This is a genomic window from Marinobacter halophilus (genome assembly GCF_003007685.1).
GTDB lineage: Bacteria > Pseudomonadota > Gammaproteobacteria > Pseudomonadales > Oleiphilaceae > Marinobacter > Marinobacter halophilus.
This window is the reverse complement of sequence record NZ_PXNN01000011.1, coordinates 1-56843: the sequence shown is the minus strand read 5'-3', so window position 1 is coordinate 56843 and position 56843 is coordinate 1. Positions and strand designations below refer to the sequence as shown.

General features: G+C 56.8%; 51 protein-coding genes (1 of these 51 running past the window's edge). 27 read left to right on the top strand and 24 right to left on the bottom strand.

Annotated features, from left to right (window positions below):
- Together metK and C7H08_RS06660 are read right to left on the bottom strand one after the other, a co-directional pair.
- Positions 1-933, bottom strand: partial view of a methionine adenosyltransferase gene (gene metK, locus C7H08_RS06665; protein ID WP_106670971.1) — the 5' portion only. 258 nt of this gene lie to the left of the window's left edge; only the first 933 of its 1191 coding nucleotides appear in the window; it begins with the start codon at positions 931-933; its stop codon lies beyond the left edge, outside the window.
- Positions 934-1077: 144 nt separating this feature from the next.
- Positions 1078-2079, bottom strand: coding sequence for an ArsR/SmtB family transcription factor (locus C7H08_RS06660; RefSeq protein WP_106670970.1), 1002 nt, complete (start codon positions 2077-2079; stop codon positions 1078-1080).
- Between the two features lie 236 nt (positions 2080-2315).
- Here C7H08_RS06660 and tkt point away from each other — a divergent pair, with 236 nt between their 5' ends.
- The 4 genes from tkt (at position 2316) to fba (ending at position 7980) form a co-directional block, all read left to right on the top strand.
- Entirely contained in the window at positions 2316-4316 is a 2001-nt protein-coding gene (tkt, locus tag C7H08_RS06655) for a transketolase (protein ID WP_106670969.1), read from the top strand.
- Positions 4316-5362: a type I glyceraldehyde-3-phosphate dehydrogenase gene (locus C7H08_RS06650; RefSeq protein ID WP_106670968.1), complete on the top strand. Its 1047-nt coding sequence runs from the start codon at positions 4316-4318 to the stop codon at positions 5360-5362. Before tkt ends, C7H08_RS06650 begins: the two co-directional genes overlap by 1 nt.
- A 150-nt stretch (positions 5363-5512) precedes the next feature.
- Positions 5513-6673, top strand: coding sequence for a phosphoglycerate kinase (locus C7H08_RS06645; RefSeq protein WP_106670967.1), 1161 nt, complete (start codon positions 5513-5515; stop codon positions 6671-6673).
- Between the two features lie 242 nt (positions 6674-6915).
- Positions 6916-7980, top strand: coding sequence for a class II fructose-bisphosphate aldolase (fba, locus tag C7H08_RS06640; protein WP_106670966.1), 1065 nt, complete (start codon positions 6916-6918; stop codon positions 7978-7980).
- Positions 7981-8019: 39 nt separating this feature from the next.
- Here the strand turns inward: fba and C7H08_RS06635 are convergent, their stop codons facing one another.
- From C7H08_RS06635 to C7H08_RS06610, 6 genes are all read right to left on the bottom strand, one after another.
- Positions 8020-8640, bottom strand: a complete 621-nt coding sequence (locus C7H08_RS06635; protein ID WP_227663131.1) for a DUF2894 domain-containing protein — start codon at positions 8638-8640, stop codon at positions 8020-8022.
- Positions 8640-9293 carry an OmpA family protein gene (locus tag C7H08_RS06630; RefSeq protein ID WP_106670965.1) on the bottom strand — a complete coding sequence of 218 codons (654 nt, stop codon included), beginning with the start codon at positions 9291-9293 and terminating at the stop codon, positions 8640-8642. Before C7H08_RS06630 ends, C7H08_RS06635 begins: the two co-directional genes overlap by 1 nt.
- Positions 9293-11236, bottom strand: a complete 1944-nt coding sequence (locus C7H08_RS06625; RefSeq protein ID WP_373284859.1) for a DUF802 domain-containing protein — start codon at positions 11234-11236, stop codon at positions 9293-9295. Before C7H08_RS06625 ends, C7H08_RS06630 begins: the two co-directional genes overlap by 1 nt.
- Before the next feature lie 44 nt (positions 11237-11280).
- Positions 11281-11973 (bottom strand): DUF3348 family protein, encoded by a 693-nt coding sequence (locus C7H08_RS06620; protein WP_106670963.1) that lies wholly within the window; start codon positions 11971-11973, stop codon positions 11281-11283.
- Positions 11974-12101: 128 nt separating this feature from the next.
- Entirely contained in the window at positions 12102-13130 is a 1029-nt protein-coding gene (locus C7H08_RS06615) for a hypothetical protein (protein WP_106670962.1), read from the bottom strand.
- 59 nt (positions 13131-13189) lie between these two features.
- Positions 13190-13969: an SGNH/GDSL hydrolase family protein gene (locus C7H08_RS06610; RefSeq protein ID WP_106670961.1), complete on the bottom strand. Its 780-nt coding sequence runs from the start codon at positions 13967-13969 to the stop codon at positions 13190-13192.
- Between the two features lie 281 nt (positions 13970-14250).
- Between C7H08_RS06610 and C7H08_RS06605 the strand changes: the two genes are divergently transcribed.
- On the top strand, positions 14251-15228 hold the full coding sequence (locus C7H08_RS06605; protein ID WP_106670960.1) for a DnaJ C-terminal domain-containing protein: 978 nt from the start codon (positions 14251-14253) through the stop codon (positions 15226-15228).
- A gap of 12 nt (positions 15229-15240) precedes the next feature.
- A complete protein-coding gene (locus C7H08_RS06600; protein WP_106670959.1) occupies positions 15241-15585 on the top strand; it encodes a chaperone modulator CbpM in 345 nt (114 codons plus the stop codon).
- A gap of 40 nt (positions 15586-15625) precedes the next feature.
- On the opposite strand, the gene C7H08_RS06595 is transcribed toward C7H08_RS06600, so the two are convergent.
- A complete protein-coding gene (locus tag C7H08_RS06595) occupies positions 15626-15802 on the bottom strand; it encodes a DUF6435 family protein (protein WP_106670958.1) in 177 nt (58 codons plus the stop codon).
- A 252-nt stretch (positions 15803-16054) separates the two neighbouring features.
- Between C7H08_RS06595 and C7H08_RS06590 the strand changes: the two genes are divergently transcribed.
- The 4 genes from C7H08_RS06590 (at position 16055) to C7H08_RS06575 (ending at position 18435) form a co-directional block, all read left to right on the top strand.
- Positions 16055-16489, top strand: a complete 435-nt coding sequence (locus C7H08_RS06590; RefSeq protein WP_188445169.1) for a DUF5666 domain-containing protein — start codon at positions 16055-16057, stop codon at positions 16487-16489.
- Between the two features lie 77 nt (positions 16490-16566).
- Entirely contained in the window at positions 16567-17427 is an 861-nt protein-coding gene (locus C7H08_RS06585) for a DUF6502 family protein (RefSeq protein WP_106670956.1), read from the top strand.
- Complete coding sequence (locus C7H08_RS18095; RefSeq protein ID WP_133169823.1) at positions 17427-17822, top strand: DUF6502 family protein; 396 nt, start codon at positions 17427-17429, stop codon at positions 17820-17822. The genes C7H08_RS06585 and C7H08_RS18095 overlap by 1 nt, the downstream gene beginning before the upstream one ends.
- Before the next feature lie 16 nt (positions 17823-17838).
- Positions 17839-18435: an acyl carrier protein phosphodiesterase gene (locus C7H08_RS06575; RefSeq protein ID WP_106670954.1), complete on the top strand. Its 597-nt coding sequence runs from the start codon at positions 17839-17841 to the stop codon at positions 18433-18435.
- Here the strand turns inward: C7H08_RS06575 and C7H08_RS06570 are convergent.
- Positions 18421-19383 (bottom strand): NAD(P)H-dependent flavin oxidoreductase, encoded by a 963-nt coding sequence (locus C7H08_RS06570; RefSeq protein ID WP_106670953.1) that lies wholly within the window; start codon positions 19381-19383, stop codon positions 18421-18423. The genes C7H08_RS06575 and C7H08_RS06570 overlap by 15 nt on opposite strands.
- Positions 19384-19471: 88 nt before the next feature.
- Here C7H08_RS06570 and C7H08_RS06565 point away from each other — a divergent pair, with 88 nt between their 5' ends.
- Together C7H08_RS06565 and trhO are read left to right on the top strand one after the other, a co-directional pair.
- Complete coding sequence (locus C7H08_RS06565; protein ID WP_106670952.1) at positions 19472-20203, top strand: DsbA family protein; 732 nt, start codon at positions 19472-19474, stop codon at positions 20201-20203.
- A gap of 159 nt (positions 20204-20362) precedes the next feature.
- The gene (gene trhO, locus C7H08_RS06560; protein WP_106670951.1) at positions 20363-21379 is read left to right on the top strand and encodes an oxygen-dependent tRNA uridine(34) hydroxylase TrhO; all 1017 of its coding nucleotides are present in this window, start codon (positions 20363-20365) and stop codon (positions 21377-21379) included.
- A 1-nt stretch (position 21380) separates the two neighbouring features.
- On the opposite strand, the gene C7H08_RS06555 is transcribed toward trhO, so the two are convergent.
- The 5 genes from C7H08_RS06555 to C7H08_RS06535 all read right to left on the bottom strand — a co-directional run bounded on the left by C7H08_RS06555 (position 21381) and on the right by C7H08_RS06535 (position 27632).
- The gene (locus C7H08_RS06555; protein WP_106670950.1) at positions 21381-22328 is read right to left on the bottom strand and encodes a YbgA family protein; all 948 of its coding nucleotides are present in this window, start codon (positions 22326-22328) and stop codon (positions 21381-21383) included.
- Positions 22329-22417: 89 nt separating this feature from the next.
- Positions 22418-24649, bottom strand: coding sequence for a glycosyltransferase (locus C7H08_RS06550; RefSeq protein ID WP_106670949.1), 2232 nt, complete (start codon positions 24647-24649; stop codon positions 22418-22420).
- Complete coding sequence (locus C7H08_RS06545; protein WP_106670948.1) at positions 24646-25704, bottom strand: lysylphosphatidylglycerol synthase transmembrane domain-containing protein; 1059 nt, start codon at positions 25702-25704, stop codon at positions 24646-24648. Before C7H08_RS06545 ends, C7H08_RS06550 begins: the two co-directional genes overlap by 4 nt.
- Before the next feature lie 63 nt (positions 25705-25767).
- A complete protein-coding gene (locus C7H08_RS06540) occupies positions 25768-26784 on the bottom strand; it encodes a DUF6160 family protein (RefSeq protein WP_106670947.1) in 1017 nt (338 codons plus the stop codon).
- Between the two features lie 191 nt (positions 26785-26975).
- Positions 26976-27632 (bottom strand): GntR family transcriptional regulator, encoded by a 657-nt coding sequence (locus C7H08_RS06535; protein WP_106670946.1) that lies wholly within the window; start codon positions 27630-27632, stop codon positions 26976-26978.
- Between the two features lie 273 nt (positions 27633-27905).
- On the opposite strand from C7H08_RS06535, the gene gloA reads away from it, so the two are divergent.
- Positions 27906-28448 carry a lactoylglutathione lyase gene (gloA, locus tag C7H08_RS06530; RefSeq protein WP_106670945.1) on the top strand — a complete coding sequence of 181 codons (543 nt, stop codon included), beginning with the start codon at positions 27906-27908 and terminating at the stop codon, positions 28446-28448.
- 28 nt (positions 28449-28476) lie between these two features.
- On the opposite strand, the gene C7H08_RS06525 is transcribed toward gloA, so the two are convergent.
- From C7H08_RS06525 to atzF, 5 genes are all read right to left on the bottom strand, one after another.
- A complete protein-coding gene (locus C7H08_RS06525; RefSeq protein ID WP_106670944.1) occupies positions 28477-29421 on the bottom strand; it encodes a DMT family transporter in 945 nt (314 codons plus the stop codon).
- A 116-nt stretch (positions 29422-29537) separates the two neighbouring features.
- Entirely contained in the window at positions 29538-29810 is a 273-nt protein-coding gene (locus C7H08_RS06520; RefSeq protein ID WP_106670943.1) for a ComEA family DNA-binding protein, read from the bottom strand.
- Between the two features lie 433 nt (positions 29811-30243).
- Positions 30244-30939, bottom strand: coding sequence for a GntR family transcriptional regulator (locus tag C7H08_RS06510; RefSeq protein ID WP_227663129.1), 696 nt, complete (start codon positions 30937-30939; stop codon positions 30244-30246).
- Positions 30940-31463: 524 nt separating this feature from the next.
- The gene (uca, locus tag C7H08_RS06505; protein ID WP_106670940.1) at positions 31464-35096 is read right to left on the bottom strand and encodes an urea carboxylase; all 3633 of its coding nucleotides are present in this window, start codon (positions 35094-35096) and stop codon (positions 31464-31466) included.
- Between the two features lie 115 nt (positions 35097-35211).
- Positions 35212-37050: an allophanate hydrolase gene (gene atzF / locus C7H08_RS06500; protein WP_106670939.1), complete on the bottom strand. Its 1839-nt coding sequence runs from the start codon at positions 37048-37050 to the stop codon at positions 35212-35214.
- A gap of 338 nt (positions 37051-37388) precedes the next feature.
- Here atzF and urtA point away from each other — a divergent pair, with 338 nt between their 5' ends.
- The 11 genes from urtA (at position 37389) to C7H08_RS06445 (ending at position 50547) form a co-directional block, all read left to right on the top strand.
- Positions 37389-38699 carry an urea ABC transporter substrate-binding protein gene (gene urtA, locus C7H08_RS06495; RefSeq protein WP_106670938.1) on the top strand — a complete coding sequence of 437 codons (1311 nt, stop codon included), beginning with the start codon at positions 37389-37391 and terminating at the stop codon, positions 38697-38699.
- Between the two features lie 100 nt (positions 38700-38799).
- Positions 38800-40425, top strand: a complete 1626-nt coding sequence (urtB, locus tag C7H08_RS06490) for an urea ABC transporter permease subunit UrtB (RefSeq protein WP_106670937.1) — start codon at positions 38800-38802, stop codon at positions 40423-40425.
- A gap of 3 nt (positions 40426-40428) precedes the next feature.
- On the top strand, positions 40429-41568 hold the full coding sequence (urtC, locus tag C7H08_RS06485) for an urea ABC transporter permease subunit UrtC (RefSeq protein WP_106670936.1): 1140 nt from the start codon (positions 40429-40431) through the stop codon (positions 41566-41568).
- The gene (gene urtD / locus C7H08_RS06480) at positions 41565-42389 is read left to right on the top strand and encodes an urea ABC transporter ATP-binding protein UrtD (protein WP_106670935.1); all 825 of its coding nucleotides are present in this window, start codon (positions 41565-41567) and stop codon (positions 42387-42389) included. Before urtC ends, urtD begins: the two co-directional genes overlap by 4 nt.
- The gene (gene urtE / locus C7H08_RS06475; RefSeq protein WP_106670934.1) at positions 42389-43087 is read left to right on the top strand and encodes an urea ABC transporter ATP-binding subunit UrtE; all 699 of its coding nucleotides are present in this window, start codon (positions 42389-42391) and stop codon (positions 43085-43087) included. Before urtD ends, urtE begins: the two co-directional genes overlap by 1 nt.
- Positions 43088-43621: 534 nt before the next feature.
- Positions 43622-45091 (top strand): DNA/RNA helicase domain-containing protein, encoded by a 1470-nt coding sequence (locus tag C7H08_RS06470; RefSeq protein WP_106670933.1) that lies wholly within the window; start codon positions 43622-43624, stop codon positions 45089-45091.
- Between the two features lie 111 nt (positions 45092-45202).
- On the top strand, positions 45203-45847 hold the full coding sequence (locus C7H08_RS06465) for a hypothetical protein (protein WP_106670932.1): 645 nt from the start codon (positions 45203-45205) through the stop codon (positions 45845-45847).
- A gap of 187 nt (positions 45848-46034) precedes the next feature.
- A complete protein-coding gene (locus tag C7H08_RS06460) occupies positions 46035-47180 on the top strand; it encodes an ABC-three component system protein (protein ID WP_106670931.1) in 1146 nt (381 codons plus the stop codon).
- A gap of 10 nt (positions 47181-47190) precedes the next feature.
- Complete coding sequence (locus C7H08_RS06455; RefSeq protein ID WP_106670930.1) at positions 47191-47694, top strand: three component ABC system middle component; 504 nt, start codon at positions 47191-47193, stop codon at positions 47692-47694.
- Positions 47694-49691 (top strand): DUF3732 domain-containing protein, encoded by a 1998-nt coding sequence (locus C7H08_RS06450; protein ID WP_106670929.1) that lies wholly within the window; start codon positions 47694-47696, stop codon positions 49689-49691. Before C7H08_RS06455 ends, C7H08_RS06450 begins: the two co-directional genes overlap by 1 nt.
- 361 nt (positions 49692-50052) lie before the next feature.
- Complete coding sequence (locus C7H08_RS06445; protein WP_106670928.1) at positions 50053-50547, top strand: gamma-glutamylcyclotransferase family protein; 495 nt, start codon at positions 50053-50055, stop codon at positions 50545-50547.
- 17 nt (positions 50548-50564) lie between these two features.
- Here the strand turns inward: C7H08_RS06445 and C7H08_RS06440 are convergent, their stop codons facing one another.
- Together C7H08_RS06440 and C7H08_RS06435 are read right to left on the bottom strand one after the other, a co-directional pair.
- Entirely contained in the window at positions 50565-51605 is a 1041-nt protein-coding gene (locus C7H08_RS06440; RefSeq protein WP_227663128.1) for a M14 family metallopeptidase, read from the bottom strand.
- Positions 51602-53086 carry a glutamate-cysteine ligase family protein gene (locus C7H08_RS06435; RefSeq protein ID WP_106670926.1) on the bottom strand — a complete coding sequence of 495 codons (1485 nt, stop codon included), beginning with the start codon at positions 53084-53086 and terminating at the stop codon, positions 51602-51604. The genes C7H08_RS06440 and C7H08_RS06435 overlap by 4 nt, the downstream gene beginning before the upstream one ends.
- 113 nt (positions 53087-53199) lie before the next feature.
- On the opposite strand from C7H08_RS06435, the gene C7H08_RS06430 reads away from it, so the two are divergent.
- Together C7H08_RS06430 and C7H08_RS06425 are read left to right on the top strand one after the other, a co-directional pair.
- Entirely contained in the window at positions 53200-53553 is a 354-nt protein-coding gene (locus tag C7H08_RS06430; protein WP_106670925.1) for a type II toxin-antitoxin system RelE/ParE family toxin, read from the top strand.
- A 14-nt stretch (positions 53554-53567) separates the two neighbouring features.
- Positions 53568-53879, top strand: coding sequence for a helix-turn-helix domain-containing protein (locus C7H08_RS06425; RefSeq protein ID WP_106671527.1), 312 nt, complete (start codon positions 53568-53570; stop codon positions 53877-53879).
- 18 nt (positions 53880-53897) lie between these two features.
- Here the strand turns inward: C7H08_RS06425 and C7H08_RS06420 are convergent, their stop codons facing one another.
- Positions 53898-54425, bottom strand: a complete 528-nt coding sequence (locus tag C7H08_RS06420; protein ID WP_106670924.1) for a retropepsin-like aspartic protease family protein — start codon at positions 54423-54425, stop codon at positions 53898-53900.
- 148 nt (positions 54426-54573) lie between these two features.
- Here C7H08_RS06420 and C7H08_RS06415 point away from each other — a divergent pair, with 148 nt between their 5' ends.
- Positions 54574-55761 carry a M24 family metallopeptidase gene (locus C7H08_RS06415; RefSeq protein ID WP_106670923.1) on the top strand — a complete coding sequence of 396 codons (1188 nt, stop codon included), beginning with the start codon at positions 54574-54576 and terminating at the stop codon, positions 55759-55761.
- 40 nt (positions 55762-55801) lie between these two features.
- On the opposite strand, the gene C7H08_RS06410 is transcribed toward C7H08_RS06415, so the two are convergent.
- Complete coding sequence (locus C7H08_RS06410; protein WP_106670922.1) at positions 55802-56626, bottom strand: MipA/OmpV family protein; 825 nt, start codon at positions 56624-56626, stop codon at positions 55802-55804.
- Positions 56627-56843: the final 217 nt, after the last annotated feature.

Below are 56843 nucleotides of genomic sequence, written 5' to 3'. Positions count from 1 at the left end.
CGACGTCGGCTGGGCCACGCCGATGGCGTAAGACACCTGGATCTCGCATTTTTCGGCCAGGCCGGCAGCAACGATGTTCTTGGCCACGTAACGGCCAGCGTAGGCCGCGGAGCGGTCCACCTTGGACGGATCTTTGCCGGAGAAGGCGCCGCCGCCGTGACGGGCCATGCCGCCATAGGTATCGACGATGATCTTGCGGCCGGTCAGGCCACAATCGCCCACCGGTCCACCGATCACAAACTTGCCGGTGGGGTTGATGTGGAACTGGGTGTCTTTATGCAGCAGTTCAGGCGGCAGCGCGTGTTTGACGATCAGTTCCATCACCGCCTCTTTCAGGTCGGCCTGGCTGACGTCCGGATCGTGCTGGGTGGACAGAACCACGGCGTCAATCCCGGAAACCTGGCCGTTTTCGTAGCGGCAAGTGACCTGGCTTTTCGCATCCGGGCGCAGCCATGGCAGCAGGCCGCTTTTGCGCGCTTCGGCCTGACGCTGAACCAGGCGGTGCGAGAAGGTGATCGGCGCGGGCATCAGTACGTCAGTTTCGTTGCTGGCGTAGCCGAACATCAGGCCCTGGTCACCGGCGCCCTGGTCTTCCGGCTTCTGCCGGTCAACGCCCTGAGCAATATCGACAGACTGCTTGCCGATGATGTTGATCACGCCACAGGTGTCGCCGTCGTAACCCACGTCAGAGGAGGTGTAGCCTACGTCTTTGATCACGCCGCGCACCAGATCTTCTAGATCGACCCAGGCGTTAGTGGTGATTTCACCGCCAACGATGGCCACACCGGTTTTAACCATGGTTTCGCAGGCAACACGGGCGTGCGGGTCTTCGGCCAGAATGGCGTCCAGCACCGCATCGGAAATCTGGTCGGCCAGTTTGTCAGGATGGCCTTCAGAGACCGATTCGGAAGTGAAAATGTTGTAGTCAGACATAGTAGTGCTCCTCTGTGAGCGTTTTCATATTCGTACCGACTTCGTCAGAGATGACCTGCCGGATGCCTTGGTGGTTGTCAGGGGTAAGTATTATTACGTACACCTATATCAAAGTTTTTAGATATGCCAGTGTCTGTGGGAGCTTCAGACGGTTTTTGCTGTTTTCCAGAACTCCCGCACCTGCACCTGGAAGCCGTTGCGCAGGCCGATAAATAATTGCTCACCAGCCATCAGGCCGGCATCCGCGGCCCAGGCGGTCAGTTCTTCTGGCTCAAAGCCCAACCAGAGATCGCCGCAGTTTTCCTTGGCCCAGTCCTGATCGTGGCGGCACAGGTCGCTGACGATAAAGCAACCGGCGTTGTTCATCAGGGCGGCGGCGTCCAGAAAAATGTCGGCCGGGCTAGGCACGTGGTGCAGCACCATGTTGGCGACAATCAGGTCGAAAGCGTCGCCCCGGGCCAGAACCGTGTCGGTGACCCCTTCAATCAGGTCAACGTTATTGAGCCGTTCATCAATGCAGGTGCGGGTGGCCTTGGCCAGCATGTCTTTGCTGTTGTCCAGGCCCACCACGTGCTCAAACAGTTCGGACAAGACCGCCAGAAAACCGCCCTCACCGGGGCCGATTTCCAGCACGCTGTGCCAAGCCTGCCGGCTGGCCCGCTTGCGGATCAGCCCGGCCGTTGGCCCGGCATAGAGGTCAAACGCAGCAATCAGCTCCTGCTGCTCCCGGAACTGCTCTGAATGGCGGGAGAAAAACGCCTGAGATTGATCGGCCCGTTGTTCCCGGATGGCTTCAATTTTTTCTTCCAGTTGCGGCGGCAGGGGTACGCGATCTACCGTCTCGAAAATCTGTCGTATGGCCTGATCCGACAGTTTGTCGCTGTCCAGATGCAACGGCCGGCGGTAAAAGATGGCGTTACCTTCGCGCTGAGGTTCCAGCAGTCCGGATTTATGCATCACCTTTAAATGATGACTCATTCCGGACTGACGCATATCGAACATCTGGCTCAGCTCAAGTACGCCAAAGGTATCCCGGCGCAGCACCCGCAGTATCTCCAGGCGCAAAGGGTCACCGCTCGCTTTGAAGATCGGTGCCAGGGCGTCTATCGAAGACGTTTCGTGTCTGGGTGTTCTGAGTGATGTCATGGTGAGCAAGTGTAGGGGCGTTCGATTGATCGATCAATAGCCATATCAAAATATTTTGATATAGGTTTATCATTCTATGAAATTCATAGGGTTTCGGGATTTTGTGGCAGGCCCATCGGTAAACCACTACATATGGATTTGCCCCGGCACACCCTAATCGGCGAAAATACGCGCCATATTTTTAAGCAGTAATTGCAGCTTGAAGTCTTTTCCTGAAAAACACTGGAGAATTGTCAATGCCGTCTCGTAAAGATCTCGCCAACGCCATTCGCGCGCTGAGCATGGATGCGGTTCAGAAAGCCAAATCCGGCCACCCGGGTGCGCCCATGGGTATGGCGGATATCGCCGAGGTGCTGTGGAACGATTATCTCAGCTTTAATCCGGCCAATCCGCAATGGGCCAACCGTGACCGCTTCGTGCTGTCTAACGGCCATGGCTCCATGCTGCAGTATTCCCTGCTGCACCTGAGCGGGTACGACGTGTCCATTGACGACATCAAGAACTTCCGTCAGCTGCATTCAAAAACCCCGGGCCATCCGGAATACGGTTACACCCCGGGCATCGAGACCACCACAGGGCCGCTGGGTCAGGGTATTGCCAATGCCGTGGGCTTTGCCCTGGCTGAGAAGTCGCTGGCCGCCCAGTTCAACCGCCCTGGCCACGACATTGTTGATCACTACACCTACGCCTTTCTGGGTGACGGCTGCCTGATGGAAGGCATCTCCCACGAAGTTGCCTCCCTGGCCGGCACTCTGGGCCTGGGCAAGCTGGTGTTTTTCTATGACGACAACGGTATTTCCATCGACGGCGAAGTGGAAGGCTGGTTCACCGACAATACGCCGCAGCGTTTTGAATCCTACGGCTGGCAGGTTATCCCGGCCGTTGACGGTCACGATGCCGATGCCATCCGCGCCGCGGTAGAGCAGGCCCGTGCCAACACCGAGCAGCCCACGCTGATCTGCTGCAAGACCATCATCGGCTTCGGCTCTCCCAATAAGCAAGGCAAAGAAGATTGCCACGGTGCTCCGTTAGGTGACGACGAAATCGCCCTGACCCGCAAAGCGCTGGGTTGGGAGCACGGTCCGTTCGAGATTCCGTCTGAAATTTACGCAGCCTGGGACGGCAAAGAGAAAGGCGCCGCCGCACAAAGCGCCTGGGATGAGAAATTTGCCGCTTACGAGAAAGCCGAGCCGCAACTGGCCGCTGAATTCAAACGCCGCATGGCCGGTGATTTGCCCTCCGATTTCGCCGAAAAATCCCAGGCCTACATCCAGGAATGTCAGGACAAGGGCGAAACCGTTGCCTCCCGCAAGGCTTCCCAGAACGCTCTGAACGCCTATGGCCCGCTGCTGCCGGAACTGATGGGCGGCTCTGCTGACCTGGCCGGCTCCAACCTGACCATCTGGTCTGGCTGCAAAGGCGTGACCAAAGACGACGCCTCCGGCAACTACATCTATTACGGTGTGCGTGAGTTCGGTATGGCCGCCATCATGAATGGCCTGGCTCTGCATGGTGGTTTTGTGCCTTACGGCGCCACCTTCCTGATCTTCATGGAATATTGCCGTAACGCGGTGCGCATGGCCGCACTGATGAAGCAGCGTTCGATTTTTGTGTTCACCCACGACTCCATTGGTTTGGGCGAAGATGGCCCCACTCACCAGCCCATTGAGCAAATGGCCAGCCTGCGCACCACGCCGAACATGAGCATGTGGCGCCCGGCCGATGCCGTGGAATCTGCGGTCGCCTGGAAATCTGCCCTGGAACGCAACGACGGCCCGACCGCCATGGTCTTCTCCCGTCAGAACCTGCCGCACCAGCAGCGTGACGCCGAGCAATTGGCGAACGTCGCCAAAGGTGGCTATGTATTGTCTGACAGCGAAGGCACGCCGGACATGATCCTGATCGCCACCGGCTCTGAAGTAGGCCTGGCTCAGGACGTTGCCGCCAAACTGCGCGAGCAGGGCAACGGTGTGCGGGTGGTCTCCATGCCGTCTACCGATGTATTCGATGCCCAGAGCGCCGAGTACAAGCAGCAGGTGCTGCCGCTGGAAGTCACCAACCGTATCGCCATCGAAGCCGGCATTGCCGACTACTGGTACAAGTACGTTGGCCTGGACGGCCGGGTTGTGGGTATGACCACCTTCGGCGAATCTGCACCAGCTGGTGAGCTGTTCAAGGAATTCGGCTTCACCGTCGACAACATCCTGGAAGTGGCTGCAGAACTGCTGGACGCCTGATGAGCAACGCAACGCCGTTTCGTATCGCGATCAACGGGTACGGCCGTATCGGCCAGTGCGTGTTACGGGCACTGTATGAAAACGGCTATCGCGACCACCTGCAGGTGGTCGCGATCAACGAGTTGTCAGACATCGACACCATCGCCCACCTGACCAAATACGATTCCACCCACGGGCGGTTTCAGGGTGAGGTGGCGGTGGATGGCGACAACCTGGTGGTCAATGGCGACCGGATCCGTGTGCTGCGCCATCCGGACCCGAGCGATCTGCCCTGGCGATTGCTGGATGTGGACCTGGTGCTGGAGTGCTCCGGTGCCTATTCGGACCGGGCGACGGCGGAAAAACACATCGCCTCGGGCGCCCAGCGGCTGTTGTTCTCACAACCGGGCGAAGCCGATGTTGATCGCACCGTGGTGTTCGGCATCAACGATCGCAGCCTGACTCAGGACGACGTCATTGTTGCCGCCGGCTCCTGCACCACCAATTGCCTGGTGCCGGTGATCAAGGTACTGGATGATGCCTTTGGCGTAGAGCAGGGCAGCACCACCACCATCCACGCCGCCATGAACGACCAGCCGGTCATTGATGCCTACCACCATCAGGACTTGCGCCGAACCCGCAGCGCGCTGCACAACATCGTGCCGGTCGACACCGGCCTGGCCCGTGGCATCGAACGATTGTTACCCCATATGGAAGGCCGGTTCAGCTCCGTCGCCATGCGCGTGCCAACCCTGAACGTGTCCGCCATCGACATGGTGGTCAATGTGCGCAAAGCCACCGATGTAGCGGCGGTAAACCGGTTATTAAAAGACGCCGCCCACGGATCGCTGAACGGCATCCTCGGCTACACTGATGAACTGTTGGCCAGCTCCGACTTCAACCACGACTCCCACTCCGGCGTGGTCGATGGCGGCCAAACCAGAGTCACCGGCGGTACCATGGTGAAAGTGCTGTGCTGGTTCGACAACGAATGGGGCTTCGCCAACCGCATGCTGGATGTCAGCAAAGCCTGGTTGGCCAAACAAGACGGAGCCAAAAGGGTCTGACCCCTCGGGGTCAGACCCCACCCATATAACAAACGCATAGGGTTTATCCACCAAACTCAGACGGATACAAAGGGGTCTGACCCCCTGGGGTCAGCCCCACCCAAAGCTATCAAGTTTGCACCGTTGAACCCATAACTACGGAACCTGATTATGGCCATCAAAAAAATGACTGACCTGAACCTCGCCGGCAAGCGGGTTCTGATTCGCGAAGACCTCAACGTACCGGTCAAAGACGGCATAGTCTCCAGCGACGCCCGCATCCGCGCCTCGCTGCCGACCATCAAGGCCGCCAAAGACGCCGGCGCCAAAGTCATGCTGATGTCCCACCTCGGCCGTCCCGAAGAAGGCGTTTACGACGAAGCCTCCTCCATGAAGCCCGTCGCTGAGCACCTGTCCACACTGCTCGGCCAGGAAGTGCGCCTGATCAAGGATTACCTGAACGGCGTTGAAGTGGCCGACGGCGAAGTGGTGCTGTTCGAGAACGTCCGCTTCAACAAAGGCGAAAAGAAAGACAACGAAGACCTGGCCAAGCAGTACGCAGCCCTGTGCGACATCTACGTAATGGACGCCTTCGGCACCGCCCACCGCGCCCAGGCTTCCACCCACGGCGTAGCGAAGTTTGCCCCAGAAGCCTGCGCCGGCCCGCTGCTGGCGGCAGAACTCGACGCCCTCGGCAAAGCCCTCGACAACCCAGCCAAGCCGGTCGTTGCCATCGTCGGTGGCTCCAAAGTCTCGACCAAACTGGACGTACTCAACGCCCTGGAAAACGTCTGTGACCAGATCATCGTCGGCGGCGGCATCGCCAACACCTTCCTGGCCGCTGCTGGCCACCCGGTCGGCAAATCCCTGTGCGAACATGACCTGATCGACACCGCCAAAGACATCGCCAGCCGGGTCGAAATCCCGCTGCCGGTGGACGTCGTCGTCGCCACCGAATTCGCCGAAACCGCCACCGCCACAGTGAAAAACATCTCCGACGTCAGCGCCGACGACATGATCCTCGACGTAGGCCCGGAAACCGCTGGCCAGTTCGCGAGCCTGCTCAAGAACGCCAAAACCATTCTGTGGAACGGCCCGGTCGGCGTGTTCGAATTCGACCAGTTCGGCAACGGCACCAAAGCACTCGCTCAGGCCATCGCCGAAAGCGACGCCTTCTCCCTGGCCGGCGGCGGTGACACCGTGGCCGCCGTTGACAAATACGGCATAGCTGACAAGATCTCCTACATCTCCACCGGCGGCGGGGCCTTCCTGGAATTCGTGGAAGGCAAAACCCTGCCGGCAGTAGCCGTACTGGAAGAAAGAGGCGAATAAGCCTTCGGTTGTCGCAATAAGCCGGCGGCAAATGAAGAAGTCCGAATCGCAAGGAGGGAGGGGGAGCTGTTTCGCGGAATTTCGAAGGCCAAGGATGGCCTGAGAGAAGCGCACATGGATGTGCTCGTAGCGGTTCCGCGAAACAGCTCCCCCTCCCTCCGCCGCAGACTCCAAAGCCAGAAAGGCGAGAGTCGGCGAAAAACCAGAATTCAAACCTAAAAAGTCAACGAAGGAGACAACCCATGGCCCTGATTTCGCTGCGGCAACTTCTGGACCACGCCGCCGAGCATGGTTACGGTGTGCCAGCCTTTAACGTAAACAACCTCGAACAAATGCGCGCCATCATGGAAGCCGCCGACAAAACCGACTCCCCGGTGATTGTCCAGGCCTCCGCCGGTGCCCGCAAATACGCCGGCGCCCCCTTCCTGCGCCACCTGATCCTGGCCGCCATTGAAGAATGGCCGCACATCCCGGTGGTCATGCACCAGGACCACGGCACCAGCCCGTCTGTGTGCCAGCGCTCCATCCAGCTCGGCTTCAGCTCCGTCATGATGGACGGCTCCCTGGGTGAAGACGGCAAAACCCCGATGGACTACGACTACAACGTCGACGTCACCCGCCGCACCGTCGAAATGGCCCACGCCTGTGGCGTGTCCGTAGAAGGTGAGCTGGGCTGCCTGGGCTCCCTCGAAACCGGCCAGGCCGGTGAAGAAGACGGCATCGGTGCCGAAGGCATCCTCGACCACAGCCAGATGCTGACCGACCCGGAAGAAGCCGCCGACTTCGTCAAGAAAACCCACGTCGACGCCCTGGCCATCGCCATCGGCACCAGCCACGGCGCCTACAAGTTCACCCGTCCACCGACCGGTGACATCCTGGCCATCGACCAGATCAAAGCCATCCACGCCCGCATCCCGGACACCCACCTGGTCATGCACGGCTCCAGCTCCGTACCCCAGGAATGGCTGAAAATCATCAACGAATTCGGTGGTGAAATTCCGGAAACCTACGGTGTGCCGGTGGACGAAATTGTTGAAGGCATCAAGCACGGCGTGCGCAAGGTCAACATCGACACCGACCTGCGCCTGGCCAGCACCGGTGCAACCCGTCGCTTCCTGGCCCAGAATCCGGCCGAATTCGACCCGCGCAAATTCCTCAAGGCCACCATGGTCGCCATGACCGACATCTGCATCGCCCGCTACGAAGCGTTTGGCTGTGCCGGTCAGGCCAGCAAGATCAAGCCTATGAACCTCGAGCAAATGTTCGAGCGTTATGAGGCTGGCGAGCTGAATCCCAAGGTTAAGTAAGCTGCGTTTGAAAAGCCCCCGAAACCCGGGGGCTTTTTTCTACCCCTTCCGCCCCAGCCTCTCCAGCGCCATCAGCGTATCCGTGTAGTTCGCAAACCGGTTCAGATACTCCGGCGATAGCCGCTGCAGTTCTGCCATGGCCCGGCTTACCAGACGGTGCGCGTTCATGGGGCCGGCGTCTTTGGGGGTTTGTTCGATGGCGTGGCGAATGCGCTCCTGAAGCGCGTGTGCACCATGATCTGCTTGTACCCGGGCCATGGCCTTCAAGGGTTGAAGGGTGCCGTTGGTGGCCGGGTGGTGTGCCGCTCCGGAGCCTTCTGCTGCCGCCCCGAACACGAACTGTTCCAGGGCCGATCGGGGATCTGTTGCCGGTGATTCTGGAGCCTGGTTGAGCACGGCCAACAGGGCGGCCAGTGGTGACGGCTGACGGGGTTCGTCGGGTTGCGCCGCTTGATTCGCCAGTTCGCATTTGGCCTGAAACTCACTGACGGCCTGCGCCAGCCTCTGCCAATGCCGGGTGTTCTGCAGACCTTTTTCTGCAAGCCGCTGCGCCAGAGCTTCCAGATAGCGGAAACGGACCGGATCGACCTGGTCCGCCCCGGAATGCCGGAGTTCCTCAATAAGCGGATTCATGACGGAAGCATCAAGGACTGCAGACATCAGTTGTCAGCCCCAGTCCCGGTGTCAGGAGTGGTACCGGGTGCCCGCGGCACCGTGCTGATCTCCACCCGCCGGTTCTGGGCCCGGGATTCGGCGTCCACGTTGGGCACCGCCGGGTGGTGCGGGCCAAAAGCTGCAGCGAATACCCGGTCGTTGGGCAGGCCCAGCTCCATCAAGGTGCGGGTGACCGTCAGTGCCCGCTGGGCGGACAAGCCCCAGTTATCCTGATAGCGGTTGCCGCTGTGCATGGGCAGGTCGTCGGTAAAGCCGCTGACCATCAACAGCTCATCGTGCTGGGTCAGATAGGTTTGCAGCGGGGCCACCAGGGAGTCCAGCACGTCCACGCCGTCGGCCTGTAACTGGTCCGAGTTCAGCTCAAACAGCACGTTGCCACTGATGCCGATGCGGCCATCCCGAAAGGTCACCAGGCCCTTGGTGAGCGGATCTGCCAGGGCCTGCTCCAGCGCGATGCGCCGCTGCTCTTCGGTTTCCCGCTTGGCGATCTCCTCCGCCAGAGACTGGCTCAGCTCCAGTTGAACGCCGATCACCCACACCAGAATCAGCACCAGGATGCCCACCAGCGCCGCCATCAGGTCGGAGAAAATCGCCCAGATCGGGGTGGACTGCTGCTCGCCGCCTTCCAGATGTTCCATCAGTTGGCTCCGCGGGTCTCGGCGTGCTCTTGGCGCAGGGCTGCGGCGGCATCGATCACGTCCTTCTGGGAGCTGACGGACAGATCAATCACCTCACGGGCCTGGGCCACGTAATAGGCCAGTTGTTCATCGTGGCGACTGCTGGCGCTGTCCAGGGCTTTTTGAATGTTGGTCAGGCTCTCCTGCAGCTGGGTATTGGAGGCACTGAACAGCTCCACCGCCTGTAGGAAGGCGTCGCTGAGGGCGCCCACTTCCTGACTGCTGCCGGTGAGGTCGTCGCCCAGTTTGCCCAGCTGCTGGCTTTGCGCCTGGATCAGGGTATTGAAGCGCTCGCTGATGCCGGTGAGGGTGTCGCCGGCGCCGCGGATCAGTGCATCCACTGCCTGGCGCTGGCTGTCGGCATTGCCGCGCTGGGATTCCAGCAGGCTGTCCAGCTCCTGCACCAGCCGCTGGCGCTCTTCCAGCAACTCGTTTTCCCGCTCGCTGTTGCGGGTCATTTCCCGTTGCAACTGCGCGATCACGTCGGCGGCGGCTTTCGGGGTTTCCGAGGCGGTTTCGATCAGCCGGGTCATCGGTGCTTCCAGGCCGGCGCCCAGCTCGGTCAGGTGCCGGGTGACGGTTACCTCCAGCTGTGCCTGTCGTTCCGTGGCAGCCTCGCCGTGGGCCGCTTCCTGCTCCCGAAGCGCGGTGAGCTGTTCGCGGATGCTGTCGATCAGCGTGTCCAGGCCTTGCTGCTGGTTGCTGGCCATCCGGGCGCTTTCATCCCGGAAACGGCTCTGGTAGTCCTGCAGCGTGCCCCGCAGATTGGTCATCAGGTTTTCGGCGGTTTGCTGTTGTTGCGCAGCGCCGGTTTGCCAGGTTTGTGCGGCCTGGTTCGCGGCGTGTTCGAGTTGCTTTGAGAGTTTGAGTAGCGTGGTTTCGGAGGTTTCCTGCAGTGCCTGGCGATGGGCAGCCGCCGCCTGCTGCTGAGCCAGAAGGTTCTGCTGCCAGCGCTCGCCAGCTTCACTCGTGGTTTTCTGGAAGTCTTCGGCCAGTTCTGTCAGCTGCTGTCGGGTGTTGGTCGACCAGTGTTGTTGAAGCTCACTGGTATCCCGCTGCAGTTTACCCATCACCTCGGTCACGATTGGCTCTACGCGATCCGCGGCCAGGCGAGTACTGGAATCCAGCGCCTTTTCCAGGGACTGGGCGACTGAATCTGCCAGGGTCTGATAGTGAGTGCCAACGGTGCTGTGGAACGCCTGCTGGTTTCGGGTCAGGGAGTGTTCCAGTTGCTGGCCCAGCTGCTCCATGCGGGCAGTCATGGCTTCCATGGCAGATGCCATTTGGGGCAGGGCACCGGCCTGGGTTTCCAGGGCCTGCAGGGTCTGCTGGCGCTGGTGGTCGGCAGATAAGTGGTGCAGGCGCTGGCGCAGGGTTTTGTCCAGCTGGCGGGACACATGCAGGCGTTCGCGCCGGCTGAGTGTGGAGGCCAGGCCGAGCATGGCGGAGGCGGCGACACCGGCAATGGAAGTGCCAAACGCCAGGCTGAGCCCGGCAATGGGCGCCGCCAGCGCGCTGCGGATGGCGCTGAGATCGGTGCTGCCATCCAACGCCGAGGCGGCGCCGCTCAGGGTCACGATCATGCCGGCGAAAGTGCCCAGCAAGCCGAGCATCACCAGCAGGCCAACCAGATACGGCGTCAGCTGCGGGCTGGGCAGGGCCGCAAAATGGCCATCAATGCGTTTCTGGACCGCAAACTGAACCGGCTCCGGCAGGCCGGACAGCCAGCCTTCAAGCTGTTCGCGATTGTCCGGTACACTGCCAAGCCGCTCGGCCAGCTGCCGGGTGGTACGTCGGAAGCCGGTCAGTTCGGCAAAGCCCAGGCCGTACACCACGGCAATGATGCCGGTAACCGCGAGGGCCAGACGATCAGAGCCAAAAAAGCCCTGGCCAATCCAGGCCACCACGGCCAGGCCGATGGCAAAGGCGAGAAGAAAGAACAGTCTGCTCATGGGGTGTTACTAACCTCGTTGTGGCAGGCCTCCAGCAATCCCAGTACCGGCTCCAGCCGAACGTCCAGTTCAGCGAGTAACAGAGTCTGCGCTTCCTCGCAGTAACGGTGGAGCCAGTCACCGGGCTGGGTGCCCGGTTCCTGGGTGTGCTCAGAGGGTGTCTGTAAGGTCTGGAAGCGCTGCTCCAGCACCTTGGGAATATGGGCAAAACACTGGCTGGTATAGCCGGCCATGGTGTGGTCAAACACCGCATCCAGTTCGGCCAGCCGGGCCAGAATCTGATTGTGGTTTTGCATCGCCTTGCGCACTTTGTCCCGCAGCTGGCGGCTGGTGGCGGCCAGCTTGCGCTGCAGCAGGAGCCAGGCGTTCAGCCAGGGTTCGACGGATTCGGTTTGTGTGGACTCGAATTCATCACTAAAGCCGTTAATCTTGCTGATCAGTGCTCGCCGGGTGGTGGCCAGCTCCTGGGTTAACCGGTCAAAAACCACCGCTTGATCCATGCCCGGTTGCCGGCTGCGAAAGGCGATGGCCGCGTCCAGAGTCATGGTGTCTCCCAAACCAAACAGGCGCCCCAGCCGCTCCCCGAAACAGGGCAGCGGGTCGCCGTCAACCTTCGCGCCGGCGCGGGCAAGCAGCTGAATCAGCTGCGCCTGGCCGGCGGGGGAGTGAACTGGGGATCGTTGAGTCATCGAATCATCGCGCGCAGTTTGGGACATCCGGTCCCGGGCTCATCAGGGCGAGTATTCTAATGGGTATGAAGAGTGAATGATAATGACCGAGTTGTCAGTCGCAGGGTAAGCGAGTCAGTCAGTAGCGCTCAATTCACCCCATACTGCCTCGGCCGTTCAAACCGATAGAAACCTTCTTTTTCCTCCCGGGCGATGGTGGGCGCAGCCATACCGAAGTGTTCTTCTCGCAAACTGCTCAGAGCCGCGTCCAGCGCCTCGCCAGATAACCGCTGCCGGAGTGCGTCGCGCTCTGTAGTGTAGGCTCTGCCGTTCTGCCATTTTTGTTCCCGGGCCTGATCCTGCTCGGCGAGTTGCTCGATGGCGTGTTTGGAATAGCCGAGCTGCTGGCGAAGGCTGTTAATGGCTTGTTGCCGCGCTTCCGGTGGCAGGCCAGCCAGTTGTGATTGCACGCTGCTCATGGAAAACAGGGCGTGGCCCAGGGCGCCGGAGCCAACAAACTGGCGGGTCAGGCGGTTGCCATAGAGGTCATCGGCGGTGGTTTTTAGTTGATAGGCCAGCTCAGTCAACTGGAGCTCTTCGGCCTCTTCCAGCCTGGCTAGTTCTTGCTGGAAGACTTCGGATTGTTCCTCCACCACATTCTCTTCTTCCGCCCAGATCTCACTGGCAACGGTGCCAAAGATGGCTTCCCGTTGTTGCCAGATCTCGGCACGTCGTTCCAGCGCCGGCAGGCCCTGGAGGCGGAATTCGTGGTCATCCAACCAATCGTGATAACGGTCCAGGTTGGCGATCAGCGTCAAAATCTGGCTGGCCAGGTTCGGGAAAGCGGTTGTGACCGCGTCTTCGAACAGCTCGTAACCAGAGGATGGGTAGCTATCCAGCAGCGCCCGCCGTTCGTTGTACAGGCGGGCCTGGGTTACAGGCTCAGCGATGGTCTCGCCGTAGTGCTCCAGGTAGTGAACCGCCAGTTTCAGAATCAGTTGGGATGGGTCCTGATTTGCCGGTTCGGAGAGAATCGCCGCAGTCATGCTGGGATCTGGCTCCTGGGGTACGGCAAGTCCTGGTGCTCCGCCAAGGGCCTGCGACAGTGCCAGGTAGCCTCCGCCCGCTCCTATCGTGAGTGCAATCGCAATGCTCGCAAACAGCGTTTTTGTCTTCATCTCTAGCGTCCTTGAGATCCTGGTGCCCACCAAATGGCGGCCACCAGGTTCCGTTATCGTCAGAGCAAGGGTTGCAGCTGCGGCCAGATCAGATTCGCAATTTTCCTTGAACCGCTGTCAGCGGGGTGGATGCCATCGAAGATGATGTCGCGGTTGTTGATCACCGGGCGGGGGTCCACAAAGGTGCAGTTGAGAACGGAGTTCTGGCAGGCTCGGGCCAGAGTGGTGTTGCCGTAATCGACGGCTTCCTTCAGATCCTTTAACCGGAACAGGCCATTTTTGGTGTAGTAGTAACCCACCAGCACGCCGTGGTTCACCCCAGCTTCTGCCACCTCGTTCAGAAAGTCCACACCTTCAACGTAAATGTTGTCGATGAAGTCTTTGCACTTCTGGCTCAGGCGGCCGAAGCGATACCAGGGCGTTTTGCAGCTGTTTGAGTTCAGCAGAATCGCGGGAATCAGAATGTCGTTACCGCCGGCATCACCGACCATGATATTGATGTCAGGGTTGTCAGACACCGCGTCCCGGAACTGATTGGGTATCGACGGGGCAATCAGCTCACCGGACAGCTCTGCACCGGAAACCGTGTAACGGCGGAAGGTTTCTCCGGCCCTCGCTTCCAGCTGGTTCTGGATCTCACCAGACAGCGCAAAGATCGAGTCACCGACAAATACTACCTGATTATTGTCGGCGTCGGTCACCTTGTCGTTACTGAGCAGATAGCCCAGCTCACTGCAGCCGGTGAATAGGCCGACGACCAGCAGTGCGGTCAGTGGTTTCAGTAAGCTGGCACTAACAACAGCCGGTAAGGACAACCGTTTTTTGTGATTGTTTTTCATGTTGCAACTCCGTTTGTAAGGGATAAACAGTCCTGTTTCAGGTACTGCAACATCAATAGTGGTTTGGAAAAGTGGATATTTAAAACTGAACGCATGGTTAAAAATTGTCCTATCCGGCCAGCGTCAAACGGTTGTGATCGGTGTCACGCAATCTGGGCGCTGCACCGTAAGTCTGGCCTTTGATCTATGGCAACTCTCAAGGGCTCCCACCTTGTAATTTCCCCGCCAGGGTCAACTATAAGTAACCAGAGAAACATTGTTTATCTGCTGTGAGGAGCTCCATGGACTTTAAAGACTATTACTCTGCCCTTGGTGTGAGCGAGTCTGCCTCACCCGAGGACATCAAAAAGGCCTACCGTAAACTGGCGCGCAAGTTCCATCCGGATGTCAGTAAAGAAGAAGACGCCACCGATAAATTCAAAGACGTGGGCGAGGCCTATGAGGTTCTAAAGGATCCCGAAAAACGGGCCGAGTACGACCAGCTGCGCAAATACGGTGCGAAAGATGACGGCTCATTCCAGCCACCCCCGGGCTGGCAGAGTGGCTCCGGATTTGGTGGTGGCGGCTATACTGAGGCTGATGCCAGTCAGTTCAGTGATTTCTTCGAAGAGATCTTCGGCGGCGGCCGGCGCGCAGGCGCTTCGTCCGGACCTGGCTTTGGTGGCGGAGGCTTTCGCCAGAGCAGGAAAATGCGCGGAGAAGACGTGCATGCCCGCCTGGCGCTGTTCCTGGAAGAGGCGTTTAATGGCTGTGACAAGCAGGTGTCGTTCACCGTACACGATGCCGATGAGCATGGCCGGATGGTCGCGCGCCAGAAAACCCTGAAGGTGAAAATCCCGGCGGGTATGCGCGATGGCCAGCACATCCGGCTCAGAGGCCAGGGAGCGCCGGGCGTGAGCGGCGGCGAGCCCGGCGATCTGTTCATTGAGGTAGAGCTGGCGCCGCATCCGCACTTTACGGTGGAAGGCCGGAACGTATTGCTGACAGTTCCGGTGGCGCCCTGGGAAGCCGCGTTGGGCGCAACAATAACGGTCCCGACTATGGGCGGCAAAGTGAATGTGAAGGTGCCTCAAAACACCACTAGTGGGCGCAAGCTTCGATTAAAAGGTAAAGGTTTCCCGGGCAAACAACCCGGAGATCAGATTGTGATTCTGCAGGTGGCCATGCCGGAACAGCACGCACCGGAAGCGGCGCAGCTCTATGAACAACTGGCCGAGCTGGAAAAAAACTTCAATCCACGCAACAAACTGCACGTGTGAGTGGGGGCAGGCATGACTGATAAAGATCGGATTGTGACCGTGGAAGTCACCGATGCCAATGGCAGCACCTTTACTCTGTGGGAAGTGTGCGAACGGGGCGATTGCCACGCAGAGTTCGTCATCAAACTGGTGAGCTACGGCATCATAGCTCCGGTGGAGGAGGTGCCCGAAGCTCGGCAATGGCAGTTTGACGTAGAGGCCTTAAATCGTCTGCAAAAAGCCATGCGTTTGCAGCGAGATCTTAAGCTGAATTTGCCGGGACTGGCCATGTCATTGGACCTGCTGGACGAGGTTCAGGATATGCGCCGTGAAGTCGCCCGCCTTAACCAGCAACTCCGTCAGCTACTGGGTGATTGAGGGCTTGGGGCGGCGCCGGTTGGCGCTGCCCCATTAACAATCAGCCCTTGCCCTGTTCCAGACTCTGGATCTCCGCGTAAATCTTTTCCGCCTCCTCCATCAGCGTGCCGTGACTGCGTAAATCCCCATTACGCTGGGCATGCAATGCCTTGGTGAGTTTGTCTTCATACGCTTTCTGCAGTTTTTTCTTCGGGTCGCCTTTCAGAAATCCCAACATAACGTTTGCCTGGTTGCCGTGTTTGTCCAAGGGTATACGAAGTTTCCTCTGCAGGGTTCATAAAATTTTAATGATCAAAAACTGGATATACAAAAAATATGGGATTAAATTCCCAAATAATAGATGGGATAAATGTCCCAAAATAAAGTGGCCGATAGGGCCGTGAACCGAACGAAGACATGCCTGGAGAAAACTCATGAAACGCAATGCACTTTCAATGTCAACGGCACCCGTTTTGAAACCAACGGAGCAGTGAACAGTGACGACGGCATAGCGCGTGAGGATCAGCTGGTCGCGAACCCGACCGAGTTCCGGGTGCGCATCAGCGGATGGCGGACTGACAACGGTGATTTCCGCGGTAGCTATGTGGGCGCCAAGGTCATCGGCCTCGGAGTCGAAGTTGAAGTTGAAGGCTACCTTCAGGATGGCATCCTGATAGCCCGGGAAATCGAAGACGAAGACGACCTCTTTGACGATGACGACGACGTCGAAATCTCCGGCGACATCTACGATTTCGATGGCACCGCCCGCAGCTTCCGAATCAACGGTGTGCTGGTCCGCTACAACAACGGCACCGATTTTGACGACATCCGGCTGGCCAGCCTGGCCAACCAGCGCAGTGCCGAAGGTGGCTACCTGGAAGCCTTCATCATCGAGCGCGAAGATGACGACGACATTGACGATTGATCGTCAACTCAGCGCCGGATTGCCCACAATGATTTCGGCGCTGGCCTTGAGGCTGCCATGGGAATACAATCCCAAACATGATCGATACCAACACCAATCCCTTGCACAAAGCGCTGTTCCGCATTCTGCGCCCCCTGGCCAGATTGCTGTTGCGCAACGGCGTGCCTTACGGAGAGTTTTCCGAACTGGTCAAACGGGCCTTTGTGGAAGCGGCCCTGGAGGATTTTTCCGATGGTCGCCGTAAACCCACAGACTCCCGGGCTGCCGTCATGACAGGGCTGACCCGAAAAGAGGTAAAACGCCAACGGGACATTCTGGCCGGTGAGAATCCGGTCCCGGAAACCACCTCTCATGCTAACCGGGCCTCCCGAGTGGTGTCTGGCTGGGTGCATGACTCGACGTTCCAGTCAGGCGACGGTCAACCCGCGGTACTTGCTTTTGAGGGCGAACAGAGTTTTGCCGGTTTGGTGCGGAAATACAGTGGCGATATGCCGCCCAGGGCTGTTCTGGACGAACTGCTTCGGGTCGGCGTTGTGGTTGTCGAGGAGGGGACCGGTCATCTCCATCTACGCAAACGGGCTTATGTTCCCTCTGGAGACAGTGACGATATGCTCCAGATCTTCGGCGAGGACGTATCTGATCTTATAGCAACCGTTGATTACAATCTGGTCAGTAGTGAGCGCGACCGGCTGCCATTGTTTCAGCGAACGCTGACCTACAACAATATCCCTCCGGATGTTATCGAACGCTGGCGCAAACACGCGGCTGGCCGGTCCCAGGCACTGCTCGAAGATCTCGACAGTTGGCTGGGCCCATACGATCAGGACCTGTCGGGTTCTGTGATTGATGATAACGCCGCAGAGCCTGTGCGAACCGGTATCAGTGTATTCTATTTCGAAGAGCCGGTTCAGGCAGGCAAAAGTGGAGAACATCAGTAATGAGCGTGAACCTGTCAAACAGCCACAGATCAAGATGGCAGCCAACGGGGTTGGTCACAACTCTGTTGTCTCCCGGTGCCCGGCAGGTGATTCGGTGCTGGCTTAGCCCTTCAGGTTTCCTGGATGAACAACATCACCCGAGGATGCTGCTGTCACTGATCAACGAGCCCGGTACCTTTACCGACCTTGTGCGCACGGCCAACGACAACCTGGTGCCAGCGGTCGTGCTCAACGAATTGCTCAGAAAGGGCATTGTCGAAACGCTGGAAAGTGGCCACATTATGCTCAGGCGCAGTGCCTATGCTCCCGCCAATGAACTGAACGCGCAGCCCGAGGCAGATTACGACGACACCTTTGGCCTTCATCCGCCCCGGCGTCGCTTTAACGATATCTGATGGCTGAGGTTAAGTCATGAACCACCTGGCCCATACCTTCCTCGCTCCGGACTCACCCGAGGTTCGTGTGGGCAGCATTCTGGGTGACTTCACCCGGGGGGTTGTTCTGTCTGAGCTGCCGGAGGCGGTGATCCAGGGTATTCGGCACCACCGGGCGGTGGACGTGTTCACCGATCAGCACCCGGCGGTGCTGGCCAGCAAAGCGTTGTTCTCAGCACAGCGTCGTCGCTTTGCCGGCGTCGCACTGGACATTCTGTACGATCACTACCTGCTGCGGCACTGGCATCGGTTCAGCCAGACTGACCACCATCGGTTTGTGCGAGGCGTGTATCAGGAGCTGGCAACCCACGAACATCTGATGCCCCGGCCCATGATCAAAGTCGCTCGCCGGATGGTGCAGCATGACTGGTTCGGCGCCTACGAAGACTTTGAGAATATCGGCTACGCCCTGGACCGGGTGGCCAACCGCATCCGCTTCCCCAATCAGTTTGCCGGCATTATCGAAGAAATCCGGGCCCAGGATGACCAGCTCGAAGCCCGGTTTCTCGAGTTCTTTCCCGAGTTAATCCGGTTTGCGAGCGAAGACGCAGCCGGCTGCTCAAGCCAGCCGTGAACGGGCCTGCCGGTACTCATCGCTGAGCCGTTGGACCAGCGCCGCCACACTCGGCACATCGTTAATCTGGCTCACGCCCTGGCCCGCCGACCACACCGTCTTCCAGGCCTTGGCCTCTTCATCCATGGGCTTGAGCTTCTCGCCGTAATTGACGTCGCCGGCCTGGTTCAGCGTGTTCATGTCGAAACCCGCGGCTTCCAGACTCTGCCGCATGAAGCTCGCCGGCACACCGGAAACTGCGGGTGTATGAATGATATCGCCAGACACCGCTTCAATAATCATGTTCCGGTAGGCGTCTTCCGCCTCCGACTCCTCGGTATTGATAAAGCGCGTGCCCATATAGGCCAGATCCGCCCCCAGCGCCTGCGCCGCAAGCACGTCTTCACCGTGGGACAAGCCACCGGCCAGCAAAATGGTACCGTCAAACACCGCCCGGATCTCATGCACCAGCACAAACGGATTGGTGGTGCCGGCATGGCCGCCGGCACCGGCAGCCACCGCGATAATGCCATCGACACCGGCCTCCGCTGCCTTGCGTGCGTGCTTTTGATTGGTCACATCGTGGAACACCAGCCCGCCATAGCTGTGCACTGCGTCCACCACTTGGCTGGCGGCGCCCAGAGAGGTGATCACCATCGGCACCTGATGCTTCACGCACAGCTCAAGATCCGCCTGCCAGCGAGGGTTGGTGCGATGAACCACCAGATTGACAGCATAGGGTGCTGTAATCTTTTCCGGGTTGGCCTGCTTCCACTGCGCAAGCTCCGTATTCATCTGAACCAGCCACTCCTCAAAGCTTTCACTGCTACGCTGGTTCAGCGCCGGGAAGCTACCCACCACCCCGGCCTTGCAACAGGCCAGCGCCAAACGGGGCGAAGAAATCAGAAACATCGGCGCTGCAATCAGCGGCAAAGAGAGACAATCTTTCAGTTGTGAGGGTATTGGCATGATGTGTCCTTGATTTTTATTGGAACTTTCGCAGGATATAGGGGATCTTAGCCTGCCCGGCAAACGGATAAAACAAAAGGAGCCCAAGATGGGTGAAGCAAAACGACGTAAACACACCGGCGCGCCCTCGCCCCGCAGCAATAGCAACAAAAAACCGATGATTATCGCGGTCTCTGTTGCCGTAGTGATCGCAGTCATCGTCGGTTTGTACATGACCACCAGACCACCCGCACCTACCTCGAGCACCTTACCCGTTGCCGCCCCCGGCGCGCCCGGATTCCCGGCGGCACTGGATCAATACGGCGTCTCCGTCGGCCCCGACGACGCCCCGGTTGTCGTCCGCGAATTCGCCGACTACCAGTGCCCGGCCTGCGCCACCTTTGCCTCGGCTAGCAAGCGCCTGAAAGAAGAATACGTCGACACCGGCAAGGTTCGCTTCGTCTACTTCGACCTGCCCCTGCGCCAACACCCGAACGCCGTGCCCGCCGCCCAGGCCGCCCGCTGCGCCGGCGACCAGGGCCAATACTGGCCCATGCACGATAAGCTCTACAGCGCCCAAAGCGAATGGAGCGGCACCAGCAACCCGACCGCCACCTTCACCCGCTACGCCAACGGCCTGGGCCTGGACGAACGGCGCTTCAACCGCTGCCTGACCACAGAACTGCACAAAGAAGCGGTAGAAGACAGCCTGCAAGTGGCCACCCAAATGCGCGTGATGAGCACCCCAACGGTCATGGTCGACAACATCCAGCTGACCCGCCCAGGTTGGGGGCAGTTATCGGCCGTGGTCGAGCGGGAGTTGAGCAAGAGCGAAGACTGAAGCGAACCCAGGGCTGGTGGCCGCAAGGCACCTTTTTGCGGCCACCCCTCACTTGCGCCCAACTCCTAATTGGTTAAACTCTGCCCCCCAACATCATCGCACCCGTGATAGAAATCAAACCATGCTCCGGACTTACGATCCGGCCCGCAGGAGAAAACCATGAGCAACGAAATCGTCGTCTGCGCACTCTACAAGTTCGCCGTCCTCAATGACTACAAAGCGCTACGCCAGCCCCTGCTGACCCTCATGCTCGACAAAGACGTCCACGGCACCCTGCTGCTGGCGAGAGAAGGCATCAATGGCACCATCGCCGGCAGCCGCCAGGGCATCGACGCCGTCAAAGCCTGGCTCGGCAGCGATCAACGCTTCGAAGGCATCGACTACAAAGAATCCTACGTCGAATTTCAGCCCTTCAAACGCACCAAAGTAAAACTCAAAAAAGAAATCGTTACCATGGGTGTCGAAGGCATCGACCCCAAACGCATCGTCGGCACCTACGTCGATGCCAAAGACTGGAACGCCCTCATCTCCGACCCGGGCGTCCTGCTCGTCGACACCCGCAACCAGTACGAAGTCGAGATTGGCACCTTCAAAAACGCCGTCAACCCGGTCACGGACACCTTCCGGGAATTTCCCGAGTATGTGAAACAGAACCTCGACCCGGCCAAACACAAAAAAGTCGCCATGTTCTGCACCGGCGGCATCCGCTGTGAAAAGTCCACCGCCTACCTGAAAGAACAGGGCTTTGACGAGGTCTACCACCTCAAAGGCGGCATCCTGAAGTACCTCGAAGACGTGCCCCAGGAACAAAGCCTGTGGCAGGGCGAGTGCTTTGTGTTTGACGACCGGGTAACCGTCAACCACAGCCTCGAGCGTGGCGATTACGACCAGTGCCACGCCTGCCGCCGGCCGATTACCGAAGACGACAAAAAGCGCCCTGCATACGAGCAGGGTGTCAGCTGTCATCAGTGCATCGAGTCACTGACCGAGGATCAGAAAGCCCGGTTCAAGGAGCGTGAACTTCAGATGCGCCTGGCCGAAGAGCGCGGAGAAGTGCACGTAGGGGGGGACGCTGCCCGCATCATTGCAGAACGCAAGGCCCGCAAGAAAGCCGAACGTGAACAACAAGCCCGCAGAAGTCTGGAGGGAGAAACAGCGCGTAAGTCCGCATCGTAAGTTACACGTTGTTTCGTAGCCCTAGCTCGTCCGGGTAGGGCGTCAGGTACTTCTGGGTGTGCAGGTAATCCACCGGTTCCTTGCGCTGGGCCAGGCGCAGTAGCGTCATCGGCACCACCAATGGAATCTCGTTGCGGCGGTAGGCTTCGATCTGCTCCAGCAACACGGCTTTTTCCTCAGCCGCCATGCCGTCTTTCAGAAAACCCAGCAGATGCTGCATCGCGTTCACATGGGAGCCCCGGCTCACCTTCTGGGTCATCGCTTCCATGAACAGGTGAATGTAGCGATCAGCGATCTGCGCCAGAGGCTCGGATTTCAGATCTCCGAGCATCGGGCCAAGCTGGCGGTAGATTTTCTCCGAGTGGGCCAGCAGGGTGAACTTGTGACGGGTGTGGAAGTCGATGAGTGCCTGCTTGCCAAGATGGTCGCCGGCAACGTTCTGCATCCAGTCGTCGTAGGCGAACACCCGTTCAATGAAGTTTTCCCGCAACAAATTGTCGTTCAGGCGACCTTCTTCTTCCACCGGCATTAACGGAAAGGTCTTGATCAGCGCGTCGGCAAACATACCCCGGGCGTCCTTGTGCATAAAACGGCCATCGGCGCTGTGGACTTTGATGCGCTCCATACCGCAGCTCGGGGATTTTGCCATCAGGATGTAGCCGCGCAGATCGGCCAGGCTGGGCAGCACGTCCTTGATAAAACCCTGCATCGCTTCGGTGTGGTCAGTGTTGCCTCGGCTCTCGACCAGATGCAGGCCATCGGCATGCTCGCGCAGGTGAATGGCCGGGCGGGGCACGCCCAGGCCCGCTTCCAGCTCCGGGCAGATAGAGCGAAACTCAAAGTGCTTGGCCAGCACTTGCGTGCAGTATCGGGAATGCTTGTGGCCACCGTCGTGGCGGACTTCCTTGCCTAGCAGGCAAGTGCTAATGCCAACAGGAATACCGGTCACAGAGGGCTCCAGATTGTGGATGGGATGAGGTATGGCAACGAGTGCCTGCCGTCAGTGTAAACCGATCAGGAAAAACTGCCCACCCGAACTCAGTTCTGCTTTAGTGTGCGTTTGGCGCGAGCGGCCAGGCTAGTGGCGTAGATGGTACGGACATCGTTGGCAAACTGTGCAATGGAATAGTCTGCCGCAAAGCTCCGGGCTGCTTTTGACAATGATTCGCGAAGTTCATCATCCTCAAGCAGTTGCTTTGCGCGAGCCACCCACCGGGTCTGATTTTCCGGGGTTTTGAAGCCGTTCTGGCCATCGTGCACCACGTCATCGATACCGCTCGAGCGCACCGCCACGACTGGCAGCCCCGCAGACATGGCTTCAAGAATCACCATGCCCTGAGTTTCAGACTTGGAGGCAAATAAAAATGCGTCGCCCAGGTTGTACCACAGCGCCATATCCTGAGGCTCAACGGCTCCCGCCAGCAGGAAATGGGATTCCAGCTTAAGGCTGGCAATCTTCTTCTGCAGGCGATCCCGTTGGTGACCATCGCCAATCATCAGAAAGCGGAAAGGTACGTCGGTTTCATTTCGCAGCTTCTCGATGGCTTCAATCATGAAGTCGATATTTTTTTCGTTGGAGAGCCTGGCGACGCTGACAAAGACTTTCTTGTCAATCAGTCCAAGCTCGCTCCGCAAGGCCCCGAGTTTTTCCTTATCCACGGATTGAAAACGCTCGTATTCAATGCCGGTGGGTTGCACGAAGGTGGGTGTGGTTACGCCGATCATGCGCAGGTATTCCTCAGTGGAATCCGTCGGCACAATCACGCTGTCACAACGGTTGGCGAAACGTTTGATCAGCGCGTGCGAAATCAGGTTCCGGAACAGCATGCCCGGCAGGGGTACGAAATGTGCGTAGTGTTCCAGCCGGGTATGGTAGGTGTAGATGGCCGGCACACCCAGCCGCTTTGCCACAAACAATCCCAGGCTCCCGAGCCAGAACGGATGGTGCAGATGGATCACATCAGGCCCGAACGCCCGTACTCTTTTCCGTATCCGGCTCAGGAAAATATTGGCCAGTCGGAATTCCCGTTTGTCGCCCATGGCCAGTAATGACGGCACGCGGATAACCGCCGACTCCTGCTCGGACTGGTTCCGGTAGCGGGGCGCCACAATCAGCGTACTGTCATCCAGCTGTTCCAGCCCCCGGCGCAGGCGCTCGATGGAAATGGGCACACCACCGATGAAGGGCAGATAGTTATTGGTAAACATGGCAACCCGCATAGGTTTTTCCAGCCATGGGGTCGGGTCCAGGTCGTAATCCGGATAGTAGTTCTTGCCAATGAAGATGAATTGGTAAAGCTTGATGGTAATGGCTAGTAAGGCCGAGACGATCAAAAGAAAGTTCACAAAGCCGGTGTAGAACAGGGAATAGATAAAAAACCAGAAGCCCTCAAGGCGTTTCCAAAAAGGGTGTTGGCCAACCTCAAGACGCCTCATCTGGTGCTCAATATTGCCCTCTGGGGATATCGCTACTTCGACATAATGGTAAAAACTCTCCTCGTTGTTAAGCACCAGGCCGCCGGCTCCGCCGGTGGTGATGTAGCGAGTACCCTGAACTTCCTGCTCGTCGTACAGGGCCTGATTGGCGGAGAAAACCAGATCTATGTTTTGCTCCTGGATCAGGGCCATCAATTCCGCACGAACAGCCTCCGGCTTCAGATAGTCGTCGTCATCCTCGAAAAATACCGGAGCCTGGGGTTTAAGTAGTGGGTGCCCGATAAACAGGATGCGGGCATGGCTGGTGTCATGGTCCAGCAGATCCCGTAACCAGCGCAGCTGCCAGCTCCAGGGCGTCTTGCCCGTGCTGTCCATGAAAATCAGGCGGGTGTTGCCGGTGCGGACGCTGTAAAAGTGGGGGCCAAAGTGCTCGTAGAAGCGAAAGCTGCCGAAATCGTCGTGCTCGTGGGGGCCAAAGGTCAGCAAATACGGTATGTTCAGGTGGTTCAGGGTTCCATATAACGCCCGGTACTTGTCTTCTCCGCCACCGCTGACCGCGTTGCCGGCGGACACCAGAAAGTCCAGCTCTGCCTGGTTGAGCACGGGGATAAAGCGTCGCTCGAAAATACCGACGGAGTTATTAATGTTGCCAACGACGGCAAAGCGAATGTCTGAGCCAGCCGGCGTGCGCTGGTCAATCTGTTCCACCTGTTCGCTGTGCAGAGCCTCGAAATCCTCCTTGAAGAAGTTCAGGTGCACCTTGTACCCAATCAATACTGCGACAACGGTCAGGCATAGATAGAACAGCGCTTTTAACGGATTGCGCGGCTTCATTGGTTGCTCCGATGGCTTTTTATCAGGTCCCTTTGCATCACCAACAGACCAACGATCATACCAAGATAGATGGTCAGAAAGCGCCAGACAACAGTTACCAATACCAGATGATTGCCGGAGAGAATGTCCTGGAAAAAATTGCCAAACACACCCTCCGATATTCCGGAGGCTCCGGGCGTAGGGGCGAAGTACATGATAAACGTGGTGACCACCAACAGGCCCAGAGTGACCAGATAGTCGACTTGATAACCGAGCCCATGAATCAACAGCGCCGGGAAGCTGAACAGGCTAAGCAGGAACACGGCAGTGAATACGATGGAGAGCAAAATGTGCAGAGCGCGCCCTTGCCGGTAATCATGGAAACATTGAGCAAAGCGGAGTAGCTCTCTGCGCAGCCGGAATTGCCAGCGAACATAGCGGCCCTCGTTAATCAGATGGCCGGCATGAAGCAAGTAAACCAAGCTGCTCAGCGGCGCGATCAACCATCGGGTTTTGAACAGCAAGATTGCGAAAAAGCCAAGATAGCCGCAAACCAGCACCGCGAGCGTAGTCGTTACGGCATCCGACCATGAATGCCCGTCCAATGCGTCAAGGTTTAGCAAAAACACCGGGGTCAGTGAGAAGATGAAAACCACCGCCAGCAGGGTCCGGATGGTGGTGGCTGCGGTTGCGCCGGCGACGGGTACGCCATTTCGGGTGAGGTACCAGATCTGGGCAAAGCCTCCGCCGGTGGCCATCGGGGTCACGTTCGAGAAAAACAGGTTGATGAACACCAGTTTGAACAGCTTGCGGAAGGGCAGTTTGTGGCCCAAAGCTCGCAATGTGTAATGCAGGCGCAGGCCATCAGCGAGAAAATACACAGCGAGTAAAACGATGGCCGCGAAAACAATCGTCGGCGAAGCGAGGCGGGTGTCGAATTCAAAACTTCGTCCGGCAAATCGGTCATAGACCGCATAAATGCCGGCCGCCGTCATGGCCAGAAAAATCAGGCTGAAAACGGCCAGCCTGCGCCAGGATGTTCGTTGCTGGTAGTCGCTCTCAGTGTTGCTTGTCATGGCTCGCCTGCTTTTTAAGGCGAGTAGTTTAACGTGTCAGGCGAGAGGGTTGCCAGCGGTTGGTCAGTGGCCGTATACCAGCATGGTGGTGTCGCTGATCACGAAATCCGTAAACTGCACCGAGCCAATGCTGGTGCCGCCCACTTTGAATACCGGCATGTCGATGTCGGCGCGGAACTCCACGTCGTGAATGGACAGGCCTTCTTTGCCCGAGGTGGCGCCGGTGCCCCGGGACAGCTTGGCGGTGGCGTGGGCCATGCCGAAGTGGCCGAGAGTGTCATCACCCCTGCGATTGTGAATCTGCAGGCCTTCAATGCCCACGGCGGCGAAGTTGAAGATGAAGATGAGGTCTGCGGCATCCCAGTTGAGGTTGCCATTGGTCACTTCGAAGTGGGTATCCAGCTGCAGTTCCGAGCCAGACACCGTGTTGCCGTTGGTCAGGGTGCGGGTTGAGTTGCCGCCATTGCGGATAACCAGATCGGTGGGGCCAACGTAACCCTGCAGGTGGATATCAGAAAACAGGTTGGTGGTGCCATCGGTGCCCGAGGTGGTGATGCTGTCGATGGCCAGCTCAAAATCCACCGCCTGCAGAGTGTCTTGCAGGCTGGTGGGGTCGCCGTAATCGGTTGCGCCCAGGTGAATCACCAGATCGCCGCTGTTGAATTGCTTGCCAAAGTCTCCGGCGACGGAGTATTTCGCCAGTGCGTCCGCCACATCCGGGTTGCTGGTGTCGATCTGGCCCGCGTTGGCGCGCCGGGCGATTTCGGAGAAGCCATGGGGCAGTACTTCACCTTCGCCGGCAATGTCGATGGTCAACTTGAGGTTGTCCAGGACGGTGTCGTTGTGCCCGGACAGCCGCAACCCGTTCACGCCCAGCGAGCCTTCGTCGGTCCAAGTGAGGTGATCAATGCTGAGCCTGGTTTCCAGCTCGATCGATACCCCGGCCTGGCCGGTCACCGAGGCCATCGTGGAATCATCCAGCGGTGTGAAATCGGCCAGAGCCGGGAAAGAGAAGCTGCTGGCGGCAAGGCAAGCAATTGCCAATGTTGACCTGGATGAATGCACGGAAAGAGTAGACATGGTGGCCCCGGTTTTTGTTCGACGGTTTCTTGTTGTTATTTAGCGGCCTGAGGGCGCACTGATGGGCCGCAGGGACAGCAGGACCAAAGCTGCGGTGGTTTTGTTACACAGTGTTACTTTATGCCGGTGCTGAAGGCCGATCTGTGCGACTGGTCACATCTTGAGCGGCGGGCCGGCAGGCGACGGGATGGTCAGCTCAGAGCCTGCTGGATGAGCTGCTTCTGATGCTCGGCAAAGCCGCGAATCAACCCTTGTGCCTTGGTTGCGTCCCGAGACAGCACGGCTTGAGGCAGCTCGGCAAAGAACTGACTGGTTTGCGCCAGGCCCTGGCGATAACGCTCGGCGCTGAGATAGTAAGCCCGGCTTACCGCCGGCTTGAAGTTGGAGAGAGCTTCGGTCAGGTAGGGGTTCGCCACCACCTCACAGCAGGTTTCCATCACGCCGAAACTGGCTTCCACCACCCTGGTGATATCAGCGGCCGGTTGCCGTACCTGTTCCACCACCCGGCTGACCGCTTCCAGCATCTTCTGTTTGTCCGCTTCCTGCCAACGCTCGCAAAGCCGCGCGGCGAGCATCATCAGCAGGTGCATGTAAACGTCATAGAGTTCCGACGCGTATTCGGCGTTCAGCTGTGTGGCAGACGCGCCCTTACGTGGGGTGATCTCAACCAGGTGCCAGCGCTCCAGGGTATACAGCGCCTCTTTGACGGAAGCCCGGCTGACCTTGAGCTCATTGGCCAGCGTCGCCTCCTGAATGCGCCCTCCGGGTCGGATTTGCCCGGTCATGATGCGTTCGGCCAGGTAGTTGGCGATTTGCTCTGCCAGAGTGTTAGGCACCTGAAAATCCATAAGAGCTCTCTGAACAGGTTGAACGAGCCGGCTGGCCAACGAGGGCAGGCTACCGGTAGAGGGTTGAACATTCGTCAGTTTATCACAGCCTCTTTGATGATGGGCTTGCCCGTGGCGCTCTTCAGAGCGTCATTGAAGAGCGCCGGCTGAACCCCGGCTTTGAAGCCCCGTGAATAGGTCTCTGGTTTAAGGGTTTTGTCTGTGCCCTTGAAATTCCGACGCCGAGCACCTAGGTATATAGGTTGAATTCCTCATTCGATAAGGACAATCAAGATGCCCAAGCACTTCGAGCAGGCGCCGGGCCTATACGATGCACCGGTTCCCGAAACTGAAGGCTTTGTCTTCAACCAGACCATGATGCGCATCAAAGAGCCCGAGCGCTCGATGGACTTCTACACCCGGGTTCTGGGTATGCGTCTGGTGCGCAAACTGGATTTTCCGGAGATGAAGTTCACCCTGTATTTCCTGGGTTTTCTGGATGACAAGCAGGCCCACCTGGTGCCGGATGATGACGGCTACCGCACTACGTTTACCTTCGGCCGTGAAGCCATGCTTGAGCTCACCCACAACTGGGGCACGGAAGATGACGAGGATTTTGCCTACCACAATGGCAACGATGACCCCCAGGGCTTTGGCCACATTGGTATCGCGGTCCCTGACGTCTACAGTGCCTGCGATCGATTTGAGAAGCTGGGTGTGGAGTTCGTGAAAAAGCCCGACGACGGCAAAATGAAAGGCCTGGCCTTTATCAAAGACCCGGACGGCTACTGGATTGAAATTCTGCAACCGAACATGATGGAAAAGCTGCGTAAATAATGGGTATCTGGTGCGGGCATGCCCGGCCTCAGTTTTCCTGAGCCGTGCCGGGTGCCCTGCCATAGCGTGACGCCACAATCACCGCGACCGTCAGGATCACCGCCCCGGTAATGCCGATGGGCCCCAGTATTTCCCCCAGAATCAACCAGGCCAGCAACGCCACAAACAACGGCTCCAGCGTGACAATGATGCTGGAAAGCGTGGCCGGCGTGGTCTTCATGCCCGCAAAGAAACACAGATAGCCAATGCAGGTGGGCACCACGCCGATGTAGAGAATCATCAGCCAGTGGGTGATTCCCAGGGTGTCCAACCCGGCGAAGCCGCCGCTCAGTGCCACCACCGGCAACAGCAGCAGAGCAGCGGTCAGAAAGCAGATAAAGGCGGTGGTAAACACCGGTGTACCGGCCGAATTGTAGCGACTGGTCAGGGTGAACCCGGTGTACACGGCGGCAGCCAGTAGTGCCATCAGAATGCCCGCCAGCCGCAAAGTGCCGGCGGTACCCATATCGCTGATCACCAGCATGCTGGTACCGATAATGGCTGCTACCGCCGCCAGAATCGTCAGCAGGCCAGGTTTTTCACCCAGTAACGGCGCCGCCAGAATGGCCACCAACACTGGCGGCAGGCACAGAGAAATCAGCGTGGCGATGCCAGCGCCGGTCAGGTCCACCGCCATCAGATAACTGCCCTGATAGAACGCCTGGAACAATCCCATGGCGGCCAGTGGTAACAGAGCTTTTTTGGTTAACCCGCGCAGCGAACTCCCGGCCACCTTCTGCCCGGGGTGAGCAAGCTCCAGCTGGCGCTGCTCGCGGCGCATCAGCAGCCAGAAAAAGGGCAGGGCCACCACCAGCCTCAGCAGGGCAAGGGTGATGGCGGCAAGCTCAGTGCCGGTAAACAGGAACTTGGCGACAATGCCCGTGGTGCCCCATAGCAGTGCTGCCAGAGCAATAAAAAGAGCGCCTTGGATCATGGAAAAACCGGTATTGAGTAAGGATTTGAGAAAACAGGAGCGGGTAAGATTAACAGCGGTGGGCGGGCGACGCCAGTGGTGCGGGAAGGGGGCAGCCGCGGGCTGCCCCGGAATACTTACTCGACCGACAAACGCTCGGCGTTGTTCTCAACGGTGCGGGCGCCGATGCCTTTGACGTTGGCCAGGTCTTCCACAGACTGGAACGGGCCGTTTTCATCGCGGTAGGCGACGATGGCTTTGGCCTTGCTCTCGCCAATGCCGTTCAACGAGGCCAGAACGATGACGTCGGCGGTGTTGATGTTGATGGCACCAGGTTCGTTGGCGTGGGCAAAGCCGGTGATCAGGGAAAACAGCAGAACGAGGGTTGCAAGAATGCCTGTGTGTTTCATTGGAAAGCTCCATTTTTAGAATGACGTTGTGATGTTCCGTCAGGGGGAGACAAACCAGTGAGCGGTGGTGCTGTGAGTCGGTGTGGGTGTTGTGCGATAAGGGGGGGAGCGGGCATTACGGCGAGGAGGGTATTAGTGCACGGAAGGGGACTACGATCCGTGTAGTCCCGAAATTCCGTGGCTGACCCCTGCCTGATCCATCAGGCTGCGCATCATCCTGAGCACGTCGTCCTTGCAGTCATCCCTGTAGCCCTGATCCTTTGGGCAACTCCCTGTTCCTTGGAGTTCTCTTCCCTGAACCAACATCCGTGCTGGCTTGTCATCCCTGACGATTGCCATTCTACTCGGGCCAGGTTCATTAAGAATCGGACATCCGCCCCTTGGTGTGTGCGATATCTCTCACGCATCTGTGAGTCGACCGGTGAACCTAAGTTCATTGTTTGACGAGAATTTTCTGGGCAATTTCTTGCCCGGAACGGTGTGCCTCGGCGGCTTCCTTGATCCGTTCCATGGTGATTTCCCGCACCGCTTTCTGGCTGGCCCGAATGTGGGTGGTCAGCTTGTCAGCGGCTTCGGCGGCATGGCCGCTCTTCAGGGCGTCCAGAATCTGGGCGTGTTCCACGTAGGTGGCATCTACCCGGTCGTCCCGGGTGAAATCCAGCCTTCGGATAATGCGCAGGCGGTCGGTGATTTCCCGGTGAATGCGGGTCATCTCCCGGTTGCCGGCGGCGGCCACCAGGTCGCAATGAAAACTCTCATCGAGCGCCCGCACGGTGCTGCCCACGGCCCGCTCTGAGGGGTGGTCCGGGTTCCAGATGGCAATCAGGGTGCGCAGGGTTTGCGGTTCTTCGGGCATGGCGCAGATTTTGTGCATGGCGGCCCGTTCCAGGGTGATCCGCAGGTCATACAGTTCTTCCACCTGCTGGAAGTCAAACGGCTTGACCTGCCAGCCGCTGCGGAACAGCACGTCGACGTAGCCTTCCCGCTGCAGCCGGTACAAAGCCTCCCGCACCGGTGTCCGGCTGGCACTCAGGCGCGCTCCGACATCGCCCTCGCTGAATTTGTCACCAGGAATCAACCGGAACTCAAAAATATCGTCCTTCAGGGCTTCATAAACCCTGTCTGCCATGGAGGCTTTTCTTTTGGTGGTCGTTTTCATTTCGGCGTATGCCCTCTATTGGGGGGGGGCTCTTGTTTGGGTGTTTGGCGCTGGGCCGGCTGTTGGGGTGGGCCTTTCAAAAGACGCCGTGAACCCATCCATGGGGGCTTGAGCGCAGCATCCCTGCTGCGCACACTTTTGAAAGGCCCACCCCAACATCCGTCCCGACTCCTCATGCCTGCGAGAGGCGTGTCCCGAAAAACCTTTGTTTGGTTTTGCCAATCACTACGTAATCAAGCGAACCTCCGTGGCTTTCCCCATCCTTGTTCCGCCGTAATCAATCTTTGTAGTCGCTGCCGCAATCACTGGAGCCAGCCAAGCCGATGTGCGGGACACCCTCCACAGACTGTGCGCAGCAGGGATGCTGCGCTCAAGCCCCCATGGATGGGTTCACGGCGTGTCTGTGGAGGGTGTCCCGCACAGCGGCGCCATCACCCAAAAAGCGGCCAGCACCAAAGGCGCCGATCTCCCAAACCAAGCCGAAACGCCCCAATTCAGACCTCGATGCTTAGTAGGGGCTCCCCAGGCGTCACGGACTTGCCGGGCTCCACGTGCAGGGCGCTGATCTTGCCGGACAGGGTCGCACTGACTTCGAACTCCATCTTCATGGCCTCTACGATCACCAACGGATCACCCTCGGCCACCGTATCGCCGGGCTTCACCAGGCACTTCCAGATGTTGCCGGCGATCTCTGCACTTACCAGCTCACCAAATCGACCGAGGTCCGAGGCATCCACCTTCGGCGGTGCCTTCGCCAGACGGTCCAGCTCCTCCGCTTCGCTTTCTTTCCACAGCGCCACTTCCTTGGCATAGGCCGCTTGCTGCAGTTTGCGGAACTCGGCAATGGAATTTTCGTTAGCGTCCAAAAAGGCCTGGTGGGATTTCAGGTCGAAGGTTTCCTCTTCGATCTTGATCTCCAGCTTGCCAGCGCGGAACTGGTCGCGCATTTCGGTCAGTTCGTCTTCGGTGACCGGGTAGTAGCACACCTGGTCGAAGAACCGCAGCAGCCAGGGCGCGCCCTCGGCGAATTGTTGATTCTTCAGATACTTGTTCCAGATCGGCAGGGTTCGGCCCACCAGCTGATAGCCGCCCGGGGAGTCCATACCGTAGATGCACATGTAGATGCCGCCGATGCCGACGGTGCCTTCGGCGGTGTAGGTGCGGGCCGGGTTGTATTTTGACGTCAGCAACCGGTGCCTTGGGTCCAGGGGCACGGCGCAGGGCGCGCCCAGGTAGACGTCGCCCAGGCCCAGGATCAGGTAGCGGGCGGAGAACAGCACATCGCGTACTTGCTCCCGGCTGGGCAGGCCGTTGATGCGCTGCATGAAGTCGACGTTATTGGGCAGCCAGGGCGCGGTGTCGCGCACCGACTGGCGGTATTTGTCGACCGCCTCCAGAGTGGCACTGTCTTCGAAGGCCATGGGCAGGTGTACCACGCGGCTGCGCACTGTCAGCTCATCCGTGGGCGGCAGGGTGGCTTCCAGGTCCAGCAGGTAGGTCATCAGCGACTCCTGCGGCAGAATCCTTGAGTCGTAGCGCAACTGCAGGGAGCGTACGCCGGGGGAGAGTTCCAGCAGGCCGCTGGGCTGCACGTCGGCAATGGCTTCCATCAGGGAATGGATGCGCATGCGCGCGCCCAGATCGAGCACGTTGGCGCCGTATTCCAGCAGGATGTACTGGTCACCGGCCTGGCGGTAGGTCACTTCCGGGCGGTCGTCGGTGGCGTCCAGGTGCGCGAGGATAGTGGCGGACAAGCCATTCAGCGGGGCCAGGTCTGGCGCCACCAGGCTCACCGCCGGCGGGGCCATCAGGCTCTTGATGGCCAGTTCCTGGCGTTCGGCCAGTTGTACCGCAGTGTCGTTATCGATGGCGACAAAGCGGATGGTGTCGCCGGGTTTTACCTGGCCGACTTTCCAGAGCTCCGCCCTGGCGATGGTCACCGGGCACACGAAGCCGCCCAGGCTGGGGCCGTCTTTGGTCAGGATGACCGGCATGTCGCCGGTAAAGTTGATCGAGCCGATGGCGTATTCGGTGTCGTGGATGTTGGAGGGGTGCAGGCCCGCCTCGCCGCCGTCTTCACGAGTAAATTCCGGTTTCGGGCCGTTCAGGCGAATGCCCAGGCGGTTGGAGTTGTAGTGTACTTCCCAGTCCTGCTCGAAGAATTTCTCGATGGACTTCTCCGAGAAGAAATCCGGGGCGCCGTGGGGGCCATAGAGCACGCCGATTTCCCAGTGACTGGGGTATTCGGGAACCAGGTCCGGGTCGGCCGGGGCGGGGTCGTGGGTTGGCCCCGGGGTGGTGCAGGCGGGCAATGCCAGCTGGCTGATGCCGAGCATGTCGCCCGGGCGCAGAGGCCGGCCGCCGTGACCGCCGAACTGGCCGAGGGCGAAGGTGGAACGACTGCCCAGGTACACCGGCACGTCAAAACCGCCGCGGACGGCCAGGTAGGTGCGGCAGCCCTTGATGGCTTTGCCGACGGCCAGCACCTGTCCGGCTTTGACGGTGATGGGTTTCCAGAATTCGACGGCCTTGTTGTCCAGGGTGGCTTCGGTCAGGGCGCCAGTTAGCGCTACTACCGAATCCTTGTGGAACTTCAGGCTGGGGCCGATCAGTGTCGCCTCCAGGCCGGCGGCGTCGTTGTGGTTACCGACAATCCGGTTGGCGATGCGGAAGGCGTAATCGTCCATCGGGCCACTGGGCGGCACGCCGATATTCCAGTAACCGACACGGCCGGGGTAATCCTGCACCGTGGTGTAGGTGCCGGGTTTGACGATTTCGGCCACCGAGGGTTTGAATTCGAAGCTCTCCAGCGCGCGGGTAGACACCACGCCCTCGGCAAAACTCTTTTGGGCCACCACCTGGCGCAGATAATCCAGATTGGTGGCGATGCCCATCAGGCGGGTTTCGGCCAGGGCGGCTTTCAATTTGGCCAGGGCATCGGCGCGGTCTGTGCCGTGTACGATCAGCTTGGCGATCATCGGGTCGTAGTGGGCGGAAACCTCACTGCCGTTTTCCACCCAGGTGTCTACGCGCACGCCGTCCACCGGCCAGTAGACATCGGTCAGCTCACCGGGGGAGGGTTGGAAATCCTTGAGCGGGTCTTCCGCGTAAATGCGCACCTCCATGGAGGCACCGTTAAGTTCCGGCTGGAAGCTGGCCAGCTCCGGGCTTTCGCCGGCGGCGATCTTCAGCATCCACTCGATCAGGTCCAGGCCGGTGACAGACTCGGTCACCGGGTGCTCTACCTGTAAGCGGGTATTCACTTCCAGAAAGTAGAACTCGTCCCGCTCTTCGTCATAGATGTATTCCACGGTGCCGGCGGAGCGGTAATTCACCGATTGCCCGAGCGACACGGCCGCATCCAGCATGGCCTGGCGCGTGGTGGCCGGCAGGTTGGGGGCCGGGGTTTCTTCCACCACCTTCTGGTTGCGCCGCTGCAGGGAGCAATCCCGCTCCCCCAGGGCGACCACGTTGCCGTGGCCATCGCCGAACATCTGCACTTCCACATGGCGCGCCCGGGCGATGAAGCGCTCCAGGAACACGCCGCTGTCGTTGAAGAAACTCTGGCCCTGGCGGCGCACGGTTTCAAAAGCGTCTCGCAGTTCGCTTTCGCTGTTGCAGCGGGTCAGGCCGATGCCGCCACCGCCGGCGGTGCTTTTCAGCATCACCGGATAGCCCAGGCGCTCGGCGGTTTGCAGGGCTTCGTCCAGGCTGTCCAGCAGACCACTGCCTGGGGCCAGGGGCACGCCGGCGGCTTCGGCCAGTTCCCGGGCCCGGTGCTTCAGGCCAAATTCGCGCATTTGGGTGGGCGTGGGGCCGATGAACACGATGCCTTCGGCTTCGCAGGTTTCGGCGAAGTCGGCGTTTTCGGAGAGAAAACCGTAGCCGGGGATAATGGCTTCGGCGCCGGTGTGTTTGGCTGCGGCCAGAATCTGGGCCTTGTCCAGATAGGTTTCACTGGCGCCTTTGCCCACCAGGGCTACAGCTTCATCGGCATGGCTGACGTGCAGGCTGTGGCGGTCTTCATGGGAGTGGACGGCGACGCTGGCCACGCCCATGGCCTTGAGGGTGCGGATGGTGCGGACGGCGATTTCGCCTCGGTTGGCGATGAGTACTTTTTTGAACATGTTGTTTGATCTCCGGAGTTGGTGGGGTCAGACCCGTGGGGTCTGACCCCGAATCGCGACTTGGGCGGCTAATCCCTGGGTGGGGTCTGACCCGCGGGTCAGACCCCGATGCGCATCATTGGGTGGCAGCTCCCGATTTGATGAAGGCGCGCCAGCCGCCGTATTCGGTGACGTCTCTGGCGCCGGTGAAGCCGTAGCCTTCGCAGATGAAGCCGTTTACCCAGCGGCCGTCGGCGAGCTCTACGTTGCCGATGCCGAGTGGGGCGGGGATCAGGTTTACGAAGGAGCCGAATTCGGAAGCGGCCATTTCCCAGACTTCCAGCACGATCTCGGCGCCGTTTTGCTCTACCCGTTTCAGGCCCGGTTTTGGTGGGGTGGTGTTGGGTAGGGCATAAAGGCGGTAATTCGCCGTGGTGGTGGTTTGTTCCAGCAGTCGGCCCCGGCGTTCGGTGAGCTGAGTGTTCAGGGGCATGCCGGACAGGTGCGCGCCCACGACTGCCACCTGCACCATGGGCACGGCGGGTGGGTAAGTGGCCACTTCCTGTGGGCGCGGCTTGTCGGTGGCGCCCAGGGGCGTTGGGTGGGCGTTCAGCCATTGGCTGGCCAGGGTTTGCAGCTCGCGGTCTTTCCAGGCGCCGCTGATCAGCGTTACGCCAAAGGGCAGGCCGTCGTCACGGAAGCCGGCGGGCACCGCCAGGGCACACAAATCCGCCAGATTCACGAAGTTGGTGTAGGTGCCCAGCTGACTGTTGAGCTCCACCGGGTTGACGTTCACCGCATCGATGGTGGGCGCGATAGGCGCCGTGGGCACCAGCAGGCCGTCTATTTCCGACAGCAACGTGTCGATCTGGCGCACCAATTCTTCTTTGCGGTATTGGGCCTTAAAGGTATCGGTGGCGCCGAACTTGCCGGCGTTGCTGATGATGCTCCGCACCGTGGTGTTTATGTCTGCGGCGTGGTTGGCCATAAACGCCTCCACTGCCGCGTGGCGCTCGGCCACCCAGGGGCCTTCATAGAGCAGGGCGGCCAGTTCCAGCATGGGGGTGAAATCCAGCGGCACCAGTTCAATGCCGGCGGTGTCCAGCTGGCGCCATTGGCTGAGCGCCGTGTTCCAGGCAGCTTCCGCCTGCTGATCACCAAAGAACCGGGGGCTATCCGGGATCGCCAGGCGCTGCACCGGGCCGGAACGGCGAATGGCCGGGGCATCCAGTGGCAAAGCGGTGGGGGCTTTACGGGAATAGGCATCGGCGGGCTCAAAGCCGCTAATACAGTCAGCCACCAGCGCCGCATCGTGAATGGTCAGGCCGAACACCGACACGCAATCCAGTGACCGGCATGCCGGCACCACGCCCTCAATGCTGAGCAGCCCTTTGGTGGGCTTCAGCCCCACCAGATTATTCAGCCCGGCCGGCACGCGGCCCGAACCGGCGGTATCGGTACCCAGGGAAAACGGCACCAAGCCACGGGCCACCACAGAGGCAGAACCAGAGCTGGAGCCGCCGCTGATCACCTTCTTGTTAAAGCTGTTAGACACCGCACCATAAGGCGACCGGGTGCCCACCAGGCCGGTGGCGAACTGATCCAGGTTGGTTTTGCCAATCAGTACCGCGCCGGCGGCTTTCAGTTTGCGTACCACAGCAGCGTCTTGTCCCGGTTGGTAAGCAAAGGCCGGGCAGCCGGCGGTTGTGGCCATGCCGACGGCGTCTATGTTGTCTTTGACCGCGAACGGAACGCCGAACAAGGGCAGCTGCGCCAGATCGCCATCCACTTCCTCCAAGTGCTCCGAAAGCTCCGCCATGGCCGTGTTCAGGCCCTGGTCGTCCAGCCGGGAAATCCAGGCGTTGTCAGTGTCTTTCAGGTAATCCAGCAGCTTGCTGATCAACGATTCCGGCTCGGCACCTTCTCTATAAGCTTGTTGCCAGTCTGTGATCGTCCATCCGAGGGTGGTGGGCATGGGGTGTCCTCATGTGTGGTCAAACTTGTATACATGAGTATTGGCAAGGCCCGTGCCATTCAGTCCAGGTAATCAATTAAATCAATAAAAACAGATAGATAGATGTTTTCTCATGATGGGCGCCGGTTTTCTGTCTGCACCACAGGGGAGCACGAACCCCCTGAAAGGCACCAAAATCAGGCCTTAATCTCCAGAAAACTCTCGCCAATCTCAGGGGCTGTTGGCTTGTATACTAGATAACTCATTGTTTGTGTTGTGATTTATGGTGGGTTGGAACGGCAGATGCAAAAGCCCGGTTGCGTTCGACGACTTACAACCCAAAAAAAAGGATTCACAACATGAGCATCAAAACACACGTGAAACTGGGCCTGTCTGCATTGGCACTGTCTGTCTCCTTCCACACAATGGCGGCAGAAGACCCCATCAAGGTAGGTATCCTGCATTCCCTCTCCGGCACCATGGCCATCAGTGAAACCGCCCTGAAAGACACCATGGAAATGCTGATCGAAAAGCAGAACGAACAAGGCGGTGTTAACGGCCGTATGCTGGAAGCAGTGGTGGTAGACCCGGCCTCCAACTGGCCACTGTTCGCCGAGAAAGCCCGCGAGCTGCTGGAAAAAGAAAAAGTCGACGTGATCTTCGGCAACTGGACGTCGGTATCGCGCAAGTCGGTTTTGCCGGTAGTGGAAGAGCTCAACGGCCTGTTGTTCTATCCGGTGCAGTACGAAGGCGAAGAGTCTTCTGAAAACGTGTTTTACACCGGTGCCGCGCCCAACCAACAGGCCATTCCAGCGGTGAACTACCTGAAAGACGAGCTGGGCGTTGAGCGCTGGGTACTGGCAGGCACCGATTACGTCTACCCGCGCACCACCAACAAGATCCTGGAAACCTATTTGAAAGACATGGGTGTGGCAGAAGCCGACATCATGATCAACTACACGCCTTTCGGGCATTCCGACTGGCAGTCCATCGTCTCTGACATCAAGGCCTTCGGCAGCGCCGGCAAGAAAACCGCCGTGGTCTCCACCATTAACGGCGACGCCAACGTGCCGTTCTACCGCGAGCTGGGCAACCAGGGCATCTCCTCTTCAGACATCCCGGTGGTGGCTTTCTCCGTGGGTGAGCAGGAACTCTCTGGCATCGACACCGGCCCGCTGGTCGGCCACCTGGCGGCGTGGAACTACTTCATGAGCGTAGATAACGACGCCAACTACGACTTCATCGACGCCTGGGTTGAATTCAAAGGCGACGACAAGGCGGTCACCAATGACCCGATGGAAGCCCACTACATTGGCTTCAACATGTACGTTGAGGCAGTGAAAAAAGCCGGCACCACTGACGTAGAGGCGATTAAAGAAGCCATCATCGGCGTCGCCGTGCCCAACCTGACCGGCGGCATTGCCACCATGATGCCGAACCACCACATCACCAAACCGGTGCTGATTGGCGAGATCCAGGACAACGGCCAGTTCTCCGTGGTGTGGGAAACCTCCTCCACCGTGGCCGGCGATGCCTGGTCTGACTTCCTGCCGGGTTCCCGTGACCTGATCGCCGACTGGCGCGCCCCGATGAAGTGCGGCAACTTCAACGTTAAAACCGGCAGCTGCGGTGCCTCTGCCGGCGAGCAAGCTCTGGCTGACGCCGAATAAGCCTGTGAGCCAACCCGGGGCGGCGTGATCGCCCCGGGTGTTTCTGGTCTTCGCACCACGCCATTTATCAGCTCTTCATTTTCAACAACAGGACGGACCCATGGGCATCCTCCGATCACTCCTATCGCTGCGCCTTGCCTCGCTGCTGGCTTTGTTGATGGCAATCGCAGCCCCGGCCTTCAGCCAGACTGAAGAAGATCCCGGGCAGGCCTTGCTCGCCAACCTGGCTGATGCCTCCCCCCGGCAGATGGACGCGGCCATCGAAGCCATCGTGAACAGCGGCGACCCCAGAGCCAGAAGCTGGCTGGACGCCTTCGGCAACAACCGCCTGAGCCGCAACAAAGACACCGGGCAAGTCGTGGTGGTGTTGCGCAACGTGGGCCGGGACTGGACCATCGCCGACCCCCTGACCGGTGAAAACTTGGGCGAGATCTCCCGCCGGGAACTGGACCGGGTGAACATCAACAACGCCATCCGCGGCAAGCTGGAAGGCGTGCTGGCCATGCTGGACCTTTACTCCACCAACCCAGAGATACAAAGAACCGCCGCCGAAGCCATGATGGGCAAGGTCAACGAGACCGTTATTGAGCCCCTGAATAACCTCCTGGCGCAGGATTTACCGGCTCGGGTTCGCGACCGCCTTGAGCTGGCGGTTGCCATCTATCAACTGGAGCAGGGCGATGCCCAGGCCAAAGCCGACGCCATTACCACGCTGACCGGCAGCCTGCACAGCCGCGCCCGCGCCGCCCTCAACAACGCCGTGGCCGGGGATGATCCTGCCATTGCCGCCAGCGCCAAAGCAGCGCTGATCTCCATCGAACAGAAACTGAAAATGAACCGCGCCGCGGAAACCCTGTATTTCGGGTTGTCCCTTGGCTCGGTACTGGTGCTGGCGGCCATTGGCCTGGCCATCACCTTCGGCGTAATGGGCGTGATCAACATGGCCCACGGCGAACTGATCATGCTGGGTGCCTACACCACCTGGGGCATGCAGCAACTGTTACCGGGCCAGCCCGGGCTGGCGCTGATATTGTCCATTCCGGCCGGGTTTATGGTGGCCGCGCTGGCGGGCATCGCCATCGAGCGCAGCGTGATCCAGTACCTCAAAGGCCGCCCTTTGGAAACCCTGCTGGCCACCTTCGGCATCAGCCTGATTCTGCAGCAACTGGTGCGTACGGTGATCTCACCCCTCAACCGCTCTGTGACCACCCCGGAATGGATGAGCGGATCGCTGGTGATCAATGACGCCCTGTCGCTCACCCTCAACCGTCTGTACGTGATCGGCTTTGCCCTGGTGGTGTTCGCCGGGCTGATGCTGATCATGCGCCGAACCCGGCTTGGGCTGGAAGTACGCGCCGTTACCCAGAACCGCGCCATGGCCCGCTCCATGGGCATCAAGGCCACTCGGGTAGACATCATGACCTTTGCCCTGGGCTCCGGTGTGGCTGGGCTGGCGGGTGTGGCGCTGTCCCAGATCACCAACGTAGGCCCCAACTTGGGCCAGAACTACATCATCGATTCGTTCATGGTGGTGGTGTTCGGCGGCGTGGGTAACCTCTGGGGCACCCTGGTAGCCGGGCTTACCCTGGGCACCATCAACCAGATTCTGGAACCCTGGGCTGGCGCAGTACTGGCCAAGATCATGGTGCTGGTGATGATCATCCTGTTCATTCAAAAACGGCCGCGGGGGCTCTTTCCCCAGAAAGGCCGAGCGGCGGAGGGCTGAGTTATGGCTTCATCACAAACCTGGCTGCTCCGGCCCTTGCAGGAGCGTTCCACCCAGATCTTCCTGGGCGTGCTGTTCAGCGCCTTGATCGTGGTCACCTTTTTGCACCTGTTCATGCCACAGGACAGCGCCCTGCACGTGAGCGCCTACACCGTTACCCTGCTGGGTAAATACCTGTGCTACGCCCTGCTGGCGGTGGCGGTAGACCTGGTGTGGGGTTACCTGGGCATTCTCAGCCTGGGCCACGGCGCCTTCTTTGCCCTGGGCGGCTACGCCATGGGCATGTACCTGATGCGCCAGATTGGCGATCGCGGCACCTACGGCGACCCGGTGCTGCCGGACTTCATGGTGTTCCTGAACTGGGACTCGCTGCCCTGGTACTGGCAGGGCTTCGACATGGCCTGGTTCGCCTTCATCATGGTGCTGCTGGCCCCGGGCCTGCTGGCGCTGGTGTTTGGCTTTCTGGCCTTCCGCTCACGGGTAACCGGGGTGTACCTGTCGATCATCACCCAGGCACTCACCTTTGCCCTGATGCTGGCGTTCTTCCGCAACGAAATGGGCTTTGGCGGCAACAATGGCCTGACCGACTTCCGCGACATCCTCGGCTTTAACCTGCGCACCGACGCCACAAGGCTGGGGCTGTTCATCGCCACCGGCATCGCCCTGGCCATTGGCTACATCATTTGCCGGGCCATCGTCACCAGCAAGCTCGGCCGGGTCAGCATTGCCTGCCGGGACGCCGAAGCCCGCACCCGCTTTCTGGGTTACCGGGTAGAGCGGGTGCAGCTGTTCGTATTCGTGGTCTCCGCCATGCTGGCGGGGGTGGCCGGGGCCTTGTACGTGCCGCAAGTGGGCATCATCAACCCCAGCGAATTCTCGCCGCTGTTCTCCATCGAGATCGTGGTGTGGGTCGCCCTCGGTGGCCGCGCCACTCTCTACGGCGCGGTGATCGGCGCCATTCTGGTGAACTACGCCAAAACCGTGTTCACCGGCGTCATGCCGGACGCCTGGCTGTTCGCCCTGGGCGCGCTGTTTGTACTGGTCACCGTATTCCTGCCCAAGGGCATTGCCGGCCTGCTGCAAAAGCGCAAAAAAGCCCAAGACGACGATGACCCCGCCACCGCCCAGGAGGCCACCGCATGAGCATGTTCGAACAACTGGCCAAGCGCGATCAGGTATTTGAATTCCTGGCGCCGGCGGCGTCTCCGGTGGACGTGCGCCACGGCCCCATCCTGTACCTGGAAGACGTGAACGTGAGCTTTGACGGCTTCAAGGCCATCAACAACCTCAACCTCACCATCGACGACGGCGAGCTGCGCTGCATCATTGGCCCCAACGGCGCGGGCAAAACCACCATGATGGACATCATCACCGGTAAAACCCGGCCGGATACCGGCTCGGTCTGGTTTGGCAGCCGTCACAACCTGCTGACCATGACCGAGCCCGACATCGCCAGCCTGGGCATCGGCCGCAAGTTCCAGAAACCCACGGTGTTTGAAGCGCTCACCGTATTCGAAAACCTGGAACTGGCCATGGCCGCCGACAAACGCATATTCCCAACCCTGACCGCTATCATGAAACCCGAATACCGGGACCGCATCGACGAAGTGCTGGAGATGATCAAACTGAAAACCCTGCGCGACAAACCCGCCGGCATCCTCTCCCACGGCCAGAAACAGTGGCTGGAAATCGGCATGCTGCTGATGCAGAAACCCAGGCTGCTGCTGGTGGACGAACCGGTCGCCGGCATGACCGAACAGGAAATGGAACGCACCGCCGAACTGCTCACCAGCCTGGCCGGCAAACAGTCCGTTGTGGTGGTGGAGCACGACATGGGCTTCGTGCGCTCCATCGCCCGCCAGGTGACCGTGCTGCACCAGGGCAGCGTGCTGGCCGAAGGCACCATGGACCAGGTCTCCAACGACCCGGAAGTGATCAAGGTTTACCTGGGGGAGGAGGCGTAATGCTCAAGATCCAGAAACTCAACCAATACTACGGCGAAAGCCACACCCTCTGGGACCTGGACCTGGACATCCCCCAGGGCAAGTGCACCTGCGTAATGGGCCGCAACGGCGTGGGCAAAACCACCCTGATGAAATGCATCATGGGCGAAGAAACCACCAAAAGCGGCAGCATCGAATTTGCGCAGGACGTGGAACTCACCAAAAAGAAAATCGAAGATCGATCACGCCTCGGCATCGGCTACGTGCCCCAGGGCAGACAGATCTTCCCGCTGCTGACCGTGGAAGAAAACCTGCGCACCGGCCTGGCCGTGCGCAAGGACGGCAGCAAGAAAATACCGGAGCGGGTGTATGAGCTGTTTCCGGTGCTGAAGGAAATGAAACACCGCCGGGGCGGCGACCTGTCTGGTGGGCAGCAACAGCAGTTGGCCATTGGAAGAGCACTGGTGATTGAGCCCAGGCTGCTGATACTGGATGAGCCGGGGGAGGGGATTCAGCCGAATATCGTGGCGCAGATTGGGGAGGTTATTCGTAAGCTGATTGAAGAAGATGGGCTTACTGTGTTGCTGGTTGAGCAGAAGTTGCCGTTTGCTCGAAAATACGCCGACCGATTCGCCATCCTGGACCGCGGGCGCCGCGTGGCGGAAGATGAGATTGCCGGGCTGACCGATGAACTCATCAAGAAGCATCTGACCGTGTAATCGCTTCATTACTCTCACGTCCTGGCAGACCTAAAAGCCCTACCTTTCAGAACTCTGCGCCGAGCGTTGCTTGGTGCGGAATTTTTGTTTTTTGTAACATCAACAGGCAATCGGTGCCAAGTTGGGCTAGTGTAGGTAGCTATATGCTACGCACAAACCGATAGTTAAGGATGACGACCGATGAGCCAGTCAGCGCTGTTTGAACCGTTTTCTTGCCTTATTGAGAGCCAATTCCCCGAGAAAATTTTCTTCGCCTCCACGGTTGGAGAAGTTTGATCGCTTCGTTATTGCAATCATGACGACGTCAAATGATTACGAAGAGCTCTATGTTGGAGTCTTTTCAAGACGTTGATTAAATTTACAAAAATGAAATTTCGATGAGTGTCACGTGAGTGGTTAGTGGATGTCAACGTTTTGCGGAAACGAAGCGCTCAGTCCAATCACTGTTAGTTGCTTTAGGTAGGCATTCTGGCTATATCGCAGTATTTTGAATAATAAAAGTCTATTTTCGACATTGGGAGTTGATTAAAATTTATGAAAAGTATCAACTTACTGTCTCTTTCTCAGGCTCATGCATCTTTAGGCCCTGATGAGTACAAGTCCTTTAAAGGACATTATGAAATAGATATTGACGATAATGAGATAAATGACGTTAAAATATTGATAAATGAAATGTTCTCGATATTGTCATTTATTAACATTTTTAATGACTTTTATGTGGGCTACAAAATACAGCACATAAGTAAAGAATTTGATTTGCTCAGATTTGGATCAAACTTCATTTTAAACATAGAAGTCAAGAGAGAAAGCACTGAAGAAAGGATAAAGAATCAGCTTACGAGAAATAAGTATTATCTTCATCATATTAACAAAGTTATCCATAACTATTGCTTTGTTGCTGCGAGTAAAACCCTATATCAATTAGGTGAGTCGGGCGATATCGAAATCGTACCATTAAGCTCACTAATCCAATTGTTGACTAGTCAAAATCTAATTAAGATCGATAGTCCCGATTCTCTTTTTAATCCTTCTGACTATCTGGTCTCCCCATTTAATTCAACGGGGAAATTTCTAGCTGGGCAGTATTTTCTTACTGGACAGCAAGAGACAATAAAAAATCAAATCACTAAAAACATCACGAGCTCTTCACCGTCTGTTGTTACACTAACTGGAGCAGCAGGCACAGGAAAAACTTTGTTGACATACGATATTGTAAAGTCCCGCATGGAGACTATGAAGACAGTAGTTGTGCATTGTGGGCAGTTGAATGATGGGCACCAAAGGCTAATCAACTCAGGCTGGAATATCGTTTCCATAAGAGATTTCAGAAATTATGATTTGACCAATGTCGACCTGGTTGTAGTCGATGAAACACAACGAATATACGAAAATCAATTCGACAATTTGGTTGTAGAGGCTGCATCAAAAAATACGCATTGTGTTTTTTCATATGACAGGCAGCAAACTCTATCAAGGTCCGAAGCGCATGCAAATATTGAAGGCAAGATTAATTCTATTCTTGGTGCTTACAAATATAGCTTGTCGGACAAAATAAGGACAAACAAAGAGATTGCTAATTTTATTAAAGTATTGTTCGATAATAAGAGAAACAATATAGCTGTATCGAATTGCGGGAATATTGACTTCGATTACTTTACCGACTCATCTAATGTTAAAAATTACATCTCTCTGATAAGTAGTGAGGGCTGGGAGGTTCTAAGGTTGACGCCATCTCAATATAACAATGAACACCATGAGTCATATTCTGAAATTACTAGTAAGAACTCGCATCGAGTCATTGGCCAAGAGTTTGACAATGTCGCAGTGGTAATAGATGAATACTTCTCTTATGGAGTTGATGGAAAGCTAATCTATACCTCACGAACATACTATGATTCAGTGAAAATGTTATTTCAAAATATAACTCGGACAAGAAAAAAGCTAAAGCTGATAATAATAGAAAATAGACAGATTCTAAATCGGTGTTTGTCGGTTATGAAATAGGCCTCGAATGAGGCAACTAGCAAGGCGCTGCTGCTGGACAATTTTTCCGCTGCGCTCCAAAAATACCGCAGAGCGCGGCGTTAACATTTTATCTATCAGAAGGAGTTTGTGTTGTCTCTGAAAGGTTTGATTGAAGAGGGTGCTGTAGCGAAACGTCTACTGAAGCCCGTTTTTTCGTGGGGTAGAGGCTCCTGGCTAAAAAGACTTTTGGTTTTAAGTCTGTTTGGTCTGATTTTTATCACTGGTTACTATCTATTACTTCAGTCACTGCTTTCAGAGGTTAGAAAGCATGATGATCAGGTGTCAAAAGAAAGGAATCGGATTGTAGAGACAAATCTCTACCAAGCAACGATTGGTTTTGCGGAGCTGTGCCTTAAACCGGCTAGTATAGATCAAGAAAATGCCTCTTGGTATTGCGATAAGGCTTTGCAGTTGTATAAGAACAACAACAAAGGAACGCCGCCTAAGTTAAGAAATGAGATTGTCGAACGTAAGGCTTACGGGGCTATGGTTGCCGACATGGAATCTCAACTTAGAGGCATCAAGCTAGATCGACTTGAACAGAGCTCCCCTGCTCTTGATTGGCTTGATCAGATATTGAGCAAAACTGGTATGTTTTTAACATTATCCTTGGCTCTCTTCGGTGTCTTGGCTTTTGTGTACGGCCTATATTTACAACGTGACAATTCGGAATCTGATGAGCCAGAAGCGGGTTCCAGTAATTCTCAAAACACGTTAACAAGTGGGTCAAGTTGACCGTGGACTTCTCCCAATTCAGTTGCCGCTCTAAACCGGAGGCTGAGTACAAGCGTTACACTGTGAGGAGTAAGTCCACTTTCGACCCAAAGCACACGTTAATTAAGTAGACTGACCAGCATATGAGCCGAAAGTATAGGCTTTAAGATGTCGGCAAATATATGAACAAGACTAAAGGATGTTTCATATGCCTACCGCAGCAGGACAATTGCTAGGTTATCAACTCCAACTCCAGCGGGCACTGGTTCACTTGCTGCAATCTGGACGGGGATCGTCTGTAAGCGTTGAGGTTACCGGTGACGTAGCGGTAATGCTCAGCAACGGGGGTAAACTCGAAGAGGAAGACAAATCGTCCTTGATTAGCAACCCAGTTACGAATAAATCAACCGACCTCTGGAAAACTTTCTATAACTGGATTAATGCCCTGAATGATGGTTCGATAAATTTCAAAAAAACAAAATTCATTTTATATGCTAACCATGAGGGTAATAAAGGGATAGTCGATGCATTATCAGATGCGAAAGGTCCTGAGGAAATAAATAAATGTATCGAGGAGTTAGAAAGCCTATTCGAATCTCTAGAAACGACCCACCCTATCCATTCGTATCTTTCACATGTTCTGGGCCATAAGGATGCTTTTAGAGCGATAGTCGGGTCGTTTGAATTTATTGTCGGCAGTAAAACGGGTAGTGAGGAAATTCATCAGGTTCTATCAGACATAATTTTAGTACCAAAACATCATGTCGATTATATCCATGATGAATTGCTCGGCTGGATAACAAATTATGTGATGAACAAGATTGCCGCCAATAAACCCGCCATTATATCGGGGAAGGAATATAAGAAAAAGTTTGTAGTCCTGTTTGAAAGAGTTAGGGCAAGGGAGTTAATCGACTTCACTAAGGAGTATGCGGCCGACCACAAGGATGTTCAGGAACAGTTTAAGGAATATCCAACATATTTGAAACAACTACAGATAATTGATGTTGAAGATCATGAACAAGTTTCGGCAGTATCTGATTTTCTTCGTAGGAAGGTAAATGCGGATAAATGGATAGAGAGCGAGTTGATAGACGAAGCTTCCGCTCAGGAATTCGAAGAAAACCTGAAAAGCTATTGGCACAGCACAATTAAAAAACTTTCTATTACCGAAAAATCACTAAAGCCTGAAGAACGCGGGCAGCTTCTTTACCACGATTGCAAGGTAAGGCAGGCAACAATAGGAAACCAGCCTGTTCTTTCTCATTTTGTTCGTGGAACTTATCATAATCTTACAAATGAAAAGGAAATAGGGTGGCATGAATCATGGAACGATTTGTTGAAAGACAGGTAGCAGGTGAGTTATGAGCAATCTCGTTGAAGAAATTAGAGTCTGGAATACCCCGGTTGTCGGTTCTTACGTTCTGTGGCGATTTACACACGGCTATACAGATCATCACCCCGAAGGTCACTCTCCCGTCCTCTTACTGCATTTTCTTGCATCTGCAATTCTAACAAACAAGCGTCTCAGCGATCCCGTCATTAACCTCAGAAAGGACCTCGGGTCCTACGCGCGAAGCTTCACCGACAAAAAGGATGTGGATCTTTTCCTTTCGATTCATCATCGCGTGAACAATACGAAATTCTATACCTTAAGTTCGATCGATCTGGCGATTCAGCATGGTCTGCTGTTTCTCAATCTTGAGGATGGCTGCCTTTATCCCAAAACCCTTTCGCGGAAACCGAGTAGGGGTATGGCTCCCAAGCAAAGTGTCAAATCTTTGGGTAATAAAGCAGAAATATTAGGTAAGTGGTTTTCAGCCTACTCGGTGAGCCAGGTATCTACATTATTAAAGGTGGTCTTATAATGAACATGAAGATAAGAAAGTTGATTATCTGGCCTAAAAATTCTGCCTTTCCGCCAAGAGAAGTAAAATTTGAGCTTGATAAGGTTAATGTCATCACTGGAGCATCGCGTACCGGAAAGTCGGCAATAATACCGATCATTGATTATTGCCTTGGTTCCAGTTCATGCAGCATTCCTATTGACACAATTAGAGACTATGTATCCTGGTATGGTGTCGTACTCCAACTTGGTCAGGATCAAATACTTATAGCGAGGAAAGTTCCAACTGGCAGCAAGCCATCTGATGACTTTTACTATCATAAAGGAACTAACGTCACGATTCCGCCGGTGCTGAAAGATAAAAATGCTTCGACTGAGGATGTTAAACACTCATTGAATGAACTTGCCCTGCTGCCGTATTTCAGTCTCGATCCAGACGAAGCACCGAAAAACAGTTTTAAAGCTCGTCTGAGCATTCGCGATCTAATGGGCTTTGTATTTCAAACACAGGATATTGTCGCTAACCAGAATATTCTGTTCTACAAAACTCACGCTCATCAACACCGCGAAAAACTACGGACTTGGTTTCCTTTTATTCTTGGCGCCGAGAACCTGGAGGTGTTGAAGGCTCGACAGCGAATGCAGGTGCTTGAGCGGAAGCTAAATAGATTGCGGCGGGAGCTTGAGAAAGAGCGTGCGATTTCACAAGATTGGAAGTCAAATATATTTGGACATCTCATGACAGCGGTTGATTACGGGCTGGTCGAAGCTCAATTTTCTCAATCTGACGATCCTGAGAGACTTCTTGGGCTCGGTAAGGAACTGATTGAGCGGAGCCCGGACAGACCGCGTATCGGCGAAGGCCAGATTCAGGCATCAAATGAAGAACTCATTAAGCTTGATGCTCAGGACGATGAACTAGCTTCCAATATTGCGCATATAAAGAACCGTCTTGAGGAGGTAAAAAGATTAAAGTGCGGTTTTACGGATTACGGTTCGGTTGCTAGGAAAAAAGCTGACCGACTTCACCTTTCTAGATGGCTGACAGATGTAGCGGAACAGACTGAAATATGCCCTGTATGTGGTGAGGCCGGTCATCCTAACGCGCTTAACGAAATCAACAAAATTTCAGCCGTTCTTGAAGAGTATGAAAATGAAGCGAGCAAATTTCAGGTCATTCCCACTACTTTTGACCGGGAAGAACAGCGACTTAAGCAAGACTTGGAGGACGTATTAGAGCAAAGGAACTCGCTACAGGAACGATATGACCGGCTTATACAGAAAGACGAGCAGGCTCGGCACAGCTTTTATAGAAACAAAGAGATGTTTATCTTTCTCGGTCATTTCCGTTCCTCGCTGGAGCGGTTCGAAAAGCTCATTGAAGGCGGCCACCTAGAAAACCAAGTTCAGGAGCTACAGGACGAATATGATCAATTGAAACCGCTGGTAGATGAAGCAGCTATTTTAAGAAGGGCAGAAGCCGCGACCGATAAAATTGCAGAGCTTATGCTTTCCTACCTTCAGCACCTTGACGTCGAAGAAAAATACAGGCAATCCAGACCGAAATTTGACATCGAGGAGCTGGCGATAAAAGTACGGGGGAACGAAGGTGAGTGGCACTTTCTTGCTGAAGTTGGTAGCGCTTCGAATTGGGTTTCCTTTCATATAGCAGCTATGTGCGCATTTCAGGAGTTTTTTGCCAACTTGCCCGGCTCAAGTGTCCCTAGCTTTGTCATTTTCGATCAGCCAAGTCAGGTTTACTTTCCCAAGGTTGCGCCGGTTGAGGGCGGAGAGAAGGAAGATGACTTCAAGAATTACGAGGATGAAGACTTTTACGCAGTTAAGAAGATATTTAAAACCTTGTCAGAAACTTTCTCAAAACCCGATGCTTCTTGGCAGTTTATAGTTCTTGATCATGCGGATAAGGCCATATATGGAGACATTGACAATGTTCATGAAGTCGATGAATGGCGGGAGGGGAGAAAACTCATACCGACAGAATGGTATACCGATGTATAGAACATGCCGGGTTCTTTTGTTCTCATAAGGCGTATGGTGAGGTGTGATAAATCATTAAGTGTTAGGACTTCGTCGGCAGGTTGTGTATCTCAGTGGACGCATGGAGGTTTTTAGATGGTGCGGAGAGCGTGTCAAGGCGCTGTTGTCGGACAATTTTACGCTGCGCTGCAATTGCCGCAGAGCGCGGCATTATAGCGAATCCTCATGGATCTATTTTCGACCCAACATAGAAAACCGGGACAGATTTATTTTCTGGACCGGCAGTAATAAGTTCATGGTGAGCTTGGAAACATGACTTGTCTGGTTTTGCTAAGATTATGACTCCCGGTCCCAGAGTAAACAGTGCAGACTCGGAGGCAGCATGAAGTACTTTGCCTACGGATCGAATATGTCACTCCTCCGATTAAGAACGAGGGTTCCAAACGCGGAGCGAATCGGTATGTTCACGCTTGTTGAGCATGCCCTTCGGTTTCATAAGTGGAGCAGGAAAGACCAATCCGCAAAATGCGACGCGCTGTTTACCGGAAATCCGGAGGACTTCGTTATTGGCGCAGTGTTTGAGATACCACGCAGCGAGAAAGGCCCGCTGGACAGGGCTGAGGGCTTGGGCTTCGGTTACGATGAAAAGCAGGTCACGGTTGCGGATGCTCTCGGCAATTCCCTCGACGCTTTCACCTACTGTGCAACGTCAACTGATCCATCTTTGCTGCCTCACTCCTGGTATTTGAATCACGTCATCGTTGGTGCCAAAGAAACGGGCGTTCCCGCTGACTACCTCGATGCCATTGCAGCCACGCGAAGCCAGGAAGACCCTGATCGAAAACGAAATGCCAGAGAGCGGGCCATCTACGATTAAAAGCGGCTCGCTATGGTCTAAAAAATAGGATCGCCCGAGGCTTTGACCGCATAGAACAGGCAATCGCTCTTCGCAATCACCGGGTTGGTGGTGATCATGAAGGTCTTGATGGCCTGGGCAGGATAGATTCGCCCATCCTTGATTTGAAGCACCTGTTCCATGTTCTCGGCGCGGTTGTGGCTGATCGCAGTGAGCACGTTCAGGCCTTTTGGCCCAACCCATCCGATAGGCTCATCCGGCGACACAATCCCGAAATTGCGGTGTTCGATGTCGGGCGGAAACGTGAGGTCTGCCTGCCCGCTGGGCGTTAACCGGTACTCGATCGTCGCATCGGGTGCCAACTCCACCCGAATCGGATTGCGCAGTACAGCAACGTTCCATTCCGCTTTCTCCAGCGATAGCACGTCAGATTGTGAGGCATACCGAGCAAGCCCTTCGTACGCCAGTTGGTGCGCGTGATCATCCTGAGCCCCGCCACACTCGATGGTCACGGTGGGCACCTCCTGCTCGGAATATTCCATCAGTGCACCCAGGCGAAGATCCGTCATGATCAGCCGGTCGGTAAAGAGCGACGCCAGCGCTTGATGGGCAGCGTCGTTGGTGATGGTCACAGCGAAGGCAGGGCCGGTGCCCGAGGTGTTGTGCACGTCCAGCAGGCACTCGGGGTTTGCTGTCTGAAGCTCGGCCAGCATGGCCTTGGCAATGGCGCCTTCCTCTCCTTCAAACGGTTCTTTGAAGCACCGGTTCAGGTCACGTGCGTCTGGCACTTGGCGCAGCGACAATACCGGCGGTGTTTTCGCGGGGCGGACGCCGCCCAGAAGGAACAGCAGGTTGACCTCCGGGGTGTGCTGCTCCAGTAGCCATCGGTGAATCGCGAACAGCCCTGAGGGTTCGTTGCCGTGGAGCAGCGTTGCCATGGCCCGTGTTCTGGAAGGGTCGCGGCCAGCAACGCGAACCACCGTGGGCCGCTGCAGCCGGTTCAGCCACTCCAGGGGCGAGCGGCCCAGGGTCTGGGGTGAGGGGTTGTTGAGATAATCCAGGGTGTTCGAGCGGCTCATGGTGACAAGGTCCATTCGTGCAGGGGTGTGTTTGTCTTCTGATGGCTCATGTAAAGAGACAGCATACTCTTGAACGCCTCGTCGGGAGTCTGGGTCCTGAAAAAAGACTCGGTGATCTGGCGCTGCCATCGGGCGCCCGTCATCCTGGTTTGAATGCGGCCTTCGATGATTCCGAGCAGACGGTGGATCTCCGCCTCGTCCACCGCGGTTCGTTGCAAGGCTTCCCGGGCGCGCGGCAGCAGGTCACGGGCAACGTTCAACAGGGGCGTATCCTGTAACTGCACCTGGTCTTTGTGGGGCCAGATGATGTCTGCACCGATGCCGTATTTGGCGGCACGATAGAAATTGTGTTCGGTGTAATGAAAGGGAAGTATCGACGTCAGGTGACGGATATCCTCGAGTACCGCCAATGCCGCTCCGATCACGAACAGCCCGTTCGCGCACATATCCACGGCCGTTGGTCCGGCCGGCATGGAACGAATTTCGATGCGCAGATGGCCGCCGTCTGTGTGATCAAAAATGGCCCGGTTCCAGGGCCAGGTCGTGCCATGGTGCAGTCGCAGTTCGGTCAGCTCCGGTACCTCTCCCCGGTCAATAACCGCCATTGGATCTTCTTCCGACATCAATGGCAGGATGGGGGGATACAAGGAGGCCGAAGCCGCAAATAGCTCCCAGGCGCTGCGTGCCCAGCCGTTGCCGTAATAAACCCGTGGCGGGTGTTTCCAGGTCCTGTGGTTGGGCGAGCGGCTGTCGACGGATTGTTTGAACAGGGCGATACGGGTTTCGTCCCAGAGGTGGTGGCCGAACAGGCTGGGCGAATTGCTGGCCAGCGCCAGCGCAATGGGCGTCACCAGCTGCACGGCGTTGAAATAGTCGGCAAAGCGGTGGGCCGGAACGCGCCAGTGCAGTTGGAACGAGGTGGTCGCCCCTTCCATGGTGACGTCGTCCGCTTCCAGGTCGATGACGTCGTTGCCACCGATATGGATGCTGAAGGGCTCGCCCCGTTGCTGGATCAAGGCGTTGGATAGCGCATGGTAGCGGGGTTCGTCTGTCATCACTTTCGCGCCCATATCGGACTGGCGCAACGTGGGTAGAATGCCGATGGGGACCAGTTCGCCATTCAATGGGGCGGCGTGCCGGTTGATTCGCTTCATGGCCGCGAGCAGTTCCTGCTCGGTTCTGGCAAAGGGGGCGCCCTTGAAGGCCTGGGGGCTGAGGTTGTATTCAAGATTGAATCGGTTGAGCTCAACCGTCAGTTGTGGATCCTGAACGCTGGCGGCTAGTTCTGTGTTGATCGGCTGAACACGCAGGTCCGGGTTGACGATGTAGAACTCGACCTCGGCACCAATGGAAGGTTCTCCCTCACCAAAGCCGGGCCGGTTTAGCAGGCGGGTGAGTGCGGTAAGGTCCGTTCGCACCTTGGCAGCAAAACGGTCAAAGTCCCCCGCTGTAAATTCCGATTGATCTATCGACAGTCCCATAGCGGCTGTGTCTCCAGCACCGACTTACCTTGATAGTAGCGGAAATGAGGTGTGGAAGGTTGGCATGGAAGAACCTATTTAGGTACACTGGCTTTTGCCAAGGAAGGGGTTGTATGACAAGGAAAACAGTAAATGTCGTATTTTACAGAAGTGACAGTGGTCGAGAGCCGGTCAAAGAATGGTTGCTGAAGCTTGATAAAGAGGATCGTTCAGTGATCGGAACTGATCTGAAAACGGTGGAATATGGGTGGCCGCTAGGTATGCCCTTGGTAAGGGGCTTCTCCGGGAAAGCGAACTCAGACTTGTGGGAGGTCCGCAGCGATCTCTCAAACAGTCGGATTGCACGAGTCATATTCACGATGTTTCGCGGCAACATGGTTTTGCTGAACGGCTTTATCAAAAAGACTCAGAAAACACCGGATCAAGAGTTAGCGAAGGCGAGAGATCGAAAGAAGAACCTTGTTTGAATGGGGGCAAGAAAATGACACAGCATAAACACGTTGGCAGCTCTCTCGATGATCTGCTCGAAACCGATGGCACGCTTGAGCAGGTAGAAGCTGAGGCGCTGAAGCGGGTAATCGTTTGGCAGATTCAGCGGGCAATGGGAAACACAGGCGTAAACAAGTCCCAGCTTGCCCAGAAAATGCATACTAGCAGGACGGTGGTTAACCGCCTTCTTGATGAGAAGGATACCGGTGTAACCATCACAACGCTTGTTAAAGCAGGGCGGGCTTTGGGGATGACTTGGACGTTGCAGGCCGGGGAGGATAATGGCTCTCCTCGTGCGGCTTGAGGGGAGGCCTCACCCCTCTCAACGATTATCCTGGCTCAGGGTTAAAACGCCCGATTGCTGGGAGAAGTTAAGCTGTCCTAGCACGCTCATTCCCAGCAACACCATGTCGGGGTCCATGGCGGGGTTGATGGTGCCGTGCACATTATTGAACGTGATATCGCCCAGGCGGAGTTCCTGAATCGTCGTGCTCCACACGTTTACTGTGCCAGCCGCGGTAAGTGCACGGCCGGGCTGGCCCCGTTTAAGGCCTGCTCTTTGGGCGAGAGTTTCTGAGACTGACACGGTTGTGGCGCCGGTATCCAGGATGAAGGTGACGTTCTGGTTGTTGATGGTGCCGTTTGCCAAATAATGGCCCTGGCGATTGGCCTGTAGTTCAATTTCAGTGACGCTGCCGCGGGTGTGACTGACCAGTTGCTGGTTAGGGTTCTTTGTTCGGGAGTCCCAACTCCCGAGTAAATACGTCGCAGCGCCGAGCAACACAACCCAGAAAACAACGAAGTAAAGGATGTATCGGGTTTCGGGTCTGATGATGCCAGATTTACTCATCCCATTCCTTGTTGTGGGTCGCGGGTAGATTGTTCCAATACTAACGCATTCGGAATGGCAGAGCAGTGAGCTGGGGCTGCATTAAGTTCAGGGGCAGAGAGTTTTGTGCCTACACTCAGGTAGTCCCTTATTGATTCTGGAGATTACGATGGATTTCCGCGCTTACCGCCAAGTTTTAGCCAACACCCTGGAAGGCAGCGAGCTGCCCTTCCCGGCAGATGAATTACGTCTCCGTTTGGCACGTACCCGGGCCCTGATGACTGAAGCCGGCCGTGATGCCCTGCTGTTGACCGACCCTGCCGATATTTTCTACCTGACTGGCTATCACACCTTTGAGGTTTCCGTGCATACCGCGCTGCTGGTCACGACGGAACGTGTCGTCCTGCAGGTACCGTCGATTGAGACCGGCCCGGCTGTTGTTACCGCAAGGGTGGACGAAATCATTGGTTACCGCTGGGAAGATATCAGTGAAGTCATCGAGCCTTTGCTGGTCTTACTGTCACCCTGCCAGCACATAGGCCTGGATGTGTATTCTGCCGGTTTGCGCTACGCCATCATTCAACCCCTGTTAAATCGCTTGGGCAAAGCACGCTTTCACGATGATGGCGGCGCATTGCTGGACAGTCAGCGTCTGGTCAAGAGCGGCGCCGAGCTGAACTGCCTGCGCGAGAGCGCACGCATCACCGCAATAGGGCTACGAGCTGCCGAAGCTATCATAGAGCCCGGCATCACCGACAATGAGGTGGCTGCCGAGGGTGCAAGGGCCCTGCTGGCGGCGGGCAGCGAGTTCATGAGCCTGCAGCCGATCGTGACCTGCGGTCAGCGCAGCAGCGTGATACACGTCAATCATAAACGCACCGTTATTGAAGCAGGGGATCCGGTTTTCCTGGAATTTGGTTCAGCTTATCAGCGCTATACCGCGCCGATGATGCGCACCGCCGTCGCGGGCAGAGCCACGGCTCAGATGCACCAGGTCGCGGAAGTGTGCCAACGCCTCTATTCCGCCCTGAAAGAAACTATGTGCCCGGGTAATACCTTTGATGATGCCGCGCGGGCTGCCGAAGCGGCCCTGGCACCCTATGCGGATCGGGTATTTTTCTCTGGCGTATTCGGCTACTCGGTAGGTGCGCAGTTCCCGCCCAGTTGGGTTGAAGGCACCGGCTATATCGCCCGCGGTCTCACCCGCCGCTTTGAGGAAAACATGGTTTTCCACCTGCCCCTGTGTCTGCGCCTGCCAGGGGAGTGGGGTATTGGCCTCAGTGATACAGTGCAGGTCACTGCCAAGGGTGGTGTAGCCATCACCGACAATGATTGGCAGATCAACGAACGGGTTTAAGAAAACCCTGCGGCTTTACGTTCTTCAGCATAACGCGGCATCAAAAAACATAAATGAAGCCAACACCGATCTCCGCTTCATAATTATTCCGAGATATGGGGCTATCTGAAACGTCACTCCCATAGACTTCGTAAAGAGCCTCACCGAAGATCTGCCAGTTTTTGTTCAAGTAATTTCGATAGTTAATATCGACACCAAAGGATCTATACCCGCTATCAACATCGGTTTCTGGAAGACCTGAATCTATGGATTGCCGTGTGGTCACACCAAAGTCCCGGTTGGCTAACTTACCATCGTGGAAAGTGACAACAGCGCCAACTTCCCAGCCAGTGCCGTTAGGTTGGCAACCCAAACATGTTCCTGCGCCGAAAATCCCCAGCGTACCGATTTCTCCTGTTAATACACGGCCATCCAAAAAGTAACGCCAATCTTCTGCAAGGGCATGACGCACTTCCAACAGCAATGTCACCCCAGAACTCGATTCGCCTAACCCATCCAGTCTGCCATCTTTTGAATCACCTTCTTCACGGCCTTCTTCGTAGCCTACAGAGGCTTGAAACAACCAGGTGTCCTTGGCCAATGTGCGCCACCCAATTGCCTCACCTGCCCAGAAAAAAAGGTGGTCACCAGTTCGCCACTGAACACCCCCAGCCGGGTCGATCTCAAAATCGAATTCGTCCGAACCCTCATAAGCAGTCTCGTATTCAACGCCCAGCCCAAGCCCAACGCCCCAGCCATCGCCATTCGTAAAATCGTCGATAGAAGGAAGCGGAACGAGAGGGGTTCTCGCCTCCGTCGCATTTACCGATCCAAAACATGAAGCAGCACCAATAAATGTGACGGCTTGAAGGACTATTTTTTTCATGATTTTTTTACCTACGAAACAGGAGGTAGTGTTACGACTTACTCATCATTATGGATGATTATTTTTAAGTCGCACTGCAGCGCTTTCGTTATCATCGTTCCGCGCGCCCGGCGGTAATTTGGTATTCTTCCCGAAAACCTCAAAAGTAATCTTGCTGGAACCCGACATGTTTAAGCCCAGTTGTTACAGCTGCCGGAAAAAGTTTGAGCCGTCTGCG

Excerpts from the sequence above, each read along its gene's own strand:
- C7H08_RS06660 (WP_106670970.1), bottom strand. The coding sequence starts at position 2,079 with ATGACATCACTCAGAACACCCAGACACGAAACGTCTTCGATAGACGCC.
- tkt (WP_106670969.1), top strand. The coding sequence starts at position 2,316 with ATGCCGTCTCGTAAAGATCTCGCCAACGCCATTCGCGCGCTGAGCATG.
- C7H08_RS06650 (WP_106670968.1), top strand. The coding sequence starts at position 4,316 with ATGAGCAACGCAACGCCGTTTCGTATCGCGATCAACGGGTACGGCCGT.
- C7H08_RS06645 (WP_106670967.1), top strand. The coding sequence starts at position 5,513 with ATGGCCATCAAAAAAATGACTGACCTGAACCTCGCCGGCAAGCGGGTT.
- fba (WP_106670966.1), top strand. The coding sequence starts at position 6,916 with ATGGCCCTGATTTCGCTGCGGCAACTTCTGGACCACGCCGCCGAGCAT.
- C7H08_RS06635 (WP_227663131.1), bottom strand. The coding sequence starts at position 8,640 with ATGTCTGCAGTCCTTGATGCTTCCGTCATGAATCCGCTTATTGAGGAA.
- C7H08_RS06630 (WP_106670965.1), bottom strand. The coding sequence starts at position 9,293 with ATGGAACATCTGGAAGGCGGCGAGCAGCAGTCCACCCCGATCTGGGCG.
- C7H08_RS06620 (WP_106670963.1), bottom strand. The coding sequence starts at position 11,973 with ATGACTCAACGATCCCCAGTTCACTCCCCCGCCGGCCAGGCGCAGCTG.
- C7H08_RS06615 (WP_106670962.1), bottom strand. The coding sequence starts at position 13,130 with ATGAAGACAAAAACGCTGTTTGCGAGCATTGCGATTGCACTCACGATA.
- C7H08_RS06610 (WP_106670961.1), bottom strand. The coding sequence starts at position 13,969 with ATGAAAAACAATCACAAAAAACGGTTGTCCTTACCGGCTGTTGTTAGT.
- C7H08_RS06605 (WP_106670960.1), top strand. The coding sequence starts at position 14,251 with ATGGACTTTAAAGACTATTACTCTGCCCTTGGTGTGAGCGAGTCTGCC.
- C7H08_RS06600 (WP_106670959.1), top strand. The coding sequence starts at position 15,241 with ATGACTGATAAAGATCGGATTGTGACCGTGGAAGTCACCGATGCCAAT.
- C7H08_RS06595 (WP_106670958.1), bottom strand. The coding sequence starts at position 15,802 with ATGTTGGGATTTCTGAAAGGCGACCCGAAGAAAAAACTGCAGAAAGCG.
- C7H08_RS06585 (WP_106670956.1), top strand. The coding sequence starts at position 16,567 with ATGATCGATACCAACACCAATCCCTTGCACAAAGCGCTGTTCCGCATT.
- C7H08_RS18095 (WP_133169823.1), top strand. The coding sequence starts at position 17,427 with ATGAGCGTGAACCTGTCAAACAGCCACAGATCAAGATGGCAGCCAACG.
- C7H08_RS06575 (WP_106670954.1), top strand. The coding sequence starts at position 17,839 with ATGAACCACCTGGCCCATACCTTCCTCGCTCCGGACTCACCCGAGGTT.
- C7H08_RS06570 (WP_106670953.1), bottom strand. The coding sequence starts at position 19,383 with ATGCCAATACCCTCACAACTGAAAGATTGTCTCTCTTTGCCGCTGATT.
- C7H08_RS06565 (WP_106670952.1), top strand. The coding sequence starts at position 19,472 with ATGGGTGAAGCAAAACGACGTAAACACACCGGCGCGCCCTCGCCCCGC.
- trhO (WP_106670951.1), top strand. The coding sequence starts at position 20,363 with ATGAGCAACGAAATCGTCGTCTGCGCACTCTACAAGTTCGCCGTCCTC.
- C7H08_RS06550 (WP_106670949.1), bottom strand. The coding sequence starts at position 24,649 with ATGAAGCCGCGCAATCCGTTAAAAGCGCTGTTCTATCTATGCCTGACC.
- C7H08_RS06545 (WP_106670948.1), bottom strand. The coding sequence starts at position 25,704 with ATGACAAGCAACACTGAGAGCGACTACCAGCAACGAACATCCTGGCGC.
- C7H08_RS06540 (WP_106670947.1), bottom strand. The coding sequence starts at position 26,784 with ATGTCTACTCTTTCCGTGCATTCATCCAGGTCAACATTGGCAATTGCT.
- C7H08_RS06535 (WP_106670946.1), bottom strand. The coding sequence starts at position 27,632 with ATGGATTTTCAGGTGCCTAACACTCTGGCAGAGCAAATCGCCAACTAC.
- gloA (WP_106670945.1), top strand. The coding sequence starts at position 27,906 with ATGCCCAAGCACTTCGAGCAGGCGCCGGGCCTATACGATGCACCGGTT.
- C7H08_RS06525 (WP_106670944.1), bottom strand. The coding sequence starts at position 29,421 with ATGATCCAAGGCGCTCTTTTTATTGCTCTGGCAGCACTGCTATGGGGC.
- C7H08_RS06520 (WP_106670943.1), bottom strand. The coding sequence starts at position 29,810 with ATGAAACACACAGGCATTCTTGCAACCCTCGTTCTGCTGTTTTCCCTG.
- C7H08_RS06510 (WP_227663129.1), bottom strand. The coding sequence starts at position 30,939 with ATGGCAGACAGGGTTTATGAAGCCCTGAAGGACGATATTTTTGAGTTC.
- uca (WP_106670940.1), bottom strand. The coding sequence starts at position 35,096 with ATGTTCAAAAAAGTACTCATCGCCAACCGAGGCGAAATCGCCGTCCGC.
- atzF (WP_106670939.1), bottom strand. The coding sequence starts at position 37,050 with ATGCCCACCACCCTCGGATGGACGATCACAGACTGGCAACAAGCTTAT.
- urtA (WP_106670938.1), top strand. The coding sequence starts at position 37,389 with ATGAGCATCAAAACACACGTGAAACTGGGCCTGTCTGCATTGGCACTG.
- urtB (WP_106670937.1), top strand. The coding sequence starts at position 38,800 with ATGGGCATCCTCCGATCACTCCTATCGCTGCGCCTTGCCTCGCTGCTG.
- urtC (WP_106670936.1), top strand. The coding sequence starts at position 40,429 with ATGGCTTCATCACAAACCTGGCTGCTCCGGCCCTTGCAGGAGCGTTCC.
- urtD (WP_106670935.1), top strand. The coding sequence starts at position 41,565 with ATGAGCATGTTCGAACAACTGGCCAAGCGCGATCAGGTATTTGAATTC.
- urtE (WP_106670934.1), top strand. The coding sequence starts at position 42,389 with ATGCTCAAGATCCAGAAACTCAACCAATACTACGGCGAAAGCCACACC.
- C7H08_RS06470 (WP_106670933.1), top strand. The coding sequence starts at position 43,622 with ATGAAAAGTATCAACTTACTGTCTCTTTCTCAGGCTCATGCATCTTTA.
- C7H08_RS06460 (WP_106670931.1), top strand. The coding sequence starts at position 46,035 with ATGCCTACCGCAGCAGGACAATTGCTAGGTTATCAACTCCAACTCCAG.
- C7H08_RS06455 (WP_106670930.1), top strand. The coding sequence starts at position 47,191 with ATGAGCAATCTCGTTGAAGAAATTAGAGTCTGGAATACCCCGGTTGTC.
- C7H08_RS06450 (WP_106670929.1), top strand. The coding sequence starts at position 47,694 with ATGAACATGAAGATAAGAAAGTTGATTATCTGGCCTAAAAATTCTGCC.
- C7H08_RS06445 (WP_106670928.1), top strand. The coding sequence starts at position 50,053 with ATGAAGTACTTTGCCTACGGATCGAATATGTCACTCCTCCGATTAAGA.
- C7H08_RS06440 (WP_227663128.1), bottom strand. The coding sequence starts at position 51,605 with ATGAGCCGCTCGAACACCCTGGATTATCTCAACAACCCCTCACCCCAG.
- C7H08_RS06435 (WP_106670926.1), bottom strand. The coding sequence starts at position 53,086 with ATGGGACTGTCGATAGATCAATCGGAATTTACAGCGGGGGACTTTGAC.
- C7H08_RS06430 (WP_106670925.1), top strand. The coding sequence starts at position 53,200 with ATGACAAGGAAAACAGTAAATGTCGTATTTTACAGAAGTGACAGTGGT.
- C7H08_RS06425 (WP_106671527.1), top strand. The coding sequence starts at position 53,568 with ATGACACAGCATAAACACGTTGGCAGCTCTCTCGATGATCTGCTCGAA.
- C7H08_RS06420 (WP_106670924.1), bottom strand. The coding sequence starts at position 54,425 with ATGAGTAAATCTGGCATCATCAGACCCGAAACCCGATACATCCTTTAC.
- C7H08_RS06415 (WP_106670923.1), top strand. The coding sequence starts at position 54,574 with ATGGATTTCCGCGCTTACCGCCAAGTTTTAGCCAACACCCTGGAAGGC.
- C7H08_RS06410 (WP_106670922.1), bottom strand. The coding sequence starts at position 56,626 with ATGAAAAAAATAGTCCTTCAAGCCGTCACATTTATTGGTGCTGCTTCA.